The organism is Pseudarthrobacter sp. Pseusp20 (assembly GCF_059492155.1).
This window is the reverse complement of sequence record NZ_CP168521.1, coordinates 784,700-839,808: the sequence shown is the minus strand read 5'-3', so window position 1 is coordinate 839,808 and position 55,109 is coordinate 784,700. Positions and strand designations below refer to the sequence as shown.

Annotated in this window: 52 protein-coding genes, 1 tRNA gene, 1 other RNA gene and 1 pseudogene (2 of these 55 running past the window's edge); 29 read left to right on the top strand and 26 right to left on the bottom strand. The window is 67.2% G+C overall.

All coding sequences use genetic code 11. From position 1 onward, the window contains the following. The 4 genes from ACEN9K_RS04105 to ACEN9K_RS04090 form a co-directional block, all read left to right on the top strand. On the top strand, positions 1 to 485 hold the 3' portion of the coding sequence (locus ACEN9K_RS04105) for a TetR/AcrR family transcriptional regulator (RefSeq protein ID WP_488315110.1). 172 nt of this gene lie to the left of the window's left edge; only the last 485 of its 657 coding nucleotides appear in the window; its start codon lies beyond the left edge, outside the window; it ends in the stop codon at positions 483 to 485. Positions 486 to 507: 22 nt separating this feature from the next. Continuing rightward, complete coding sequence (locus tag ACEN9K_RS04100) at positions 508 to 1,419, top strand: TIGR01777 family oxidoreductase (RefSeq protein ID WP_488315111.1); 912 nt, start codon at positions 508 to 510, stop codon at positions 1,417 to 1,419. Continuing rightward, positions 1,416 to 1,826 carry a hypothetical protein gene (locus ACEN9K_RS04095; protein WP_488315112.1) on the top strand — a complete coding sequence of 137 codons (411 nt, stop codon included), beginning with the start codon at positions 1,416 to 1,418 and terminating at the stop codon, positions 1,824 to 1,826. The genes ACEN9K_RS04100 and ACEN9K_RS04095 overlap by 4 nt, the downstream gene beginning before the upstream one ends. A 71-nt stretch (positions 1,827 to 1,897) precedes the next feature. Continuing rightward, positions 1,898 to 2,755, top strand: coding sequence for a hydroxymethylpyrimidine/phosphomethylpyrimidine kinase (locus tag ACEN9K_RS04090; protein WP_495635215.1), 858 nt, complete (start codon positions 1,898 to 1,900; stop codon positions 2,753 to 2,755). Between the two features lie 112 nt (positions 2,756 to 2,867). Here the strand turns inward: ACEN9K_RS04090 and ACEN9K_RS04085 are convergent, their stop codons facing one another. Next, positions 2,868 to 4,616, bottom strand: a complete 1,749-nt coding sequence (locus ACEN9K_RS04085; protein ID WP_495635214.1) for a pyruvate dehydrogenase — start codon at positions 4,614 to 4,616, stop codon at positions 2,868 to 2,870. Positions 4,617 to 4,778: 162 nt separating this feature from the next. After that, on the bottom strand, positions 4,779 to 6,170 hold the full coding sequence (locus ACEN9K_RS04080; RefSeq protein ID WP_488315114.1) for an MFS transporter: 1,392 nt from the start codon (positions 6,168 to 6,170) through the stop codon (positions 4,779 to 4,781). A 231-nt stretch (positions 6,171 to 6,401) separates the two neighbouring features. On the opposite strand from ACEN9K_RS04080, the gene ACEN9K_RS04075 reads away from it, so the two are divergent. From ACEN9K_RS04075 to ACEN9K_RS04065, 3 genes are read left to right on the top strand one after another with little or no spacing between them, the layout of a single operon-like run. Beyond that, positions 6,402 to 7,073 carry a response regulator transcription factor gene (locus ACEN9K_RS04075; protein WP_026266003.1) on the top strand — a complete coding sequence of 224 codons (672 nt, stop codon included), beginning with the start codon at positions 6,402 to 6,404 and terminating at the stop codon, positions 7,071 to 7,073. Then, positions 7,070 to 8,521: a sensor histidine kinase gene (locus tag ACEN9K_RS04070; RefSeq protein ID WP_495635213.1), complete on the top strand. Its 1,452-nt coding sequence runs from the start codon at positions 7,070 to 7,072 to the stop codon at positions 8,519 to 8,521. Before ACEN9K_RS04075 ends, ACEN9K_RS04070 begins: the two co-directional genes overlap by 4 nt. Next, positions 8,505 to 9,527: a TAXI family TRAP transporter solute-binding subunit gene (locus ACEN9K_RS04065; RefSeq protein ID WP_018770812.1), complete on the top strand. Its 1,023-nt coding sequence runs from the start codon at positions 8,505 to 8,507 to the stop codon at positions 9,525 to 9,527. The genes ACEN9K_RS04070 and ACEN9K_RS04065 overlap by 17 nt, the downstream gene beginning before the upstream one ends. Positions 9,528 to 9,667: 140 nt before the next feature. On the opposite strand, the gene ACEN9K_RS04060 is transcribed toward ACEN9K_RS04065, so the two are convergent. Next, positions 9,668 to 11,179 (bottom strand): helix-turn-helix transcriptional regulator, encoded by a 1,512-nt coding sequence (locus ACEN9K_RS04060; protein WP_056392189.1) that lies wholly within the window; start codon positions 11,177 to 11,179, stop codon positions 9,668 to 9,670. A gap of 149 nt (positions 11,180 to 11,328) precedes the next feature. Between ACEN9K_RS04060 and aceA the strand changes: the two genes are divergently transcribed. After that, positions 11,329 to 12,645 (top strand): isocitrate lyase, encoded by a 1,317-nt coding sequence (gene aceA, locus ACEN9K_RS04055; RefSeq protein WP_018770809.1) that lies wholly within the window; start codon positions 11,329 to 11,331, stop codon positions 12,643 to 12,645. Positions 12,646 to 12,862: 217 nt separating this feature from the next. Then, complete coding sequence (gene aceB, locus ACEN9K_RS04050; protein ID WP_056392190.1) at positions 12,863 to 14,515, top strand: malate synthase A; 1,653 nt, start codon at positions 12,863 to 12,865, stop codon at positions 14,513 to 14,515. Positions 14,516 to 14,721: 206 nt separating this feature from the next. On the opposite strand, the gene ACEN9K_RS04045 is transcribed toward aceB, so the two are convergent. Next, positions 14,722 to 15,915, bottom strand: coding sequence for an MFS transporter (locus ACEN9K_RS04045; protein WP_495635212.1), 1,194 nt, complete (start codon positions 15,913 to 15,915; stop codon positions 14,722 to 14,724). Positions 15,916 to 16,045: 130 nt separating this feature from the next. Between ACEN9K_RS04045 and ACEN9K_RS04040 the strand changes: the two genes are divergently transcribed. Together ACEN9K_RS04040 and ACEN9K_RS04035 are read left to right on the top strand one after the other, a co-directional pair. Beyond that, a complete protein-coding gene (locus ACEN9K_RS04040) occupies positions 16,046 to 17,005 on the top strand; it encodes a D-2-hydroxyacid dehydrogenase family protein (RefSeq protein ID WP_495635211.1) in 960 nt (319 codons plus the stop codon). A 14-nt stretch (positions 17,006 to 17,019) separates the two neighbouring features. Then, entirely contained in the window at positions 17,020 to 17,553 is a 534-nt protein-coding gene (locus ACEN9K_RS04035) for a GNAT family N-acetyltransferase (protein WP_144601221.1), read from the top strand. 31 nt (positions 17,554 to 17,584) lie between these two features. On the opposite strand, the gene ACEN9K_RS04030 is transcribed toward ACEN9K_RS04035, so the two are convergent. Then, a complete protein-coding gene (locus tag ACEN9K_RS04030; RefSeq protein WP_495635210.1) occupies positions 17,585 to 19,753 on the bottom strand; it encodes an amylo-alpha-1,6-glucosidase in 2,169 nt (722 codons plus the stop codon). A 57-nt stretch (positions 19,754 to 19,810) separates the two neighbouring features. After that, entirely contained in the window at positions 19,811 to 20,872 is a 1,062-nt protein-coding gene (locus tag ACEN9K_RS04025; protein WP_495635209.1) for a glycosyltransferase family 4 protein, read from the bottom strand. A 213-nt stretch (positions 20,873 to 21,085) separates the two neighbouring features. On the opposite strand from ACEN9K_RS04025, the gene ACEN9K_RS04020 reads away from it, so the two are divergent. Continuing rightward, positions 21,086 to 21,784: a DsbA family oxidoreductase gene (locus ACEN9K_RS04020; RefSeq protein WP_144601219.1), complete on the top strand. Its 699-nt coding sequence runs from the start codon at positions 21,086 to 21,088 to the stop codon at positions 21,782 to 21,784. Between the two features lie 35 nt (positions 21,785 to 21,819). Further along, positions 21,820 to 22,506 (top strand): TetR/AcrR family transcriptional regulator, encoded by a 687-nt coding sequence (locus ACEN9K_RS04015; protein ID WP_134165163.1) that lies wholly within the window; start codon positions 21,820 to 21,822, stop codon positions 22,504 to 22,506. 18 nt (positions 22,507 to 22,524) lie between these two features. Here ACEN9K_RS04015 and ACEN9K_RS04010 read toward each other — a convergent pair whose 3' ends face one another. Both ACEN9K_RS04010 and ACEN9K_RS04005 read right to left on the bottom strand, forming a co-directional pair. Continuing rightward, positions 22,525 to 23,187 (bottom strand): LytR C-terminal domain-containing protein, encoded by a 663-nt coding sequence (locus ACEN9K_RS04010; RefSeq protein ID WP_056392200.1) that lies wholly within the window; start codon positions 23,185 to 23,187, stop codon positions 22,525 to 22,527. Then, complete coding sequence (locus tag ACEN9K_RS04005) at positions 23,180 to 23,479, bottom strand: type II toxin-antitoxin system VapB family antitoxin (RefSeq protein ID WP_026266165.1); 300 nt, start codon at positions 23,477 to 23,479, stop codon at positions 23,180 to 23,182. The genes ACEN9K_RS04010 and ACEN9K_RS04005 overlap by 8 nt, the downstream gene beginning before the upstream one ends. A gap of 148 nt (positions 23,480 to 23,627) precedes the next feature. On the opposite strand from ACEN9K_RS04005, the gene ACEN9K_RS04000 reads away from it, so the two are divergent. Both ACEN9K_RS04000 and ACEN9K_RS03995 read left to right on the top strand, forming a co-directional pair. Further along, positions 23,628 to 24,557 carry a hypothetical protein gene (locus ACEN9K_RS04000; RefSeq protein ID WP_018771866.1) on the top strand — a complete coding sequence of 310 codons (930 nt, stop codon included), beginning with the start codon at positions 23,628 to 23,630 and terminating at the stop codon, positions 24,555 to 24,557. A 94-nt stretch (positions 24,558 to 24,651) separates the two neighbouring features. After that, positions 24,652 to 26,277, top strand: coding sequence for a stealth family protein (locus tag ACEN9K_RS03995; RefSeq protein WP_018771865.1), 1,626 nt, complete (start codon positions 24,652 to 24,654; stop codon positions 26,275 to 26,277). 17 nt (positions 26,278 to 26,294) lie between these two features. Here ACEN9K_RS03995 and ACEN9K_RS03990 read toward each other — a convergent pair whose 3' ends face one another. Both ACEN9K_RS03990 and ACEN9K_RS03985 read right to left on the bottom strand, forming a co-directional pair. Beyond that, positions 26,295 to 27,224 carry a phosphodiesterase gene (locus ACEN9K_RS03990; protein ID WP_018771864.1) on the bottom strand — a complete coding sequence of 310 codons (930 nt, stop codon included), beginning with the start codon at positions 27,222 to 27,224 and terminating at the stop codon, positions 26,295 to 26,297. A 159-nt stretch (positions 27,225 to 27,383) separates the two neighbouring features. After that, positions 27,384 to 27,896 (bottom strand): glutathione peroxidase, encoded by a 513-nt coding sequence (locus tag ACEN9K_RS03985; protein ID WP_018771863.1) that lies wholly within the window; start codon positions 27,894 to 27,896, stop codon positions 27,384 to 27,386. A 272-nt stretch (positions 27,897 to 28,168) separates the two neighbouring features. Between ACEN9K_RS03985 and ACEN9K_RS03980 the strand changes: the two genes are divergently transcribed. Continuing rightward, the gene (locus ACEN9K_RS03980; RefSeq protein WP_488316017.1) at positions 28,169 to 28,651 is read left to right on the top strand and encodes a hypothetical protein; all 483 of its coding nucleotides are present in this window, start codon (positions 28,169 to 28,171) and stop codon (positions 28,649 to 28,651) included. A 74-nt stretch (positions 28,652 to 28,725) separates the two neighbouring features. On the opposite strand, the pseudogene ACEN9K_RS03975 reads toward ACEN9K_RS03980, so the two are convergent. Beyond that, a pseudogene (locus tag ACEN9K_RS03975) lies at positions 28,726 to 29,079 on the bottom strand (M23 family metallopeptidase); the annotation flags it as partial. 603 nt (positions 29,080 to 29,682) lie between these two features. Between ACEN9K_RS03975 and ACEN9K_RS03970 the strand changes: the two are divergent. Beyond that, positions 29,683 to 30,618: an oxygenase MpaB family protein gene (locus tag ACEN9K_RS03970; RefSeq protein ID WP_478222400.1), complete on the top strand. Its 936-nt coding sequence runs from the start codon at positions 29,683 to 29,685 to the stop codon at positions 30,616 to 30,618. Between the two features lie 82 nt (positions 30,619 to 30,700). Here ACEN9K_RS03970 and ACEN9K_RS03965 read toward each other — a convergent pair. Further along, positions 30,701 to 30,785: transfer RNA gene (locus tag ACEN9K_RS03965), tRNA-Ser, on the bottom strand. A 391-nt stretch (positions 30,786 to 31,176) separates the two neighbouring features. Between ACEN9K_RS03965 and ffs the strand changes: the two genes are divergently transcribed. The 3 genes from ffs to recR all read left to right on the top strand — a co-directional run bounded on the left by ffs (position 31,177) and on the right by recR (position 35,382). Then, positions 31,177 to 31,273, top strand: an RNA gene (gene ffs, locus ACEN9K_RS03960) — signal recognition particle sRNA small type. 21 nt (positions 31,274 to 31,294) lie between these two features. After that, positions 31,295 to 34,690: a DNA polymerase III subunit gamma and tau gene (locus ACEN9K_RS03955; protein ID WP_495635208.1), complete on the top strand. Its 3,396-nt coding sequence runs from the start codon at positions 31,295 to 31,297 to the stop codon at positions 34,688 to 34,690. A gap of 92 nt (positions 34,691 to 34,782) precedes the next feature. Continuing rightward, on the top strand, positions 34,783 to 35,382 hold the full coding sequence (gene recR, locus ACEN9K_RS03950) for a recombination mediator RecR (RefSeq protein WP_018771859.1): 600 nt from the start codon (positions 34,783 to 34,785) through the stop codon (positions 35,380 to 35,382). A gap of 33 nt (positions 35,383 to 35,415) precedes the next feature. Here the strand turns inward: recR and ACEN9K_RS03945 are convergent, their stop codons facing one another. Next, positions 35,416 to 36,549, bottom strand: coding sequence for a hypothetical protein (locus tag ACEN9K_RS03945; RefSeq protein WP_495635207.1), 1,134 nt, complete (start codon positions 36,547 to 36,549; stop codon positions 35,416 to 35,418). Between the two features lie 244 nt (positions 36,550 to 36,793). On the opposite strand from ACEN9K_RS03945, the gene ACEN9K_RS03940 reads away from it, so the two are divergent. Then, positions 36,794 to 38,152: an aspartate kinase gene (locus ACEN9K_RS03940; protein ID WP_018771857.1), complete on the top strand. Its 1,359-nt coding sequence runs from the start codon at positions 36,794 to 36,796 to the stop codon at positions 38,150 to 38,152. A gap of 84 nt (positions 38,153 to 38,236) precedes the next feature. Here the strand turns inward: ACEN9K_RS03940 and ACEN9K_RS03935 are convergent, their stop codons facing one another. Together ACEN9K_RS03935 and ACEN9K_RS03930 are read right to left on the bottom strand one after the other, a co-directional pair. Continuing rightward, on the bottom strand, positions 38,237 to 38,452 hold the full coding sequence (locus ACEN9K_RS03935; RefSeq protein ID WP_018771856.1) for a hypothetical protein: 216 nt from the start codon (positions 38,450 to 38,452) through the stop codon (positions 38,237 to 38,239). 118 nt (positions 38,453 to 38,570) lie between these two features. Then, on the bottom strand, positions 38,571 to 38,813 hold the full coding sequence (locus ACEN9K_RS03930; RefSeq protein WP_018771855.1) for a hypothetical protein: 243 nt from the start codon (positions 38,811 to 38,813) through the stop codon (positions 38,571 to 38,573). Between the two features lie 77 nt (positions 38,814 to 38,890). Here ACEN9K_RS03930 and ACEN9K_RS03925 point away from each other — a divergent pair, with 77 nt between their 5' ends. The 4 genes from ACEN9K_RS03925 to ACEN9K_RS03910 all read left to right on the top strand — a co-directional run bounded on the left by ACEN9K_RS03925 (position 38,891) and on the right by ACEN9K_RS03910 (position 41,260). Beyond that, the gene (locus ACEN9K_RS03925; RefSeq protein ID WP_495635206.1) at positions 38,891 to 39,379 is read left to right on the top strand and encodes a MarR family winged helix-turn-helix transcriptional regulator; all 489 of its coding nucleotides are present in this window, start codon (positions 38,891 to 38,893) and stop codon (positions 39,377 to 39,379) included. A 78-nt stretch (positions 39,380 to 39,457) separates the two neighbouring features. Next, positions 39,458 to 40,021, top strand: coding sequence for an SSI family serine proteinase inhibitor (locus tag ACEN9K_RS03920; RefSeq protein ID WP_018771853.1), 564 nt, complete (start codon positions 39,458 to 39,460; stop codon positions 40,019 to 40,021). After that, positions 39,999 to 40,931, top strand: a complete 933-nt coding sequence (locus tag ACEN9K_RS03915) for a 3-methyladenine DNA glycosylase (protein WP_495635205.1) — start codon at positions 39,999 to 40,001, stop codon at positions 40,929 to 40,931. The genes ACEN9K_RS03920 and ACEN9K_RS03915 overlap by 23 nt, the downstream gene beginning before the upstream one ends. Further along, positions 40,928 to 41,260: a subtilase-type protease inhibitor gene (locus tag ACEN9K_RS03910; RefSeq protein ID WP_134165167.1), complete on the top strand. Its 333-nt coding sequence runs from the start codon at positions 40,928 to 40,930 to the stop codon at positions 41,258 to 41,260. The genes ACEN9K_RS03915 and ACEN9K_RS03910 overlap by 4 nt, the downstream gene beginning before the upstream one ends. 92 nt (positions 41,261 to 41,352) lie before the next feature. Here ACEN9K_RS03910 and ACEN9K_RS03905 read toward each other — a convergent pair whose 3' ends face one another. Beyond that, on the bottom strand, positions 41,353 to 44,484 hold the full coding sequence (locus ACEN9K_RS03905) for a S8 family serine peptidase (RefSeq protein ID WP_495635204.1): 3,132 nt from the start codon (positions 44,482 to 44,484) through the stop codon (positions 41,353 to 41,355). Between the two features lie 261 nt (positions 44,485 to 44,745). Further along, positions 44,746 to 44,931, bottom strand: a complete 186-nt coding sequence (locus ACEN9K_RS03900; RefSeq protein ID WP_018771849.1) for a hypothetical protein — start codon at positions 44,929 to 44,931, stop codon at positions 44,746 to 44,748. Between the two features lie 269 nt (positions 44,932 to 45,200). On the opposite strand from ACEN9K_RS03900, the gene purS reads away from it, so the two are divergent. Genes purS through purL form a run of 3 tightly spaced genes read left to right on the top strand, consistent with a single transcriptional unit; the run spans position 45,201 to position 48,533 of the window. Continuing rightward, positions 45,201 to 45,452: a phosphoribosylformylglycinamidine synthase subunit PurS gene (gene purS / locus ACEN9K_RS03895; protein ID WP_015935902.1), complete on the top strand. Its 252-nt coding sequence runs from the start codon at positions 45,201 to 45,203 to the stop codon at positions 45,450 to 45,452. A gap of 1 nt (position 45,453) precedes the next feature. Further along, positions 45,454 to 46,227 carry a phosphoribosylformylglycinamidine synthase subunit PurQ gene (purQ, locus tag ACEN9K_RS03890; RefSeq protein WP_018771848.1) on the top strand — a complete coding sequence of 258 codons (774 nt, stop codon included), beginning with the start codon at positions 45,454 to 45,456 and terminating at the stop codon, positions 46,225 to 46,227. Next, positions 46,224 to 48,533, top strand: a complete 2,310-nt coding sequence (gene purL / locus ACEN9K_RS03885) for a phosphoribosylformylglycinamidine synthase subunit PurL (protein ID WP_495635203.1) — start codon at positions 46,224 to 46,226, stop codon at positions 48,531 to 48,533. Before purQ ends, purL begins: the two co-directional genes overlap by 4 nt. A 73-nt stretch (positions 48,534 to 48,606) precedes the next feature. On the opposite strand, the gene ACEN9K_RS03880 is transcribed toward purL, so the two are convergent. Genes ACEN9K_RS03880 through ACEN9K_RS03865 form a run of 4 tightly spaced genes read right to left on the bottom strand, consistent with a single transcriptional unit; the run spans position 48,607 to position 50,180 of the window. Further along, on the bottom strand, positions 48,607 to 48,900 hold the full coding sequence (locus tag ACEN9K_RS03880; protein ID WP_018771846.1) for a DUF503 domain-containing protein: 294 nt from the start codon (positions 48,898 to 48,900) through the stop codon (positions 48,607 to 48,609). Between the two features lie 14 nt (positions 48,901 to 48,914). Next, the gene (locus tag ACEN9K_RS03875) at positions 48,915 to 49,235 is read right to left on the bottom strand and encodes a putative quinol monooxygenase (protein ID WP_018771845.1); all 321 of its coding nucleotides are present in this window, start codon (positions 49,233 to 49,235) and stop codon (positions 48,915 to 48,917) included. Continuing rightward, on the bottom strand, positions 49,232 to 49,774 hold the full coding sequence (locus tag ACEN9K_RS03870; RefSeq protein WP_478222404.1) for a DUF1990 domain-containing protein: 543 nt from the start codon (positions 49,772 to 49,774) through the stop codon (positions 49,232 to 49,234). The genes ACEN9K_RS03875 and ACEN9K_RS03870 overlap by 4 nt, the downstream gene beginning before the upstream one ends. Beyond that, entirely contained in the window at positions 49,767 to 50,180 is a 414-nt protein-coding gene (locus ACEN9K_RS03865; protein WP_495635202.1) for an MmcQ/YjbR family DNA-binding protein, read from the bottom strand. Before ACEN9K_RS03865 ends, ACEN9K_RS03870 begins: the two co-directional genes overlap by 8 nt. A gap of 45 nt (positions 50,181 to 50,225) precedes the next feature. Here ACEN9K_RS03865 and ACEN9K_RS03860 point away from each other — a divergent pair, with 45 nt between their 5' ends. Continuing rightward, positions 50,226 to 51,254, top strand: coding sequence for an isopenicillin N synthase family dioxygenase (locus ACEN9K_RS03860; protein ID WP_495635201.1), 1,029 nt, complete (start codon positions 50,226 to 50,228; stop codon positions 51,252 to 51,254). On the opposite strand, the gene ACEN9K_RS03855 is transcribed toward ACEN9K_RS03860, so the two are convergent. The 5 genes from ACEN9K_RS03855 to ACEN9K_RS03835 all read right to left on the bottom strand — a co-directional run. Further along, on the bottom strand, positions 51,251 to 51,676 hold the full coding sequence (locus ACEN9K_RS03855) for a CoA-binding protein (protein WP_018771841.1): 426 nt from the start codon (positions 51,674 to 51,676) through the stop codon (positions 51,251 to 51,253). The two genes, ACEN9K_RS03860 and ACEN9K_RS03855, sit on opposite strands and share 4 nt — an antisense overlap. Before the next feature lie 37 nt (positions 51,677 to 51,713). Beyond that, positions 51,714 to 52,679, bottom strand: a complete 966-nt coding sequence (locus tag ACEN9K_RS03850) for a hypothetical protein (RefSeq protein WP_495635200.1) — start codon at positions 52,677 to 52,679, stop codon at positions 51,714 to 51,716. Then, entirely contained in the window at positions 52,676 to 53,227 is a 552-nt protein-coding gene (locus ACEN9K_RS03845; RefSeq protein WP_018771839.1) for an RNA polymerase sigma factor, read from the bottom strand. The genes ACEN9K_RS03850 and ACEN9K_RS03845 overlap by 4 nt, the downstream gene beginning before the upstream one ends. A 294-nt stretch (positions 53,228 to 53,521) precedes the next feature. Further along, positions 53,522 to 53,893 carry a YegP family protein gene (locus tag ACEN9K_RS03840; RefSeq protein ID WP_018771838.1) on the bottom strand — a complete coding sequence of 124 codons (372 nt, stop codon included), beginning with the start codon at positions 53,891 to 53,893 and terminating at the stop codon, positions 53,522 to 53,524. A 188-nt stretch (positions 53,894 to 54,081) separates the two neighbouring features. After that, on the bottom strand, positions 54,082 to 55,109 hold the 3' portion of the coding sequence (locus ACEN9K_RS03835) for an adenylosuccinate synthase (RefSeq protein WP_026266160.1). The gene runs 262 nt beyond the window's last position; the window shows 1,028 of its 1,290 coding nt (coding positions 263-1,290); the start codon falls outside the window, past its right edge; its stop codon occupies positions 54,082 to 54,084.

The following is a 55,109-nucleotide window of genomic DNA, read 5'->3' as shown; positions in this document are numbered from 1 at the left end:
TGTACATCCAGGTGCAGGCAGAGCACGCGGCGCGGGCCTCGGAAGCGCTGGACGGGACCGCTTCCCTGACTGAGCGCCTGAAGGCCACGCTGCATGCCGGCCTTGACGTCATGGCCCCCTACCACCGGTTCGGTGCGGACTTCGTTGCCACCGCAATCCGGCCAACATCACCGGTGAACCCCTTCTCAGCACGGTCCACGCCTGCGCGCGAGGCCTCCCTGGACATCTTCAGGCGCACTGTGCATGGGGCCCGGCCCGGCGTACCGAAGAAACTGCGGACCGATCTGCCGGAGCTGCTGTGGCTCTGCTACATGGGCATCACCCTCTTCTGGGTCTATGACGCCTCGGAGAGCCAGCGGCGGACCAGGAGGCTGGTGGACGGCGCGGCCCCACTCATTGCCCGCGGTCTCGCTCTGGCCCGCATCCCGGGAGTCAGCAAGGTGTTGGACGACGTCCTGGACCTGGGCCGCAGCATCCGCGATTAGAGAAGAAGCATTGGGGGAAAAGATGGGCTGCACAAAGACAGTTGTGGTGGCGGGGGCTTCCGGCTTCATCGGCACGTACCTTCGCCGGCGCTTCCAGGAAGACGGATGGACCGTGCGCACCATTGGACGCAAGGGAACGGGCAGCGCCGCAGCCGGATGGGATGACGACGCCGGCATGGTGCGGGTGCTCAACGGCGCCGAGCTGGTGGTGAACCTCGCCGGACGGTCCGTCTCCTGCCGCTACAACCGGCGGAACAAGGCGATCATCATGGACTCGCGCGTGGCCACCACCCAGGCGCTCGGGCGTGCCATCGCACAATGCCCGGAGCCGCCGTCGACCTGGTTGAATGCCAGCACCGGCACCATCTACCGCGATGCCAGAGACCGCCCCCAGCCTGAAACCGACGGCGAGCTTGGCTCCGGGTTCTCCGTGGACGTGGCCAAAGCGTGGGAGGCCGCCCTCGCGGCGGCCACCACGCCGGCCACCCGGAAGATCCCGCTGCGAATCGCCATCGTGCTGGGCCGCGGCGGCGGCGCGCTGGCGCCGTTCGCCAACCTGGCGCGGCTGGGCCTGGGCGGCCACATGGGCGACGGCAGGCAGAAGTTCAGCTGGATCCACGTGGAGGACCTGTACCGCAGCATCCGCTTCCTGCATATGCGGACCGACGTCACCGGACCCGCTAATGTGGCGTCGCCGGACGTGGTGAGCAACCGGGAAATGATGCGCCTGGTGCGGCGCGCCTACGGCGCCCGCTTCGGGCTCCCCACCCCTGCGTGGCTCCTCCGTGCAGGGGCCGTCCTGATCCGCACCGAAACCGAGCTTGTGCTCAAAAGCAGGTGGGTCCAGCCGCAGAAACTCCTCGACGCGGGCTTCGTCTACAGCCAGCCGGAGCTGGGCCGGGCACTGCTGCAGATCGCCAAGGGCCGGGAATGAGCCGCCCGCTCCGCGTCACCTTCGGTCCAGGCGCGTTCCTTCCCGGCGCGGGCCTTGCGGTCCTGGTCTTCGGGTTCCCCCTGGGCTTCCCCGGCTATCTCTACGGAACGCTCGCCGCACTGCTTCTGGGAATGCCCCTGGCGCTGGCTGCCGGGATTTGCATGCGGACCGTCCGCAACCAGCTGCTGCACGTCCTGGCCGTCGGCGTGGCAGGGCTGGCAACCGGGATGCTTACGCTCATGTTCATCACAGGCAGCCACTGGTCCGCGATGCGGGGCATGGTCCTGTGGACGGGGTGCTGCGCGGCGCTGGGGCGGGCAGCTGTGTCCGGCCTCGTCACAATCCATGACGCGCCCGCGCGGGAACCCGTGGCTGCGCAGAAGCCCGGCCCACCGCTGGAACCCTGACCATACGGCGTCCCGGCGCCCTGTCCGGTGACACATGGAAAGCGTCCGACGGCGGGTGGCAGGATGGGTGCATGACTTCCGCTACCCCTGACGCAACGCTGTCCGCCGCAGGCCCCGCCGTCGTCCTCACTATCGCCGGCTCCGAAGCCACCGGCGGCGCCGGCGCGCAGGCGGACCTGAAGACCTTCCAGGAACTGGGCGTCTTCGGCATCGCCAACCTGACCTGCATCGTGTCCTTCGACCCCAAGGACAGCTGGAACCACCGCTTCGTGCCGGTGGACCAACAGGTGATTGCCGACCAACTGGAGGCGACGACGGCGGCGTACGGTGCGGCGTCGGGCGCCCCTTCCGCCCTGGACACCGTGAAGATCGGCATGCTGGGCAGCCCCGCGACCATCAGCACGGTGGCGTCTGCCCTGCAGGAGAACAGCTTCGCCAACGTTGTCCTGGACCCGGTGCTGATCTGCAAGGGCCAGGAGCCCGGGCACGCGCTGGACACGGACCAGGCCCTGAAGGCGCAGATCCTGCCGCTGGCAACGTTCGTCACGCCCAACCACTTCGAGGCGGAGTCCCTGTCCGGCCTGGAAATCACCGACATCGAGTCGTTGAAGGCCGCCGCCGTCCGCATCCACGAACTCAGCGGCGCGGCAGTTCTTGCCAAGGGCGGGGTTCGGCTGGACGGCCCGGACGCCGTCGACGTCTTCTACGACGGCGAAACCCTGGAAGTCCTCACCGCCCCGAAGGTGGGCGAAGTTGCCGTCTCCGGTGCCGGCTGCTCACTCGCCGCGGCCGTGACCGCGGAGCTGGCCAAGGGCGCCAGCCCGCTGGAGGCTGCACGGACCGCAAAGGACTTCGTCACCGCCGGCATCCGCAACCGTGTTGCCTCCGGCGCCCCGTTCGACGCCCTCTGGCAGGGCGGCGCCCGGTAGAACCGATCTCCCCGCGCCGGGTTCGCCGGAAACCCTCGAGATCGCCGGGAATTTGCGGCGAACCCGGCAGTTCCCGGCGAACCCGGCAGTTCCCGGCGAGCTCGACGTGTGGCTAGCGCCGGGGGATGTTGCGCAGGTTGCTGCGGGCCATGCTCACGGCCTCGCCCGCCCCGCGGTTCAGGACCACCTTGGACATGGCGGTGGCGAATCCGATCACCTGCGAGCCGGAAATCTTGGGCGGGATGGACAGCGCCTTGGGATCGGTGATCAGCTCCACCAGTGACGGGCCCGGGTGGGCGAAGGCCTCCCGGTACGCCGACTCGATCTGCGCAGGATCGGTCACCCGCACGGCATGGAAGCCCAGGGCTTTGGCCACGGCCGCATAGTTGGCGTCCGGCACGTCCACGCCGAAGTCGGGCAGCCCGTCCACCAGCATCTCCAGCTTGACCATGCCCAGGGTGGAGTTGTTGAACAGCACCACGTTGACTGGCAGCTTGTACGCGGCCGCGGTGATCAGCTCGCCCAGCAGCATGGACAGCCCGCCGTCACCCGAAACCGAGATGACCTGGCGGCCCGGGTTGGCCAGCTGAGCCCCGATGGCATGCGGGAGGGCGTTGGCCATGGAGCCGTGGAGGAAGGACCCGATCAGCCGGCGGGTGCCCAGCGGGTTGATGTAGCGCGCGGTCCAGACGTTGCACATGCCGGTATCGGCCGTGAAAATGGCGTCCTCCGCCGCCACCTGGTCCAGCAGCGAGGCCGCGTACTCCGGGTGGATGGGCTGCTTCTTCTCCACTTTGCGGGTGTAGGCGCCCACCGCCTTGTTCATCAGCCGGTCGTGCTTCTTGAGCATGTGGTCCAGGAACCGGCGGCTCTTCTTCGCCTTCACCAGCGGCAGCAGTGCGCGCAGGGTGGGGAGCACGTCGCCGTGGACGGCGATGTCCACGTCCGTCCGGCGGCCCAGCCGGTGCGCCGCCCGGTCCACCTGCGCGGTCCTGGTGTTGGGCAGGAACTGGTCATACGGGAAATCCGTGCCGAGGAGGATCAGCAGGTCCGCGTCCTCGATCCCCTCCGCCGCGGCACCGTAGCCCAGCAGCCCGGTCATGCCGATATCGAACGGGTTGTTGTACTGGACGAAGTCCTTGCCGCGCAGGGAGTGCCCCACCGGCGCCTTGGCCAGTTCGGCGAGCGCCATCAGCTCGCCGTGCGCCCCCTCCACGCCGGCGCCGGCGAAAATGGCCACCTTGCCGGCGTCGTTGATGGCGTCCGCGAGGGCCTGGACGCTTGCCGGGTCCGGGACCAGGCTGGCCGGCCGGAAGGTGGCCGGGAGCGGCGTGGGTGCCGTGGCTTCCAGGCCTGCGATGTCGCCGGGAAGGGTCACGACGGCGACTCCGCCGAGTCCCAGCGCGTGCTGGATGGCGCTGTGCATCACGCGGGGCGCCTGCTCCGCGGTGCTGACCAGCTCCGAATACACCGAGCACTCGTTGAACAGCCGGTCCGGGTGGGTCTCCTGGAAGAAGCTGCTGCCGATCTGCTTGCTGGGAATGTGCGAGGCGATGGCCAGCACCGGCGCGCCGGACCGGTTGGCGTCGTAGAGGCCGTTGATCAGGTGCAGGTTCCCGGGGCCGCAGGATCCGGCACAGACCGCGAGCTTGCCGGTGAGTTGCGCCTCTGCAGCCGCGGCAAAGGCGGCCGCTTCCTCATGGCGGACGTGGATCCAGTCGATGCCGCCCTTCGCGGCGCCACCCGTCTGGCGGACGGCGTCCACGATCGGGTTGAGGCTGTCACCCACAATCCCGTAGATCCGCTGCACGCCGGCAGCCTGGAGTTGTTCGATGAGCTGGGTGGCAAGTTCCTTGGCCATGGGTGCAGACTCCCGCGTTTGTGGTGGTGGCTGACATGGCCCAATATAGTCCGCCCACCTGGGCTGGCACCTGACGGGCATGCAGAGGAGGCGTACGACGGCGGCCTGGCAGCCGCCGTCGTACGCCTCCTTGGGGAGCTGGCCCCCGGGTGCCGCTAAAGGCTACCGTCCGGCACCCACGCGCTCTTCGCCGTCGGCCGCGTTGGATGCCCATGCGTGGCCCTGTTCGGCGTCAAGGTGCGTGGCCTTCTTGTTCTTCAGGGCGAAGATGTAGACCACCAGCGAGATGGCGACCGCCACCGTGACGTACGTGAAGAAGAGGTCCTCCCGTCCGGACTTCTGGAAGGCGGCACCGATCAGCGGCACGGTTCCGCCGAAGAGGGAGTTGGCGATCGCGTAGCCCAGGCCCACGCCCAGGGCACGGATGGAGGCCGGGAAGAGCTCGGCCTTCACCAGGGCATTGATGGAGGTGTAGCCGCCCACGATCAGCAGGCCGCCCATCATCAGCAGGAACGCGGTGAACGGATCCTTGGTGCCGGCGAGCGTGGACAGCAGCGGCCAGGTGAACAGCACACCGGTGATGCCGAACCAGAGCAGCAGGGGCTTGCGGCCCACCTTGTCCGAGATGATGCCGTAGACGGGCTGCAGCAGCATGAAGATAAACAGGGCCCAGAAGTTGATCACGGAGGTGTCGGTCTTGGCGATGCCGGACGTATCGTTCATGAACTTCAGGATGAAGTTGGTGTAGGTGTAGAAGGCCACGGTGCCGCCAAGGGTGATGCCAATGCAGACCAGCAGCGGCTTCCAGTAGCCGGTGAACAGCAGCTTCATGGTGCCCGGCTGGGCCTGGCCGGCCACGGCGGGAGTCTTTGCGGCGTTGATCTGTTCGGCGGAGACGGTCTCCTCCATGGAGCGGCGCAGCCACAGGACAACAAGGGCCGCCACGCCGCCGATGGCAAACGGGATCCGCCAGCCCCACTCGTTGAGGTCGCCCTTGGGCATGGCGTTCTGCAGGATCACCAGGACCAGCAGGGCCAGCATCTGGCCGCCGATCAGGGTGACGTACTGGAAGCTGGAGAAGAATCCGCGCCGCTTAGTGGTGGCGGCCTCGGACATGTAGGTGGCGCTGGTGCCGTACTCGCCGCCCACGGAGAAGCCCTGGATCACGCGGACCAGCACCAGCAGGATCATGGCCCACAGGCCGATCACGTCCTGCGTGGGCAGCACCGCGATGGCGAATGAGCCGGCGGACATCATGGTGACGCTGAGCGTGAGCGCCGCCTTGCGGCCCTTGCGGTCCGCGTACCGGCCGAAGAACCAGGCGCCGATGGGGCGCATGAGGAACGACGTCGAGAACACGGCCATCGCTTCGAGGCCCGCCTGGAGCTCGTCCTTGGAGTTGAAGAAGTGGGCCTGGAAGTAAGCGGCGAAGACGGTGTAGACGTAGAGGTCATACCATTCCACAAGGTTGCCGGCGGAGCCCTTCAGGATATTGCCCACGGCCCGTCGGGTCTGGGCTGCCTCCGATGGGGGTGCGGTCTGTTGGGTGCTCATCGGCGAGTTCCTCCTTGTAGTGACGGCGGCCTCCGGCAGCGGAGGGCCTCATCCACGGTATGGGTGATCCACCGCACAACCAACGTCGTGGGGCATTTCCTAACACTTCCTTAGGATTCGGCGCCCGGCCCCGCTGTTCTGCCCGCTGCAGCCGGGCAAATCGGGCCGGCACGCGGTAATCTCACCAAGCGGGGGTGAACCGGACACCGCACTACAGCAAGGAAGATGGCCATGGACGTGCTGATCGTCGAGGACGACGACGCCATGGCCGGTGCCCTGACCGCCGCCGTCGAAAGCGCCGGCCATCACCCGCAGCGGCTGTCCCGGGGTGCGGACGCGCTGCTCTCGCACCGGAACTTCCAGGTGATCCTCCTGGACCTGGGGCTTCCGGACATGGACGGGCTGGAGGTGCTGCGCAAGCTGCGGCAGGTCACCGACGTGCCCATCCTGATCCTGACCGCCCGCGACGACGAACGCAGCGTGGTGCTCGGGCTCCGCTCCGGCGCCGACGACTACCTGGTCAAGCCCGTGAAGCTGGTGGAGCTGCTGGCCCGGATTGAAGCCGTGACGCGGCGGGCGGGACGGAGCCGCGGGACACCGCAGGAGGACGTTATTGTCCTGGACGACCTTGCCATCGACCTCAACCGGCGCACCGCATCCAAGGGCGGTGACCCGCTCCCCCTCACGGCCACGGAATTCGAACTCCTCGCACTGCTGGCACGGCATGCCGGCTCTGTGGTCACGCGTGAGCAGATCCTGGACGCCCTGTGGGGCGATGCGTTCCTGGCCTCTTCCCGGTCCCTGGACGTGCACCTCACCGGGCTGCGGGCAAAACTGCAGAAACCAGGTTTCATCATCAATGTCCGCGGGGTGGGCTACCGGGTGGAGGCGGCCGGCGCATGAGGCTCCGGGTGCTGGGCGTCCTCAGCGTGCTCTGCCTGGTGGTGGTCTTCCTGATTTCGGGGACCATCCTGGGGTCTGCCTCCCGCGAGCTGACGCAGGAACTCCAGATCAACCGGGCGGCGTCCCTGAACCGGCTGGCGCAGGTCGCTTTTGATGCCGCCGGCGACGGCGACACCGTGCGGCTGCAGCGGGAGATGGACACCTATTCCGGGCTTTACGGGGAAGGAATCGTAGTACGGGTCCAGCAGGACACGCTGGCGTCCGGCGGCCTGGATGCACGGCGGTCCGACGTGCAGGATGCCCTGTCCCTTGCCCGGCTGAACGTGAGCAACACATCCCTGGAACCGCTGGAGCCCTTCGGTTCCAGTTCCCGCGTCATCTTCAGGCCCTTCGGCAGTGCCAGCCAGGTCCTGGGCGCCGTGGTCCTTGACGTCCGCGCCGGCACGGCGCAGCAAAAACTCCGGGAGCGGTGGCTCGCGGTGGGTATCGCTGCGCTTGCCTTGGCTGCCGTGCTGCTGGTGGGCGCCGCGCGGGTCACCGGCTGGGTGCTGCGGCCCGTCCTGCGGCTGGACTCAGCGGTACACGAGCTGGAGCGGACCGGGCGGGCGGGGCGCCTCCCGGACGACGGACCGCCCGAACTGCGGGAACTGAGCCGGTCCTTCACGGCGATGGCACGGACCGTGAGCGCCAGCATGGCGGCCCAGCGGCAGCTGATCTCGGACGCGTCCCACCAGCTGCGGAACCCGGTGGGGGCACTCCGGCTGCGGCTGGACCTGCTCCAGCTCGAGCTGAAGACCGCCCGCGAGCACGACGCCGCCGAGCGGGCCCTGGCGGAGCTTGAGCGGGTGGAGGAGATCCTGGACGGGGTCCTGAAGCTCGCCGCCGCGGAGCACAGGGCATCCGAAGGGTACCTGCGGGCGTCCGGCACTCCCGCAGACCATGCGGCCGCCCAGCCCGTGGACCCGTTTCCCATCCTCCAGGGGGAGCTGGAGCGGGCAGCACCGCTGGCGGAGCAGGCCGGTTGCCGGCTGGTCCTTGCCGCGGCGCCGCAGCCGGCGGCACTGGTTGCCTGCCACCCGGCAGAACTGGCGCAGATGGCCGGCGAACTGCTCAACAACGCCATCAAGTACGCCCCGGGCGCCACCGTCACCGCTGCCGTGCGGACGGAAAAGGACGCGGTGGTGGTGGAGATTTCCGACGACGGGCCGGGGCTTTCGGAGTCCGAGCGCGCCTCGGCTGCCACCAGGTTTTGGCGGTCTCCGAGGCACTCTTCGGTTCCGGGGACCGGACTGGGCATGACCATTGTGGGCGAGCTTGCCGCCGCGAACGGGGCCCGGCTGGTGCTGGCCGAAGCGGCCCCCCACGGTCTCGCGGCCCGGATCCGGTTCCCCACCCCATCGGCGGCCCAGCTGGCAGTTGGGTCCGGCAGGGATGGTGCCCGTGCGTGAACCTGGCGCCCCGGGCGGTGCTGCCGCCCACCCGCGGCGGCGTTCCGTGCTCAAGTCAGCCCTCGCCGTCGGACTCTCCGCATGCCTGCCGCCTGCGCTCAGTGCCTGCACCGGCGGGGACCGGCCGGAGAGCCTCATTGTGGCGGGCGGCGAACCGGGCGGTTTCTACCTTGAGTTCGCAACCCTGCTGGCCGCTGCCCTGGAACGCCACGGATTGGCGCAGCACGCCAGGGCCGTGACCACCGGGGGAAGCCTGGACAACATCGCGGAACTGCGGGCGGGACGGGCAGCGTTTGCTGTGGCCCTGGCGGATGCTGCGAACCAGGAGCCGGGCGCTGACGCCGCCGGGATCGCCGCGGTCGGCAAAGTGTATGAAAACTATGTCCACTGCGTGGTGCGGAAGGACAGCGGCATCCGGGAAATTTCCGGGTTGGCAGGACGCCGGGTCGCCGTGGGCCAGCCCGGCTCCGGCACGTCGCTGACCACGCCCCGGTTGTTCGAAGCGGCGGGGCTGGGTACCTCGGCAGGTGCCGCTGCGCCGCCAGCCGGAAGCGCCGCCGTCGAAAACCTTGGCCTGAATGACGGCATCGCCGCCCTCAAGGCAGGGGCCGTCGACGCCCTGTTCTGGTCCGGTGGCGTTCCCACTGCCGCCATCGCCGCGGCACAGCAGGAGGTGGCCCTGGGCCTTCTGGACCTGTCCGGCCTGCTGCCGGAACTACGGCGGCGGTACGGCGGCATCTACGACCGCGTGCTCATCCCGGAGGGCAGCTATCCCGGCGTGCCGGCGGTGTGGACGGTGGGCGCTCCCAACCTGCTCCTGTGCCGCCGGGACCTGGACAATGCCACCGTGGAGCGGACGGTTCAGCTGCTGGTGCATTCGGCCGCCGAGCTGATCCCGCAGTCCAGCCTGGGCGTGCAGTTCCTCAGCGCCGAGAGCCTCATCAACACCGCCGGGGTCCCCCTGCACCCGGCCGCGGCGGACGCGTACCGGGCGCTGCACGGCTAACCAAACGCCCGCTCACATTTGGCAGCACTTACGGCGACGCCCGCTCACGTTTGGCAGCACTTACGCCGACGCCCGCTCACTTTGGCCAAGAAAGTGAGCGGGCGTTCAGCGACAAGCTGCCAGAAGTGAGCGGGCGTTGTTCAGCTCCCCGAGTGGGCCTGCAGGAAGCTGTACACCTCGGTTTCGTCCACGCCCGGGAAGGCTCCCGGAGGCATGGCGGCGAGCAGGTGCGAGTGCGCCCGCGCTGAGGGCCACGCGTTGCCGGCCCACTGCGTGGCCAGTTCGGCTGGTGGCCGCTTGCAGCAGGTGGGATCCGGGCAGTTGGATGTGGCCCGCGCAGTGGTCTCCCGGCCGCGGAACCACTTCACGTGCTGGTACGGGACCCCGATGCTCAGGGAGAACTCCCCGGCGGCCGAGCGCTCGGTACGGGCGGTGCACCAGTAGGTCCCGGACGGCGTATCAGTGTACTGGCTGTACGCGCTGAACTTGTCCGGCACGTCGAACACCGCACGTGACGTCCAGGCCTTGCACGACGGCTGGCCCTCAATGGCGCCGGTATGGTCCTGAGGGAAGTTCACGCCGTCGTTCTCATACGCCTTGTAGATGATGCCGCTCTGGTGTGTCTTCTGGAAATGCGTGGTGATGCCCAGGTGCTTGGTGGCCAGGTTGGTGAACCGGTGCGCGGCGGTCTCGTAGGATACAGCGAACGCGTCCCGGATGTCCTCGACGGCGATTTCCTTGGCCGCCTTGGCTTTTTGCAGAAATTCCACGGTGGCCTGCTCGGGCAGGAGCAGGGCGGCGGCGAAATAGTTGGTGGCCACCCGCTGGGCCAGGAAGTCGCCGTAGTTCCGGGGCGTTTCGTGGCCCAGGACGTAGTGGCCAAGAGCCTGGAGCAGCACGGAGCGGGGGTCGTGGTCCTGCCGCTGGCTCTGGGTCAGGTAAATTCTGCGGTTCTTCAAATCCGTCACCGAGCGGGTGGAATGCGGCAAATCACCCACGTGGTGCAGGGTGAAACCGAGGTGCGCGGCGATGTCTGCGATGACGTGCTGGCTCAGCGGACCGGTGGTGTAGCCCACCTCCTTGAGGACCTTCTGGGCCTCGGCTTCGTACTCCGGAAAGTAGTTCCCACGTTCCCGCATCATGGCCCGCAGTTCCCCGTTGGCGCGGCGGGCTTCCTCGGGGGTGGCCACCTGCTCGTTCATCTTCCGTTCGAGCTCATGCAGCAGCCCCACCTGGGCCTCCAGCACATCCAGCGGCAGCCTTGAGCTGATGCGGATTTTCGGCAGGTCCAGGGATTCGTAGAGCGGACCGCGCTGGTACCGTTCCAGCTCGATTTCCAGGGCGGCGCGGCGGCTGGGCGGCTCGGCCCCCAGCAGCTGGTCGATGGTGACATTGAGCGCCCCCGCGAGGTGCTGGAGCAGGGTCAGCTTGGGTTCACGCTTGCCGTTTTCGATCAGGCTGAGCTGGCTGGGAGCGGTGCCGACGGCGGCGCTCAGGTCATCGAGCGTGAGCCTGGCTTGTTTGCGCAGATGGCGGACGCGGCGACCCAGGGCAATGACGTCCAGTTCCGGGGCGGCGGTGGACGACGGCTGGGAAACGTCCCTGTTCCAGCTTGAAGGTGACATTTCTGAAGAATACGTGAAGAACTGCATTTCTTTCCACCCTTTTTCTCTAGAAAGGGGGTTGGAAGTGCTGAAAAGTAGTTGCTACGGAAAGAAACACCGCACCGGAAAAGCCGGTGGGAACCGCAACGGCGCGGTTCCCACCTACCCCATCCGGAGCTCAATCAAGGAGACCAACGATGACTGCAGCATTTGAGCCCACCCAGCAGACGCCCGAACAGCAGGCCGCCGCCCTGGAGCTCGAGTGGGCCGCCAACCCCCGCTGGGAAGGTGTGACCCGGGACTACTCAGCCTCCGACGTCGTCCGTCTCCGGGGACGTGTCTCCGAAGAGCACACCCTGGCCCGCCGTGGTTCGGAGAAGCTGTGGAAGCAGCTCACCGAGGAGCACAAGACCGGCGGATACACCAACGCCCTCGGTGCCCTGACGGGCAACCAGGCCGTGCAGCAGGTCAAGGCAGGCCTGCGTGCCATCTACCTCTCCGGTTGGCAGGTGGCGGCCGACGCCAACAACTCCGGCCACACCTACCCGGACCAGTCGCTCTACCCGGCCAACTCCGTTCCCACGGTGGTCCGCCGCATCAACAACGCCCTGCTCCGGGCGGACCAGATCGAGTTCTCCGAGGGCATCCAGACCGTCGAGGACTGGATGGTGCCGATCGTCGCCGACGCCGAGGCCGGCTTCGGCGGCCCGCTGAACGCCTACGAACTCATGAAATCCATGATCCAGGCCGGCGCGGCCGGCGTTCACTGGGAGGACCAGCTCGCCTCGGAGAAGAAGTGCGGCCACCTCGGCGGCAAGGTGCTGATCCCCACCCAGCAGCACGTCCGCACCCTGAACGCCGCCCGCCTGGCAGCCGACGTCGCCGGCACCCCCACGGTCGTCATTGCCCGCACTGACGCCGAGGCAGCCACCCTGATCACCTCCGACGTCGACGAACGCGACCAGGAATTCATCACCGGGGAGCGCACCGCCGAGGGCTTCTACAAGGTCCGCAACGGCATCGAACCCTGCATTGCCCGCGCCAAGGCCTACGCCCCGTACTCCGACCTCATCTGGATGGAGACGGGCACCCCGGACCTGGAGCTGGCCCGCAAGTTCGCCGAATCCGTCAAGGCCGAGTTCCCGGACCAGATGCTCTCCTACAACTGCTCGCCGTCCTTCAACTGGCGCAAGCACCTGGACGATGCCACCATCGCCAAGTTCCAGCGCGAACTCGGCGCCATGGGCTTCACCTTCCAGTTCATCACCCTGGCCGGCTTCCACGCCCTGAACTACTCGATGTTCGACCTCGCCCACGGCTACGCCCGTGAAGGCATGAGCGCCTACGTCGAGCTCCAGGAAAAGGAATTCGCCTCCGAATCCCGCGGCTACACCGCCACCAAGCACCAGCGCGAAGTCGGCACCGGCTACTTCGACACCATCTCCACGGCGCTCAACCCCAACGCCTCCACCCTCGCCCTGGTCGGATCGACCGAAGAGGGCCAGTTCCACTAACGCTTACGACGGCGGCGCTTCCGTCCGGCCTTCGGACCGGCATCGCTCTGCCTGCTATTCCCCACGTCCGGCCTTGGGCTCGTAGAACTCGCCGAGGCCGGACGCAGGGCCCCTTTTACGCAGGCTGCCGCGACACCGGCTCCTCGGCCTCGTGCCTCAGTCGCCACCCTGCTGCTACCCGCCGTCGAACTTCCCTTTCGTCTTTAAGGAGACTGAGATGAACAGCTTTACTGACAGCTTTACGATCAATGGCATTACCTTGACCGCCCAGCCCATTTGCCGGCAGGACGAGGTGCTGACTCCGGACGCCCTTTCGTTCGTTGCCAAGCTGCACCGGGCCACCGCTGAGCGGCGGCAGGAGCTGCTGCAGGCACGGCGGGCACGGCGGGCCGACATTGCCGCCGGGGCGGACCCCCGCTTCCTGCGGGAGACCGAGGAGATCCGGAATGATCCGTCCTGGCGGGTGGCTCCCCCGGCACCCGGGCTGGAGGACCGCCGTGTGGAGATCACCGGCCCGGTGGACAAGAAGATGACCATCAACGCCCTGAACTCGGGCGCGAAGGTGTGGCTCGCGGACATGGAGGACGCCTCCACCCCCACCTGGCGGAACGTCATCAAGGGCCAGCTGAACCTCACCGACGCCCTGGAACGCCGGATCGACTTCACCAGCGAAGAAGGCAAGGAATACAAGCTCCGCCCTGCCGGTGACCTGCCCACCATCGTGGTCCGCCCCCGCGGCTGGCACCTGCCGGAAAAGCACATGCTCATCGACGGCCAGCCCATCGCCGGCGGCATCGTGGACTTCGGCCTGTTCTTCTTCCACAACGCCCGCCGTCTCCTGGCCCAGGGCAAGGGCCCGTACTTCTACCTGCCCAAGATCGAGAACCACCTCGAAGCCCGGCTCTGGAACGACATCTTCATCCTGGCCCAGGACCTGCTTGGCATCCCGCAGGGCACCATCCGCGCCACGGTGCTCATCGAAACCATCACCGCGGCCTTCGAAATGGAGGAAATCCTCTACGAACTGCGCGACCACGCCTCGGGCCTGAACGCCGGCCGCTGGGACTACATCTTCTCCCTGATCAAGAACTTCCGCACCCGCGGCCCCCGCTTCGTCCTCCCGGACCGCGGCCAGGTCACCATGACGCAGCCGTTCATGCGCGCCTACACCGAACAGCTGGTCAGGGCCTGCCACAAGCGCGGCGCCATGGCCATCGGCGGCATGGCCGCGGCCGTTCCCAACCGCAAGGACCCGGAAGCCAACGCCAACGCCCTCGAAAAGGTCCGTGCGGACAAGACCCGCGAGGCCAACGACGGCTTCGACGGTTCCTGGGTAGCCCACCCGGACCTGGTGCCCGTCTGCCGCGAAGTGTTCGACGGCGTCCTCGGCAACAAGCCCAACCAGCTGGACCGGCTCCGCGAGGACGTCACCCCCGATGACCGCGCCCTGATTAATGTGGCCGCCACCACCGGCACCATCACCGAACAGGGCATCCGGAACAACATCGAAGTCGGAATCCGCTACATCGAATCCTGGCTCCGCGGCAACGGCGCGGTGGCCATCCACAACCTCATGGAAGACGCCGCCACCGCCGAAATCTCCCGGTCCCAGCTCTGGCAGTGGATCTACGCCCGCGCCATCACGGACCACGGCGAGATCATCACCCACCACTGGATCGAAGAACTCCTCGACGAAGAATTCGCCCGGCTCGAACGCTTCGACGGCGACCGCTTCGAAGACGCCCGGGACATCTTCGAAGAAGTAACGCTGGCCCGTGAGTTCCCGTCCTTCCTCACCCTCCCCGCCTACGCCCGCTACCTCACCGAGGCCCGCGAAAAGGCCACCGTCGAGGAGCTCGCCGCAGCCTAGCCAGGGACCAGCACCACACACTTCCGTCCGCCGGGCCGGCACGCCCTCCGCAACAGGCCCCCCGAAATCCGGGGCGCCGGCCCGGCGACGGAGCAACCGCCACACCCCCGCTCACTTGGTGCGGGAAAACCAAGACGCCCGCTCACTTTCCCAAAGAAAGTGGGCGGGCGTTTGAGTGGCGGAACGTTCGACGGCGGACGCCCGCCTCAGCGCCCTTTCGGCACCTTCCGCACAGACAGGGTAGTGCTGACGAAGAAGGCCAGTACCGACACCAGGATGACCAGCAGTGCGGGAGTCCATGATCCCGAGCTGTCGTGGACGAAGCCCACCAGCGGCGGGGCCACTGCGGCGAGGCAGTAGCCCAGGCCCTGGACGGTGGCGGACATCCGGCCGGCGGAAGCCTGGTCGCGTGCCAGCTTGATGATGGCGATGAAGATCAGGGTAATGCCGCCGCCCTGCGCAATGCCGCCGGACGTGGACCACAGCCACCAGAGCTCAGGCAGCAAAAGCAGCCCGAGGGGAACCGCCAGCCACAACGTACCCAGGGTGACCGCCACCGCCGTCGTACTCATGTATTTGGCCGCGAAGGGCACGCCGAGGCCGCCCACGATGGCCAGGATCTGGAAGATCGAGGACGCGGCGCCCGCCTCGGACGTGGACATGGCGAGCTCGTCGTGGAGGTAGCTGGGCAACCATGCCGTGACGCCGTAGTAGGAGAACGCCTGGCCGCCGAAGCCGGCCGTGAGGCCGAAGGTGGTCCAGCCCGAACCGGCCGCCCGGGGCAGCGGCGCGTCCCCGCCGTCGTCCCCCGATACCAGGAACGCCGTCCGCGGTCCCACGGCCAGGACCCACACCACCACCGCGGCGACTGCCAGGACGGCGACGGCGGCCAGGGCCAGCCTCCACCCCGTCACGGCCGCCAGCGGGGCCATGGCCACCGAGGTCAGGAAGGACCCGATATTCAGGGCGGCGGTGTAGATTCCCATCGCTGTCCCCTGCCGGCGCGGCGCAAAATCACGGCGGATGATCAGCGGCACCGCGATGTTCCCCACGGTGATGGCCAACCCGATGACCACCGTGCCGGCCACCACCAGCACCGGGCCCCCGGCGGAGCGCACCAGCACGCCCGCCAGTACCCCCAGGATGGTCAGCGTGACCGCGAACTCGGCCCCGAATTTCCGGGCGCCCAGGGACGCCAGCGGAGCCGCGAGCGAGAAGCAGAGCACCGGAATGCTGGTGAGCAGTCCCAGCAGGACCGGCGAAAAGTGCAGTTCCGCCTGCATGGGGTCCACCAGGGGCGCGACGGCTACGAAGGGGCCGCGGAGGTTCAGCGCCAGCAGGCCGATGCAGGCCAGCAGGACCCAGCTCTTCGGGACGCGGGAGAGGACGTGGCCGCTCACAGGGGCAAAATCGGGAATGGGCGTGGATTCATCACTCCCATTGCTATCATGCCCGGCGTGACGGGAGTTTCAGGCACCCTGCCATACGATGAACGTGACCCAAGGACGTAGGACACCGCGAAGGACAGCCATGACGCACCGCCTTGCCATCCTCGACGACTACCAGGACGTGGCCCACGGCTTCGCCGACTTCGCGGCCCTGGAGGCGAAGGGTGTCACCGTGACGTCCTACCGGGAGCCCTTCACATCCCCGGATGCGCTGGTGTCGGCGCTGGCAGACACCACCATGGTCATCGCGATGCGCGAACGGACGGCCTTCCCCCGAGAGGTGTTCGAAAAACTGCCGGCGCTTGAGCTGCTGGTCACCACCGGGATGGCGAACGCCTCCATCGACCTGGCGGCAGCTGCTGAACACGGGGTGACGGTGTGCGGTACGCCGGGTTCGCCCTCCGCTGCGCCGGAACTGACCTGGGCCCTGCTGCTGGCTATCGCCCGGCACCTGCCGGCGGAGGAAAACTCGCTCCGGGCGGGTACCTGGCAGTCGACGGTGGGGGTGGAGCTCGCCGGCAAAACCCTGGGCATCGTGGGTTTGGGGAAGATCGGCCGGCGGGTGGCCGCCTACGGGCAGGCGTTCGGCATGGACGTGGTGGCCTGGAGCCAGAACCTCACGGCTGAGGACGCCGCACAGGCCGGCGCCCGGCTGGTGTCCAAGGAGGAGCTCTTCACGGCAGCCGACATCGCCACCCTCCACCTGCGGCTCTCCCCCCGGTCCGAGAACACCGTGGGCGAGGCCGAGCTGCGGCTGCTGGGCCCGGACGGCATCCTGGTGAACACCGCCCGCGGCCCGCTGGTTGACCAGGACGCGCTGGTCACGGCGCTGAACCAGGGGTGGATCCGCGGCGCCGCCCTGGACGTCTTCGACCAGGAGCCCCTTCAGGCCGGCCATCCGCTCCTGGCCGCGCCGAACACCGTGCTCTCCCCCCACCTGGGCTACGTCACCCAGGAAAGCTACCGGCTGTTTTACGGCGGCGCCCTTGAGGACATCACCGCCTGGCTCGCCGGCGCCCCCATCCGGACCCTCACCGCCTGACCTGGAAGAAACGCATGACCCACACCATCCGCAGGGCAACAACGGACGACGCCGGCCCGCTCGCCGCCCTGGCTTCCGTCACCTTTCCGCTGGCCTGCCCGCCGTCGTCGTCACCTGCCGACATCGCCGCGCACCTGGCCAACACGCTCAGCGAGGAACACTTCAAGGGATACCTCGCGGACCCGGACACCACCATCCTGGTCATCGACGCGGACGGCCGGCTCAACGGCTACAGCCTGCTGGTGGACCGGCCAGCCGCGGATCCGGATGTGGCGTCCGTCCTGACCCTGCTGCCGTCCGTGGAAATCAGCAAATGCTACGTCCACCCGGACTACCACGGACTGGGCGCCGCCGCCGAACTCATGCATGCCAGCCTGGCGGCTGCCGCAGGGACCGGCGGCGCCGGGGCATGGCTGGGTGTCAACAGCCAGAATGCCCGCGCCATCCGCTTCTATGAAAAGTCCGGCTTCCGGAGGGTGGGTACCAAATCCTTCCGGCTGGGCAGCACAGTGGAGCATGATTTCGTGCTGGAGCGCGCACTGCCGTAGCGGTCCAGGTCCTTGATTGGCAGCGCCGCTGTCAGTGCAGCCTGCTGGCGTTCGCGCCGGCGCCCACCCTTTCCACCGGGTAGGCCAGCGGCGGACGCGGTTCGTCCAGGAGTTTCAGCCCCGGCGGGAGACCGTCGATGGTGCCGGTGGATCCGGCGGCGCTGATGGTCACCCGGCTGCTGTCCAGCAGGACGTTTTCCGCCCGGAACGAGCCCACGGACTCCGGCAGGATCGGTGCCAGGTGCACCACCCCGCGGGTGAAGACGGGGTCGAACCGGAGCAGGATCCGGGCGAGCTGCACCGGCGCGGCCGCAGCCCAGGCTTGCGGTGAGCAAGCGGTGGGATACGGAACGGGGCCGGGAAATTCGCCGCGGTCAAAGCCGCAGAACAGTTCCGGCAGCCGGCCGTCAAAGTGCTCGGCAGCGTCGAGGATGCCCAAGGCCACCCGCCTGGCTTCGTCCACGAATCCGTAGCGCATCAGCCCGGTGGCCACCAGCGCGGTATCGTGTGGCCACACCGAGCCGTTGTGGTAGCTGACGGGGTTGTAGGCGCCCATGTCCGACGCCAGCGTGCGGATGCCCCAGCCCGTGAACATCTGCGGGGACATCAGGTTCTCCATGACGGACGTGGCTTTGTCCTCGTCCACCACCCCCGTCCATAGGCAATGGCCAATGTTGGAGGTCAGCGCATCAACATGCCGCTTGTCCTTGTCCAGTGCCACCGCGAAGTACCCCTTGTCCGGCAGCCAGAACCTCTTGTTGAACTCCTCCTTGAAAGCTGCCGCCTTTCCGGCCCAATGCTGTTCCAGCCCCGAATCGCCGCTCCAGTGGGCCAGCAAGGACCTGCCCAGGTAGGCGGAGTACACATAAGCCTGGACCTCGCAGAGGGCGATCGGCGCCTCCGCGATGGTCCCGTCCGCGAAGTTGATCCCGTCCCAGGAGTCCTTCCAGCCCTGGTTCACCAGGCCATGGTCGTTGGGACGAAGGTATTCCACAAAGCCGTCGCCGTCGCGGTCGCCGTACTTTTCGATCCATTCCAGGGCCCGGTCCGCGTGCGCCAGCAAGGGCTGGATCGCATCCCGGGAGAGCCCCCACCGGCTCAACTCGCCCAGGGTGGAGACGAACAGGGGGGTTGCGTCGACGGTGCCGTAATACGCGGTGCCGCCCAACGACAGGCCGGCGGTGACACCAAGCCTGACCTCGTGCGGTATGCGGCCGGGTTCCTCCTCTGAATCCGGGTCAACCTTCTTCCCCTGGATCCCGGCCAGGGTCTGCAGCGTGCCCAGCGCAAGGTTCGGGTTGACCATCAGGCTCATGTAGGAAGTCAGCAGCGAATCCCGTCCGAACAACGCCATGAACCAGGGCGCACCTGCGGCTACGGCGGCGCGGTCGGGGTGATGGGCGTCGAAGATCCGCAGGGCACCAAGATCGCTCTGGCTCCGGTTGAGCACGTTCTGGAAGCTTGCGTCCTCGACGCTGATCCGCGGGACGTTCTCTTCCCAGGCCAGATGCCGCCGCACACCTTCCCGGTGGTGCGGAAGCTGCCCTTCCTTGAAGGGCTTTTCCGGCGCCTCCCCGTTCACCAGCGGCACCACAATCACGCTGGTGGCCCATTTGCCCCGGGCAGGGACGGTGATGTGAAAACGCAACCCGTCTGTGTCCACCTCTGCACCCCGTGCCCCGATGGCGGAGCCCCGCTGCTGGCCATGCCGTGATGCCTCGATGATGAGCTTTCCATCCACCACGGTGCGCGTTGTATCGTCCGGGCCGGTGGTCCGCCCGCCCTTAACGTCGAAGAGATCGGCCTGATCCGCATCCACGAGGAGTTCGATGTCGCACTCAACAGGCTCCGCCGCGTAATTCTCCAGGCTGATGTCATCCTGCAGGCCGGGCCCGATGTGGCGGACCTGACGGACCACCAACGGGCTGTCGAACCTGCCCCCGGGCCACGCGGCACGGCCAACGAACGTGGCCTCGAACGGATGCGGCCGCTGGGCAGACAGCGGCTCCCGCATCGAGCCGTTGATGCGCAGCACCCAGCGGGAGATGATCCGGGTGTCCTGGAAGAACGCGCCGTTCGTGCCGGCGTCTGGGCTGATGTCACCGGTTCCGGCCGATATGCAAAACGAAGAACCCTCCAGGACGGTGACGGCGCCGACGTCCGACCCGGAGGCCTCGTTGTCTTCGTTCCAGGCGGTCATGAAGGACTCCCTTCTCAGGCGATTTGCTGCCGGGGAGCCGGAAGGCCGCCCGCCCCCTTAACGATTTTGGTGCACGGGCGCGGCATCCGGAACCCCTCCGGGAAATCTGCCCGCCAGCAGTTCATCAAAGAGCCTCAGGTGCTGCGCCACCATCCGTTGGGCATTGAACCTCTCCTCCACTGATGCCCGGCACCGTTCCCTGCTCAAGCCGGCTGCTGCCTCAACGAATCCGGGCAAATCCTCTGTCTGCCCCAGGAAGCCCGTCCGGCCATGCTCCACGATCTCGGGCGCTGAACCGACGCGCGTCCCGACGACGGGAGTGCCCGTGGCCAGCGCCTCGATCATCACCAGGCCGAACGGTTCGGACCACTGGATGGGGTTGAGGAAGGCCGTGGCCTCGCCCATCAGGCGGTACTTGGCGGCATCGTCCACTTCCCCCACGAAATCCTCGTTTGGGCCCAGCATGGGCTCGATGACCTCCCGGAAGTAGCGGACCTCGTCCTTCTCCCGCATCTTGACCGCTATCTTCAGGTGCATGCCCACCCTGCGGGCGATCGTGATGGCCTCAAGCAGCCCCTTGTCATGGCATGCGCGCCCCACGAAGCACAGGTAACCGCCGCGGCCGCTTCCCACCGGGACAGTGGAAACGTCCATGCCGTGATGGATCACCTGGGTGACGGGAACCTCGGGAGCGTGTGAAGCCTGGTCGCGGGAGATCGCCACGATTGCCACATCCGGCGCCATGGCCCGGTACAGGTCCTCTGCCTGCTTGTGGAGCGGGCCGTGGATGGTGGTGACCACCGGAACCTTGGCCGGACGGTGGGCGTAGAGCGGGCCGGCCAGCGTATGGTCGTGGATGATATCCACGTCCTGCAGCCCCTTGTAGGCCCGGATCACGTGGCTGAGTTCGGACATGGTTGAGCCAAGCTCGTCCCGGGACGCCGGCCGCATGCCCGGCACCAGCGGCACGGGGCATGTGCTTTCGGAAGGGGCGGCGAGCAGGACCTCGTGTCCGGCGGCCGCGAAGCCACGCGCCAGGGTGTCCACCACCCTTTCGATGCCGCCGTAAGTCAACGGAGGGATGGGAATCCAGGGTCCCGCAATCAGTCCAATTCGCATGTCTGGCCTCCAAGGAAGGGGCCCGAGCTCCCCAGCCGCCAGGCGCATCAACCCGCGGGACCGTTGGGGTCCCGTGGTGTTCTCATTTTGTTTGGCGTCTGCTTCACCTAACTCCGACTATTGCCCAGGATTGCCCCGGCCACAAGAGCGGATGTGTGCCATCTCATAAGGTGCCGGCGGAATGGCCGCAGGCGCGGCCCGGTTGTGCAAGGCATGAAGATTGAGATCTGGTCTGACGTTGCCTGCCCATGGTGTTTCATCGGGAAGCGCCGGTTCGAGGCGGCCCTGGCAGCATTCCCGCACCGTGACGCCGTTGAGGTGGTGTGGCGGAGCTACCAGCTGGATCCCACCCTGCCGGAACACTACGACGGGACAGAGCTGGAGTACCTGAGCAGCCGCAAGGGCATGCCGTCACGGCAGGTCGCGCAGATGTTTGAGCACGTGGCGGAGCAGGCAAAAGGCGAAGGCCTGGACTACCGCTTCGACAAAGTGGTGGTGGCCAACAGCTTCACCGCGCACCGCCTGATCCACCTTGCAGCGGCGCACGGCCGGCAGGATGCGGCCAAGGAGCGCCTCCTGAGCGACCACTTCGAGCACGGCAAGGACATCGGCAGCCGGGACTACCTGTCCTCCCTCGGCAACGATCTTGGCCTGCCGTCCGATGAGGTGGAGGAGCTCTTCACCACGGACAAGTACACGGACGAGGTCCGGTTCGACGTCCAGGAGGCACAGGGCCTGGGCATCAGCGGCGTGCCGTTCTTCGTGATCGACCGCAAGTTCGGGCTGTCCGGAGCCCAGCCGGCGGAGACGTTCACCGCCGCCCTCACCCAGGCCTGGCAGGCTGCCAACCCGCTGGTCCTGGTCAACTCCTCCGACGGCGGCGCCTGCGGCCCCGACGGCTGCGCGGTGTAGCGCCTTTTACTGACACATCGCGGTAAAGTGTCTACATGCCCAGGATTTCAGCGGCCAGCAATGCCGAACAACGCGCGGACACCCAGCGGCGCATCCTCACCGCTTTTGGCGAACTCCTCTTCACCCATGGCCTCCCGGGGTTGACCATGACAGACGTGGCCAGGCATGCCGGGGTGGGCCGCACGGCCGTCTACAACTACTACGCAGACATCGAAGAACTCCTGATCTCCTACGCCCTGGATGAGACCGAGAAGTTCCTTTCCGACCTGCGTGAATCGCTGGCCCGGCTGGAGAACCCCGTGGAACGGCTGGCCCTGTACGTCCGCGCCCAGGTGGTTGACCTCAGCCGCCGCCACCTCCCGCCCGGACCTGCCATGGGGGCGGTGCTGTCGCCGTCGTCCTTTGCCAAGCTCTCGGACCATGTAGGCGAGCTAAGCGTCCTGTTGCAGGACATCCTGCGCGACGGCATGGAGCAGGGGTACCTGCCGGTGGCGGACGTGGGCCAGCAGTCCCAGCTGATCCTGGGGACCCTGTCCTCCAGTGCGGCCAGGGGCAGCGACGAGCCGGCCGAGCTGGAAGCCCGCGTGGCCAGGACGGTGCGCTTCATCCAGTTGGGTGCGGGTGCGCGGTTCGACGACGACGGGCGGCCCATCCGGGTGGCGCAGCTTCCGCCAGCGGCGCAGCTTCCGGCAGTGGCGCAGCTTCCCGCAGTGGCCGGCTAAGGACCGGCTGGCTGGAGGTCAGGCCGCGGGGGTGACAGGCAGTCTGTTGGTGTCCGCTATGCGCCGGCTTTCCCGGGGGCAGCTGAGCTTTCCCGGCGTCTGGTCCACCAGATCCGGCGGGACCAGTGCCTTGTAGTCCTGCGCCAGGATCACGTCCACGCTGGCGTCGGTCCTGCCGTCCTGGAAGTAGTCCGACCCCGGCACGTTGCGCTGCACGGTGAATGCCGCCGACTGTCCGCCCGCACCTGACACCACGGCCGCCACACCCCGGTAGCCGGCGTTGGTATTCGAGACGTTCCCCACCACGAACTTCCGCGCCAGGAACTCGTCCGCCACCGAGCGCGCCAGCCCGGCCCTGGTGGTGGAGTTGTAGACGTTGAGGTTGATCTTGTCGTTGGGTACGTAGTCGAACATGGAGGCCGGGCAGGAGGAAACCGGTGCCGGGGCGGGCTCGGCGGCGGGGATCTTCAACCGGCCGTTGATGATGGCCATGGCAATGATGATGCCTGCGGCGATCAGGCCTGCCAGGAGGACCAGCACCACCCCGTGCAGCACGCGGCGGCGGACCCGGGCGGTCTCATCGGCATCCGCGGCCGCTTCCATGGCGGCGCGCAGCTCAGGGCCGGAAACAACATGGTGGCCATGAAGGACACTCGGGTCCTTCGGCCGCCCCCTAGCCATCGAGCACCAGGACCCGGGCGTGGATCGCGGTGCGCTGGTGCAGGGCGGTCCGGACCGCGCGGTGCAGGCCGTCCTCGAGGTAGAGGGTCCCCTTGTACTGCACTACGTGCGGGAACAGGTCGCCGAAAAATGTGGAATCCTCCGCCAGCAGCGCTTCCAGGTCAAGGGTGCGCTTGGTGGTGACCAGTTCGTCCAGCCGGACCGGTCGCGGCGGCAGCGACGCCCACTGCTTGGGGGTGCTGTAACCATGGTCGGGGTAAGGGCGGCCCTCGCCCACAGCTTTGAATATCACCATGCCACAGTAGGCACCGCGCTGCCCCAGCGAAAGTGGCAGGGCGGACCGGCGCCAGGTTGTAGCCAAACAGTGACCATATGCCATGCGCCCCGGCCGTAGGGCGGACACACAGCGGCAGCGCCTGCCGTGCTGACAGAATGGAACCATGACAGTATCCGAGTCCCCTGCCGCGCCCGTGCCCGGAATCCGCCAGCCGTCCGCGCCGCCGCTGGCGCTCCTGCTTGACGTGGACGGCCCCGTGGCCAGCCCGCTGACGCGGGACGTCAAACCGGACATCATCCTGGACCTGGTGGCGCTGGCCGCAGCCGGCATCCCCGTCATTTTCAACACCGGCCGTTCCGACGCCTTCATCCGCGAGCAGGTCATGGAACCGATGATCGCCGCCGGCATTCCAGCCGGAACTGTCATCCATGCCGTCTGCGAAAAGGGTGCGGTCTGGTTCAGCTACACCTCTGCCGGCCCCGGCCCCATCCACGTGGACCGGGAGCTTGCCGTTCCGGCGGCGTACGGCGACGACATCCGCCGGCTGGTGGCGGAGGACTATGCAGCCCACATGTTCTTCGACGAAACCAAGCGCGCCATGGTGTCCGTGGAGCAGCACATCGATGTGCCCAGCGCGGACTACCTGGCCGAGCAGAAGCTCTTCGACGCCGAGGCCATGGCGCTCATGGGGCGCCACGGGCTGGGCGTTGTCCGCCTGGACCACCACGCACCGAACTCCGACGACGAGGTGGACTACCGCGTGGACCCCACCATCATTTCCACGGACATCGAGTCGGTGCGGCTGGGGAAGGATCTTGGCGCCAGCCGGGCGGTGGAGCTGCTGGCGGCCCAGGGCATCACGCCGCAGGCGTGGCGGACGGTGGGCGATTCCCGCACCGACTACGCCATGGCGGACTGGCTGCACCATAACGACCACCCGGTGAAGCACGTGGATGTGCGGCCGGCGGACGGTGTGCCGGCCAAGCCCTATCCGGTGCTGACCGCAGCGGACCTCGGGCTGGAGGAAACAGTGATCCACGACGACGCCGGCGGGGCCTTCCTGCGCAGCTGGCGTGAGGCGCTGGACGCCTGAGCCCCTGCCGGGCCGCCGTCGAAACGTCGCCAAGGGGCTTCAACCGGGCCCCGAAACCTTCCGTTACTCCAGCAGGACTATCATGCAGTTAAGAATGCCCACTTCCACCAGCTCGGAGACAACCATTACAGAAGCACCGGTCCAGGACGAGGTCTACTACGGCGGCCAGGCGTCCGTGGAGGAACAATTTCACGCCGAGATCACGTCTCCGGCGGCAGAGCAGCGGCTCAGGCACCGCCCCGATGTCATCCGGCACAAGGGCCGTTTTGCCCTGATCAATGACACCAGGACTCCGTACCAGGCCATGGTGGAGGACCTGCTGTTCCTCCGCAATGTCCTGGCGAACGCGGGCCTCAACTATCTGCTGGTCCGTGGCAACAACGACCGCCCTGTCCTGGCCCTGGACTGGAAGGACCGGAAGAAGCTCCGGGCCGCCCTGGTGGAGGCGTGCCGGGACGAGCCCTTCTATTCCATGACCGTGGACGCCAAGAAGAAGACGTCTGTCCTGGTGGCCGACGGGGAGCTCTCGCCCAACCGGCAGGGCCGCATCTTCCGCCTGTACCGGCCCCGGGTGGAGCCGGTGGGCGGCTTCGAGTTCGGCGCCTCTGCCGGGGTGCAGATCGAACTCTGGTCCTTCGAGGGCGAGGAACTCATCCTTCCCATCGAAAACTCGCTGACCCGCAGGACCCTGCTGCGCCAGGACGCCGTCCGCGGCACCGTGGAACGCTACGGCCACACCTGGCCCACCATCGAGAACATGTTCGCCGACCACGCAAGCGACATCAGCTTCGACATCGACCTCGTCTTCTCCTGGGTGGACGGAAGCTCCCCGGAATACATTGCTGCCCGCCGCGCGCAGCAGCAGGGCGTCGTCCTGGGCGAAGGTGACGACCACGAGGCCCGGTTCCGGCAGATCAATGAACTCAAGTACGCGCTGCGGTCCGTGTACATGTTCGCGCCGTGGATCCGCCGCATCTTCATCGCCACCGACTCCCCCGCGCCTGCCTGGCTGGCAGAGCACCCGTCGGTCACCATTGTCCGCAGCGAGGAGTTCTTCGCGGACCCCTCCGTGCTGCCCACCCACAACTCCCAGGCCGTGGAGTGCCAGCTGCACCACATCGAAGGGTTGTCCGAGCACTTCCTCTACTCCAATGACGACATGTTCTTTGGCCGCCCCGTGGGCCCTGACATGTTCTTCACGCCCGGCGGCATCACCAAGTTCATCGAGGCGGAAACCAGGATCGGCCTGGGTGAGAACGCCGCTGAGCGCAGCGGGTTTGAGAATGCCGCCAGGGTGAACCGCAAGCTCCTGTGGAACCGGTTCGGCCGGATTACCACCCGCCACCTGGAGCACACCGCCGCGCCGCTGCGGCGCAGCGTGGTGGCCCAGATGGAGGAGGAGTTCCCCGCGGAGTTCAGCAAGACGGCAGCCAGCCGCTTCCGCGCTGCGGACAACATCTCCGTGACCAACTCGTTCTACCACTACTACGCACTGCTCACCGGCCGGGCCGTTACACAGACAGCCGCCAAGGTCCGCTACGTTGACACCACCATGCGCTCAGGGCTGAAATACCTGCCCAAGCTGCTGGCCAAGCGGAACATGGACTTCTTCTGCCTGAACGACGGGAGCTTCCCGGAGATCAGCGCGGACGAGCGCGCCGAAGTGGTCACGGACTTCCTGGAAAGGTACTTCCCCATCAAGGCGCCCTGGGAGAAGTAGCCCGGTCCAGGCTGTAGTCACCGCCTGGTGGACGCTCCGAGCTTGGCGTTGCCGCGCTGCTTGGTGGTCTCCGGGATCCGGATCCCCGCAGCCTCCAGCCGCCGGGCCGTTTCCTCGGGTGACACGTACTCGCCCACCGTTGGTGAAGCGCCCAGCGGGACCACGGAGTGCACGATGGTGTGCTCGTAGACGTGCACCAGGTTGAAGGCCTGGCCGCCGTCCTGCCCGCGCGTGCCTCCTACCGGGACGTTCAGGTCCTGGGTGTAGCAGGAGGCGGAAGCGACCGAGACGGGGACGCCGGCGAAGCTGGCCGTAGTGGAGTAGTGCAGGTGGCCGGCCAGGATGGTGCGGACGTCCGAGTTGCGGACCACTGCCTCCAGCGAGGCCTGGTCGCGCAGTTCCACAAGCACGGAAAGGTCAAGCACGGACGGGACCGGAGGGTGGTGGAGGGCCAGGATGGTGCCGTCCGGGGCAGGGGTTTCCAGCTGCCGGGCCAGCCAGTCCAGCTGGGCGCCGCTCAGTTCGCCGTGGTGGAAGCCCGGCACAGTGGTGTCCAGCGTGATGACGCGCAGCCCATTGATGAAGTAGCTGTGGTCCACCGGCTCGTCGCTGCCGGGCTGGTCGAGCAGGCCCTTGCGGAAGTTGGCCCGGTCATCGTGGTTTCCCATGGCCCAGATGACCTGGGCGCCGAGCTCCTTGCAGGCAGGGTCCACAATGGCCCGCAGTTTCACGTAGGCCCGGGGATCGCCTTTGTCAGCGAGGTCGCCGGTGAAGATGACGGCTTCCGGCCTTGCGCCGGATGCTTTGACTTCGTCGAAGAGCTGGATGAGCCTGGCTTCGCTGTCGACAGTTCCGTAGAGGGGGTCTGGACCTCCCAACAGGTGGGGATCGCTCAGGTGGAGTAGGAAGTGGCGTGGCCGGGGGTGTTCGGCCTCGATGTGCTCCATTGCTACCTCTATGGTCGGTGGGAAGCCGTTCTTCCCTTGTACCCTTCAGTAATATTTATCCAATCAGACATTTGGCAAACTTGGGGTAAATCGCCGGAGCTGATGTGGAAAAAGTTGGAAGAACTGCGCTTTTGCAGACCCGGTTCGGCCAGACCGCGTTTATCCGAGCTCCTGCTCGACCGCGTCGATGACCTCGGCCGAGTCCGGTTCAACGGTGGGGGCAAAGCGGGCCACCACCTCGCCGTCGCGGTTAACCAGGAACTTCTCGAAATTCCACTTCACCAGCCCCGGCAGCAGCCCCGTTTTGAACTTGGTGAGCTCGGTGTAGAGCGGGTGCTGATTCCTGCCCCGGACATCGGCCTTGGCGGTGAGCGGGAACGTGACCCCGAAATTGCGTTCGCAGAACTCCGCGATGTCGCGGTCGGTTCCGGGCTCCTGCCCTGCGAACTGGTTGCACGGAACGCCCAGGACCTCGAATCCGCGGTCCCGGAACTTCTCGTAAAGGGCCTCCAGTCCGGCGTACTGGGGGGTGAAGCCGCAGTTGGAGGCCACGTTGACCACCAACACCACTTTTCCCTTGAACTGGCTGAAGTCCGTCCGGGTGCCGTCGTTGAGGACCAGCGGGATGGGATACAGCGGCGCATGCCGTCGGGTCTGCGGAAGGTTGCTCATATGGACAGTTCGTTGCCGAGGTCCCACCGTACGGGTCCAAAGTGAAGATTTCCTAGGCCGGCGGGGTGGTGGCCGTCGCGCTTGGCGTCATGGTTGACGAGGTGGCTGCCGTGGGCTCGGGTTCTGCCGGCGGAAGCGCCAGGGTTGGGGTTGGCGTGGGGCTCGGGGTCGGGGTCGGGGTTGGAGTCGGAGTCGGGGTTGGAGTCGGGGTCGGGGTCGGGGTCGGTTCGAGGGTTGTCTGCGCCGGGGTTGGCGTAGCGGCCGCTGGAGCGGTGGGCGATGGTTCAGTCGGCGTCGGAGTTGGACCAGGGTCAGTCGGCGACGGCGACGGCGTCGGGCTGGGTGAGGCCGTTGAAGTTGCCGGGTCAGTCGGCGACGGCGTCGGGCCGGGCGAGGCAGTTGGATCACTCGGCGAGGCCGTCGGAGTTGCCGGGTCCGACGGGCTGGGCGAGGCCGTCGGAGTTGCCGGGTCGGTCGGTGACGGCGACGGGCCGGGCACGGGGTCCGTGGGCGACGGCGACGCGGCACTCCCCGAAGGTTCAGCGGGTGGCGGGGCCGTCGTCGTCAATTGCGCGTCAGGGGGCGCAAGCACTACACCCGTCGCCTCCGAGGGCGCAGGTGCCGGTGCAAGCGGCAGGAGTGGCGGGAAGGGTGAAACCTGCAGCCCGGCAGCGGGGATTTCTCCGCCCGGATCCACCCGGAGGGGGATGGTCCAGCTGATCCTGCCGGCAGACAGCCCCTGGCCGGGCGCGTAGGAGACCATGTCGGCAGGAAGGGCCCAGTTCAAAGTGCGGAGCTGCAGGAAGCTCCATCTGAGGGGGTTTGTATACCGCCCGTTCAGGATGGCCTCGAAATGCAGGTGGCAGCCCGTGGACCATCCGGTGGTACCAACGCGCGCGATGACTTGGCCTGCCTGCACTGTATCGCCCGTATGGACGCCGATGGACTCAAGGTGGTTGTAGGTGGTGATGAGGCCGTCGCCATGATCGATCTCCACACGGTTGCCGCCGCCCCAGGGATGCCATCCGGCCGCGCGTACAACACCGGCGTCGGCTGCGTGGACGGGCATGCCGCAGGCCGCTGCATAATCCTGGCCCAGGTGGAAATCACCAGCAGTCCCGCTGATCGGGCTGACCCGGAAGCCGAACGGCGAACTCGGCTCGAGGAGCTGAAGCGGGGCCATCAAAAAGCCGGCTCCGGGCCTGCCCGTGCCCGCCGGCCCTACTGTCAGGGCCGCCGGGGCATCTGCGCCCGTACTTCCTATCGCCGTATGTGGGAAAGCCAGGGTGACCATAGGACTGGACAGGATGGCCGGCGGAAGGGCGCCGGCGCCGACTTGGTCCGACGCCGGCGGACCGGGTTCCCTTTGCGCTTCCTCGATGCTGTTCCCGCCGGATGTTCCGCCGGGGACTGCAGCACCCTCGGTCCCGGTGCCCGCAACTGATCCCGTCCACTGCACGGGCCCTGCCGGGCCGGCAGAAAGGTTGACGGCATAAACGGACGCCGCCAGCACCCCCGCCGCGGCGACGGCGCGTGCAACGGGGGGAAAGCTACGCTGGGCCGGCTTTCTGGTGCCGGGCGCTGGATTCTTGCCCAAGTGACTGACTCCACGTCGTGGCCTGCCGCCCGTTGTCTCGACGGTATGTCCCATGGGACCACAGCACCGCAGGGGTGGAAACCCCATGGGTGCACATTGCGGGTTTTTTGCGGGCGTTAGGGGGTTGGGAGTTTCCGCTGCTCAGGAGGCTGGTCGCGGTGCCCCTGCAGAAATGGGCAACAATGTCTCATGCGCAATGTCCTTCGTACATGGCAGGACGAAATCAAGAAGACCTTTTCAGGGAAGGCTGATGCACCACCGGACTGGTCGCTGCGGCTGGCGGAAGGCGACGACGCCGGCTACCACCTGCCCGGCTCGGCCGTCTGGGCAGTTCATGGCTCCATGACGCCGATCGTTGGCGGGATCCGGACGCTGCTCATGCAGTCGCTGCACCCCGGTGCCCTGGCGGGAGTGCACGAACACTCCAACTTCCGGGAAGACCCCTTGCGCCGGCTGGCCAACACCATCCGGTGGATCTTCACGGTGACATACGGCTCAACGGCGGCCGCCGAGGAGGCAACACGGCGTGTCCGCCGGCTCCATGAGCCGGTCCAGGGCACCTACAAGGACAACGACGGCGGCACACGCACCTACAGTGCCAACGACTCCGGGCTGGCCGGCTGGATCCATATCGCCTTCACGGATGGCTTCCTGGCAGCCCATAAGATCTGGGGCGGACCCATTCCTGGCGGCCCGGACGCCTACGTCCGGGAGTGGGCCCAGGCCGGGCGGCTGATGGGAGTGGACAACCCGCCGCTGACCGAGGCGGAGATGCGCGGCCAGCTGGACCAGTGGTACACGCAGGGCGTCCTGCGCGCGGACGACAGGGTGAAGGAAACGGTTCAGTTCATCCGCAACGCTCCGCTGCATCCCCTGCTAAAGCCCGGTTACCGGATCCTGTTTGCGGCCGCCGTCTACAGCTTGGAACCCCGGTACCGCCAGATGCTCGGGCTTTCCGTTCCACGGCTGGGCCCCTTCCCCCTGCCCGTGAGGCTGGGCACAAAGGTGGTGCTCGGCGTCGTCCATCTTGCCCTGGGCGGGCTTCGCCGGCGGATGGGTCCCAGCGAACTGGCTGCGAGGCAGCGCCTGAGGCGGCTGGGCGAGCCTTTGGCGGACATGGCCTAGGGGGGGTCCACGACCAGGAGCCCATGACGGAGGAAACGCAAGAACCCGGCCCCGGAATCACCGGGGCCGGGTTCTTAACCGGCGGAGAATGGGGGATTTGAACCCCCGAGGGCGTTAACCCAACACGCGTTCCAGGCGTGCGCCATAGGCCGCTAGGCGAATTCTCCAACTGCTTCTGAATCAAAAGCAGGTATTAGATTACCTGAACTTTTCCGCATCGCCCAATTGGGCTGTTCGGAGCAGGATTTCCGCGCTCCCCTGCCCGTGCCCGGAGACGCCTGCGCATCGCCCTTAAGCTGGAAATGGACGCCCCCAACGCGCCCATTCCCCGATGCACCGTTGAGCTGCCGGGTCCGTCCCGTTCAGCCAGGCCACGCAGCTCACAACCTTGAGATTGCCCCAATCGGTGTACATACCAATGATCGCGGCTGCCGGTGGGATAAGCAATGAAGACCGCCGTCTGAATAGCTTCCGGCACTGTGTTGTTCCCCAGAAGCGGGCTCCGGGAAGCAGGCGACGGCCGATTCGAGTCGAGCCGGATGTTCGGGTAAAGTAGCTCGCGGCCCCTCATGTGGCGTCATCCTGTTGAACTCCCCCAGGACCGGAAGGTAGCAAGGGTAGACGGGCTCTGGCGGGTGCATGGGGGGTCTTTACTATTCCCCCACAGGGCGGCATGATGTCGGCCCGGATTGGTAGGGTTTTCTCTGTGACAGTTACTACCGCCCTGTACCGCAGATACCGTCCCGACTCGTTCGCTGACGTTATCGGGCAGGAGCATGTCACCGAGCCGTTGATGACGGCTTTGCGGAAAAACCGGGTCAACCACGCCTACCTCTTTTCCGGCCCCAGGGGCTGCGGCAAGACCACGTCCGCCCGCATCCTGGCACGCTGCCTCAACTGCGCCCAGGGCCCTACGGACACCCCCTGCGGAACCTGCCCCAGCTGCGTTGAGCTGGCCCGCGGCGGTTCCGGTTCCCTTGACGTCATCGAGATTGACGCGGCGAGCCACGGCGGTGTTGACGACGCGCGGGACCTCCGCGAGCGCGCCACCTACGCCCCGGTGCGGGACCGCTACAAGATCTTCATCATCGACGAAGCCCACATGGTCACCTCCGCCGGGTTCAACGCCCTGCTGAAGATCGTCGAAGAGCCGCCGGAACACATCAAGTTCATCTTTGCCACCACAGAGCCGGACAAGGTCATCGGAACCATCCGCTCCCGGACCCACCACTACCCCTTCCGGTTGGTGCCGCCCGAGCCGCTGATGGCTTACCTTGAGCTCCTGTGCCGCCAGGAAAACGTTCCCGTCGCCCCCGGCGTCCTGTCACTGGTCATCCGCGCCGGCGGCGGCTCCGTCCGTGATTCGCTCTCCGTCCTGGACCAGCTCATGGCAGGCGCCGGACCCAATGGACTGGACTATGAGCTCGCCGTTGCACTGCTGGGCTACACCCATGCCTCGCTGCTGGACGACGTCGTGGAGGCCGTGGCCGCCTCCGACGCCGCCACAGTCTTCCGCGCCGTGGACCGGGTCATCCAGACCGGGCACGATCCCCGCCGGTTCGTGGAGGACCTGCTGGAGCGCTTCCGGGACCTGATCATTGTCCAGGCCATGCCCGAAAGTGCGCACGCCATCCTTAGGGGAATGCCCGCGGACCAGATCGCCCGCCTGCAGAACCAGGCCCACAACCTTGGCGCCGCCGAACTCTCGCGGGCCGCGGATGTCACCAACACGGCCCTGACCGAAATGACCGGAGCCACGTCCCCGCGGCTGCACCTTGAACTGCTGTGTGCCCGGATCCTGCTGCCCAGCTCGGAACAGAATGAGCGCGGCATGGCGGCCCGCATTGACCGGGTGGAGCGGCGGCTCAACTACACAGGGAACGACGTCACCGCTCCGGCGGCCCAGGCTGCTCCCGCAACGGCAGTGCCGGCAGCCGCAACTTCCGCCGCCACCCCGGGCACCTCCTCGCCCGAGCCCCTGCACCCAGCGGTGGCGGCCGGCCCTTCCGTTCAGGCGGCACCACAGTCACAGGCCCAAGCCGTCCCCACGCCATCCGAACCCACCCGGCCCGGCGCTGCCGAGTCCATTCCGGCCCAGGCCGCGCCCGCCCGGCCTGGCACTGACGCGCCCCGGAGCCCGCTGACACCGCCGCGGGTAAGCACCAATGACTGGCCTGTCGAGGACCCGGCGCGCCTCGGGACACCGGAGCGCCCCGCCGCCGCACGCACCGGCCAGGCAGCGCCCCAAAGTAACGCAGCGCCCCAAAGCAATGCCGTGCCGTCCAGCAGCGCAGCACCGCAAGCCAATGCCGCGCCGCCAAGCAACGCAGCAACGCCCTCCCCGGAGGACCGGCAGGCTTCCGCCCAGGCAGCGGTGCCGCCGCCGCACCAGGAGGCGCCCGCCAGGCCCGCCCCTGCGGCTCCCGCGGCCATGGGTGACGTGGAGGTCCTCCGCAGAGCGTGGCCGGATGTCCTGCAGGTACTGTCCAAAATCAAGCGCAGCACCTGGGCCCTCGTTGAGCCCAACGCGCAGGTCAGCGCCTTCGACGGCAGTGTTGTGACCTTGTCCTTCACCACGCCGGGACTCGCGGGCGCCTTTGGGAGGGCGGACCACTCGGACAACCTGCGCCAGGCCATCCACAAGACCGTCGGCATCGACTGCCAGATCAACGCGGTTTCCGGCGGCACCAGCCAAACGAGCTCTGAGCCAAACCCAAAAGTGCCGTCCAGCCCGGTGGTTCCGGCCACTTCAGCTGACGTTGCCTGGGGGCTTGCTCCTGCCCCCGCGCAGCCTGTCCCGCCGGCGCAGGCTCCCACAGCCGCCCCACCCGCGGCTCCGGCGGGCGGAAGCCCTGAGAGCCCCGCCGCTGCCCGGAACCCGGTGCCTGCCCAGGGTCCCGCTGTTGGCAGAAGCTCCGGGAGCACAGCTGTTGCCGCAAGCCCGGAAGCCGTACCGGAGGGGACTCCCGCTGTGGCCGGCTCTCCAGGCGCAGGTCCGGTGACCGACGCCGGCGTGCGCGGCCACGGGGACGCACAGCCCTCCCGTCCCGGCGCCCAGGGCCCGGGCACAGCAGCCGGCGCCTCAGGCCCGGACGCCGGCCAATCCCCATACCCGTCGGCAGGTGGCGACTACTCCTACTCCGACGACGACTGGGGCCCGCCGCGGGATGAGGACGCTCCCCCGCTGGATGAGGAACCCCCGATGGACTGGGTGCCCGCCACGCCGTCCGGCAACCGGGCAACGCCACCACCCCCCGAGGTGGGCGGCAGCCAGGAACCGTCAGGCTCCCGCGGTGACGCCGCTGCGCGCCCCCGGGAGGCAGCAACCAGTGGTTCCACCCCGGGCACCGTTGCCCAGCCCGGCAGCACAGATGCGGGTCCGGCCCACGATCCCTGGACGCGGGCTGTGGAACAGGCCCCCGGCGTCTGGGTTGTCGGAGACAAGAGCAACGTGGGTGCCAACCCCGCACCCGGCTCTGTACCCGATAACATCGGAACACAGGCCGACGTTCCGCATTACGCCCCTGCAACAGCCCAGGTACCGCCCTCCATCCCCGTTTCACCCGCGGCCGCGGCCCCTGCCCCTGTCGCAGCAGCGGGATGGGGTTCGGGCACGAGTACGGGTTCCATCGCAGGTTCCGCCCCGGGGGCAGTCTCCGGCCCCGGTCGCGGCGCGCCCGCCGCGGGATCCTACCCGGCGCAGTCCCCCGCCTCCGCTCCCGCGCCGGAATTCGCCATGGCCTCGGCGGCAGCCGCCCCGGTGGCCAAGGCAGCGGTTGCGCCCTCCCGTCCCCAGCCGGCGGCGGCTGCACCCGTGGCCGGACGGACTGAAACGCGGCAAAGCCTCTACCAGCGGCTGTCCAACAGCCCAGAGGCTGAGGCAGGACGGGCGAAGGCACCGGCCAGGGCCGCGTCCGCACCCAGCGCCTATGTCCAGGACGTGCCCAGCGCCGACGATGAAACCATCGAGGAGTCCGGCGTCTTCGGCCGGGCTGCCGTGGAACGCATCCTGGGCGGAAAATTGATCGAGGAGCGGTCGCTGGACGGAAGCCCGGTCACGCCACGCTATTGACGGCCGGCAAGGTCGACCGCCGGCGGGCAGCCCCGCAGCCATGACCAACTGAGTGTTCCACCCGCCATCCACACCAAACTAAAGAGGGAAACGTGTACGAAGGTGCTGTCCAGGAGCTGATCGACGAGCTCGGACGCCTTCCGGGGGTGGGCCCCAAGTCCGCACAGCGGCTGGCGTTCCACATCCTTGAAGCCGACCCCCAGGATATGAAGCGGCTGGTGGAAGCAATCACCACCGTCAAGGAGCGGGTCAAGTTTTGTACGGTCTGTGGCAATGTCACGGAGCAGGAACTGTGCAACATCTGCCGCGACCCGCGCCGTGATCCCGCGATCATCTGCGTGGTGGAGGAATCCAAGGATGTCCTGGCCGTGGAGCGCACCCGTTCGTTCCGCGGCAGGTACCACGTGCTGGGCGGTGCCATCAATCCCATCGCCGGCGTGGGACCGGAACAGCTGCGGATCCGCGAGCTGCTCACACGGTTGAACGACGGCGAAATCCAGGAAGTGATTATCGCCACCGATCCCAACCTTGAGGGCGAGGCAACGGCTACTTACCTGGCCCGCATGCTTAAGACGATCGGCATAGCCGTCACCCGTCTTGCCTCCGGCCTGCCCGTGGGCGGTGACTTGGAGTATGCGGACGAAGTCACCCTGGGCCGCGCCTTCGAGGGCCGGCGCAACGCCCTGGGCTGAGCGCAGGCGCCCGGTTTTTCCGAAGCACGCCCTTCAGGCCGGATCACCCGGTGCCCCGTCGCGGCGCCGCGCTGCGCGGTAACCTCCCGCCACGACGGCGGCGGCTATCGCCGCCTGGCCAAGGAGCCCCATCCCGGGCATGGGCGCCCGGGGCTCGTCCCGGCTGCGCGGTTGCCCCTGCACGCATGGCACCTGCATCCCGTCCGCAGCTTCCTGAATCGCTGCGGGCACCCATCCCAGGACCTGGCCGGCGCGGTCTACCTCCGCCCCAGCCATCAGGAACAGGACGGGCGGGCTCAGCGCCGGGAGCCACATCAGACGCTCGGTGTGGTAAACCTCGCTGATGCCGGCCTCGATCTCGGAGCATCGGAAGGCCACGTGGGTTCCGTCGCGCGCCCGTTCGACATTCAGCGCCACCGTGACACGTTCCTCCGCCCGGACCAGGGGCAACAATCCGATGGCTGCGGCCGGGGCCCCTGCCACAAAGGCCAAGGCCAGCAACCCGCCGGCGGCATTCGCCAGGCGCGGACGTCCAGCCCATGCGGAGAGCCCAGCGCCCATGGCACCAAACACCCCGCACTCCACCAGGACGACGCCCGCAGAAACGGCCGCCACTGCCCCCGAAGCGCCCGCGATCCAGGCCTGCACCAGCAGTACACCAAGAACAACAGCTGCCAACACCAGTCCCCGCAAAGCCGTGGCCAGCAGTACCGCCAACAGGGCAAAACCTCCGGTACGCCCCCTCACGCCGCGGAACCTGCCCTCCGCTCGCACGCCCCAGGCAACAGCGGGCAAAGTGGCGGTCGCCGGCATCAGGGCTGACGCCAGCGAGTAGACCAGCAGGGGAAAGACCTCCCGACCGGCCCCGCCGCCCAGGGGCGCAAGCAGGACCACGGAGCCGGCAGCAGCCCACGTGCACAGGACCGCGGCCGCCACCGTAAACCAGAACCGGATGGTTGTCAGGCTGACCAGCCAGTCGGCCAGTCCCTTGACCAGGCTTGTCCTTGCGAAGCCCGGGCGTAGAGACCCGGAACGGCCGGTATCCAGGCCCTCGTTGGCGCTTTCCCCGCCGCGCTTATCCGCGTCCGGGCCGATCGGCTCAAAAAACGGCTCCTGGGGCATTCCTGCAGTTGGCTGCGGGTCGTCGGCCACTACGGAATCCTCCATATCTCCAAAGGACCCCCGGCCCTGTGCCTGCCAAGGTCCGGGCTGCGGCCCGTGAAGCCGGGTAACTGGTCCCATCGTGGTCCACCACCCCGGGCCTGTCCATAGGAACCGTCGTGGCCGGTATGTGGTCACAATTCAACGCCGCTCCGGGCGCGGCGATAAACTGTCGGAGGAAAGTCGCGCCGTCCCGGCGTCAGGCTGCCTGGTTTCCCAGAACTCCAATTGATCCAATGAAGGTACGCGCATGAGTACGCCCACTGCCGAAGTGCACAACGCAACCCAGCCCCAGGTGGCCCCCGCCGCCGGCGCGGTGACGAAACAGCTCATCGTGCAGAAATTCGGCGGGTCCTCCGTTGCGGACGCCGACGGGATCAAGCGCGTGGCAAAGCGCGTCGTGGATGCCCAGGAAGCCGGCAACGAGGTAGTTGTAGTCGTCTCAGCCATGGGTGACACCACGGATGAACTCCTGGACCTCGCTGCCCAGGTGACCGACTCCGCCCCCGCCCGCGAAATGGACATGCTCCTCTCGGCCGGTGAACGCATCTCCATGGCCCTGCTGGCCATGGCCATCAACAAGCTCGGCGCCTCCGCCCAGTCCTTTACCGGATCGCAGGCAGGCATGATCACCGACGGAATCCACGGCAAGGCCCGGATTATCGACGTCGACCCGCACCGCATCCGCACCGCCCTGGACAAGGGCCACATCGCCATCGTGGCAGGCTTCCAGGGCATGAGCCGGGCCACGAACGAAATCACCACGTTGGGCCGCGGCGGCTCCGACACGACGGCGGTGGCTCTGGCGGCTGCCCTCGAAGCGGACGTCTGCGAGATCTACACCGACGTGGACGGAATCTTCACCGCCGATCCGCGCGTGGTCCCGTCGGCACAGAAGATCGACACCATTTCCAGCGAGGAGATGCTGGAGCTCGCCGCCTCGGGTGCCAAGATCCTCCACCTGCGCTGCGTGGAATACGCCCGCCGGTTCGGCGTCCCCCTGCACGTCCGTTCCTCATTCAGCCAGCATGAAGGCACCTGGGTCATCCCCAGCGCCGACGACAAGATCACCACTCAAGAGGGAGTTGCCTTGGAGCAGCCAATCATCTCCGGCGTTGCGCATGACCGTTCCGAAGCGAAGGTCACCGTGGTCGGCGTCCCCGACATCCCCGGCAAGGCCGCCGCAATCTTCCAGGTCATCGCCGACGCACACTCCAACATCGACATGATCGTCCAGAACGTGTCCACCCATGGCACGGGCAAGACCGACATCTCCTTCACCCTGCCCATCGTTGAAGGCGCGGACGCCCTGGCCGCACTTCACGCTGCCCAGGACCAGATCGGTTTTGAGGCCATTGAATACAACGAGCAGATCGGCAAGCTCTCCCTGATCGGTGCCGGCATGCGCTCCCACCCGGGCGTCTCCGCCACCTTCTTCAAGGCGCTGTCCGACGCCGGCATCAACATCAACATGATCTCCACCTCGGAAATCCGCATTTCCGTGGTGACCCACGCCGACCTGCTGGATGAGGCTGTCCGCGTGATCCACAAGGCGTTTGGGCTGGACACTGAAAGCGAAGCGACGGTTTACGGCGGCACCGGCCGCTAAGGACTCAACGAAAAAGCCGGGCTGCCTCTCCTCCCACGGGAAAGGCAGCCCGGCTTTTTGGTCTTACCGTGCGCCTGGACAGGTTTAGCTTTCGCGTTCCAGGTCTTCGCGGCGCACCGCGTAGTGGTGGCCGGTTGAATCGGTCTCGACCACGAAGTGCGAGAGTTCCTCTTCGGAGGCCTGTTCGAACTCATCATGCTTGTGCACTACAGGCGCATCGGCATCCAGCCGGGTGGCGGGACCAAAGACAAAGCGCAGCCTGTCAGTCAGGCTCATGAAACCGCTGAGGACATGTGCCACTGTTTTCCACCCCCTTCCCGGACCTCGGGCGAAAGTGCAGCAGGCTCCGGCAGGAGCCAGTGCCCTTATTTTAGACCCGGGGCAGGAAAAAGGCGCCTGTTCGCGGCGGAACGGGCTGCTAGCGCAGGGACCGGTCTTCGGGGTTCCGTGGCACCACGTAAGTGCTGCCGTCCGGCCTGGTGATGGTTTCCCACTGCTGGGTTTCCGCCTGGCGCTGGACCAGCAGCCGACGGTTTTCTTCGGTCATGTCGTGCGCCAGCGCGGTGCGGCTGGCGGGACCGAAAACCGCCCGCAGCTTGCCTGTGGCGCGCATGAAGCGCTGGGAAGCATTGCCCTTGCCTGCGGACTTATCCCTGCCCATGAAGAGGCTTCCTTCCACTCACTGTTCACCTCCAACAAATGTACACTAATGATTAGTGCACTAACAATGGAGGACGTATGACCGCCGCAGCAGAAGCGCAAACGGAAGAACACTCTGCAGAAGGGCCATCCGGGGCGCAGGAGGACGACCTGCTGCTGGAGCACCAGCTCTGCTTCGCCCTCACGGTGGCTGCCCGCAGTGTGGTGGGGGCCTATAAACCCGTGCTCGAGAAGCTCAACCTCACCCATCCGCAATACCTGGTGATGCTCTGCCTGTGGGAAGACAGCCCGCGGACAGTAAGGAACATCAGCGAGGCCCTTGCCCAGGAGCCGGCCACCATTTCGCCGCTCCTCCGGCGGCTGGAGGCAGCGGACCTGCTCACGCGGCACCGGGCGGACGGAAACGAGCGCGCCCTCGCCGTCGAACTCACGGCCAAGGGTGCCGCCCTGCGGCAGCAGGCGCTCAAGGTACCGGGGACCATGATGGAGCGGCTCGGGCTGACCCGGGAGCAGGTGACGGAACTGCACGCGTCCATGATGGGCCTGATCGCTGCAACGTCCCGTTAAGTGCCGGCAGGACCCGTCCCGGGCACGTCGGCAGGGCGTCAAGCGACTAGAATAACCAGACCAAGGAGAGGAAGCCTGATGCGTAGTTTCCGCATACTCGCAACGGTCCTGGCAGTTGGCGCCGGGCTAATCACCGGTTGCAGCGGCACTCCTGACAATGGCACGTCCGCCTCACCTGCGCCCTCCACCTCCGCAGCCGGAAGCTCATCCGCCGGCTCCCCTACTCCTTCCCCGGACACCGAAACGTCGGTACCGGCTCCCGCCCCCACCACGTCGCGGCCAAGTGCCGGCCCGGGGCAGGGAAACGCTGAACTCGCCATCACGGTGGTGCCGTCCCAGGGCGCGGATGAACTCGACTACACCCTGGTTTGTTCCGCCGGCACCCCTGCCGCGGAAAGCAGCCACCCCAACGCTGCCGCGGCCTGCGCAGCGCTGAAAGCCAACCCGGCCATCCTGTCCCCGGCGGCCCCGGGAACTTCCCAACCCTGTACCCAGCAGTACGGCGGCCCCCAGAAGGCAACCGTGACGGGCATGGTTGACGGTGTTGCCGTGGACTCCTCCTTTGCCCGGACCAACGGATGCGAAATCAGTGCGTGGGACGCTGCCAAGGACGTGCTGGGTGCCGCCGGTGGAGCCTCTTAAGCTCCTGGCGCCAGACAACGCCCAGGCGAGGGAAGAAGCCCACCTGCAGCGCGTGAGCCGCTACGCCGATCCCTACCTGGCCCGACGGTCCGCTGGCCAAAAACACCCGGTGGAGGATTTTCTCTTCACCTATTACACGCAGAAGCCGGGCCAGCTGAAGCGCTGGCACCCCGGCGCCGGAGCGGTCCTTACCGGCGCCCAGGCAGCCACGCGGCTGGGGTGGAAGCATTACAGGATGCTCGACGACGGCGAGCTCGCCTCCCTGGGGCTGGCCGCGGGAAGCACCGCGGCCACCTTAGATCGGCGCGCCTTCCTGGCCGACCGCAAGGATGCCGTGGCCTTTGCCGGCATCATCCTCCGGGGGACGGCGGCCAGGCCGGCACAGTTCGGCTGTTTCGGCCTCCACGAGTGGGCCATGGTGTACCGCCAGGACAAATTCGACCTCCGGCATGAGTATCTGCAGCTGCGGCTGGGAGCGGCCGGCACCGACCGGGTGGTGGAGGAGAACAGGATCCGCTGCACCCATTTCGATGCGTTCCGCTTCTATACCCCCGACGCCATCCCGCTCAACGAACACTCCCCCAGCCGGGACACGCAGCGCCACATGGAACAGCCGGGCTGCCTGCACGCCAACATGGACCTTTACAAGTGGGCGTACAAGCTGCTGCCTGCGCTGTCCAGTGAACTGGTCATGGACTGCTTTGAACTGTCCTGGCGGATCCGGGCCATGGATATGCAGGCTTCCCCGTACGATCTGGCTGGCTGGGGCTATCCGGCCATCCCCATCGAAACGCCGCAGGGCAAGGCCGCCTATGTCGAGCACCAGCGTGCCTTCGCCACGGAAGCGGGGGCCCTGCGGGAACGGCTCGCCGCGGAAATCGGGGCCGTGTCGGACGGAGCGCCGCATTGATCGACCTGACCATCCGAATCCGCGAGGCCCCCGATGCGCCGGAGCATGTGTTCCGGCTGGTAGCCACGGATGGCGCCCCCGCAGCCGGGACCACGCTGCCCCGACCTGGAGCAGCCCTCGCCGCCGTGGAGCGGTTCGGTGAAGGCATCTTCTTCCCCAAACCTGGTCCTCCCAAGCTGTGCACCCAGCAGTACGGCGGCCCGCAGGTTGCCACGGTCACCGGAACTTTCCATGGGCGCCACGTCAACTCGACCTTTACCCGCACCGACGGCTGCGAGATCGCCCGCTGGAAGGCCATGGCACCTTTACTGGGCGGCACAGCCACTTAGCCTTCCGCTGCCTGGCCTTCCCGCCGGCAGGAACGTAAAAAGGTCCCGGGCGGCCTGATAGCCGCCCGGGACCTCCCCCCGTGCCTTCCGGATCAGGTTGCGGGTACCGCCTGGGCCAGGTCAAGCCGGGGAGCGCCGGCCGGGGCGGGGGCAGCGCCCTGCCCCACCTGCACGTTCACCCAGGTTTTGATACCGTTGCTGCCAAGGCTCAGCCGGGAGAGGTAGGAGCCCTCCTGGAGTCCGGTCCAGCTCAGGGTCGCCGAGGTGGCGGTTCCGTTCGGCGCCACGATGGGGTTCGGGTTCACCGTGAGGTTGCCCGCGTCACCGGCGAAGGTCACAGCCTGGACGGACGCGGTGGCCGGCCCATTGTCCGGCGTGGCGTAAAGGTTGGCCACCACATAGTAGGTGCCCGCCCGCGGCGACTCCAGGTCCAGGAATTCACTGGCCGAGGCAGTGGCCACCTGGGTGGCCGTCAACCCGCCCGACGCGCTCGGTGCGTAGACCACCATGTCCCAGTCGACGTCGTTCGACTGTGCCTGGATGCCCAGCCGCGCAAACGAGGCACCGGCCGGCACCTTCACCTGGAGCAGGGCGTTGTGCGCGTCATTCGTGGCCGCGTACTCGCCCGGGGTCTTGGTGATGGCGGTCTGGCTCAGTGGTGCCAGGCCCTCCACGCCGACGGCGATGGGGTTGTCGGAGCCGGATACGAGCTCCATCGTGCCGCTGCCGGTGCCCGTGGCCGAGCTGAAGGAGAACGACGGGGCAATCTGGGCATCAACAGGACGGATGGCAATAGGGGACGTAACCGTCCGCGGGCCCTTCCAGGTGAGGCTTCCAGTGCTGAACTTGCCAACCGGTCCGCTGACGTTCCGGATGGTGACGGTGACTTCACGGGTCTGGCCGGCCCTGGCGAAGTTCAGCGCCTTGGGTTCGACGTTGACGTTGAAGCCCGGCATGTTCACCTCGGGGTGGTACATGCCCGGGACCAGGGCGGTCAGCTTGCGCTTCACCTGGACTTCGCCCACCAGGCTGCCCAGCGCGATGGAGGGCAGGTTGAGGTCGCGGGCGGCAATGCTGCCGGCCTGCGGCGCTCCGGTGTCAACGCCCTGCCCGTTCAGGAAGCCGAGCCAGTCCTGGATCCCGGAGTCGTAGACCAGCCCGGGATCAAGGACGCGGGTGGAATCGATGTGGCCGGCGCCGCCCTGGAAGGGGTCGGTGTTGGGCGAACCGTCGGCATTGACCAGAGGGTAGGCGGTGGTCATCATGGCGGACTTAACCATTGCCGGGGTCCACTTCGGCTGCTTGCCCAGGACCAGGGCACCGAAACCGGCGATGTGCGGTGCGGCCATGGAGGTGCCGGACATGAACCCGAACTGGTCGCCGTCGTTACCGATCGTGGAGACACCGGCCAGGACGTTGACGCCCGGGGCGGAGATGTCCGGCTTGAGCAGGTCGCCGCCGGATGCCAGGGTGGGCCCGCGGGACGAGAAGCCCGCGATTTGGGGTGCCGCGGCTGGTGGCAGACCGGTCAGGTCGCCCTTGACCAGGCTGACGGTCAGCGCCGGATTGGCTTCCAGCTTGGACTTCAGCTCCAGGCTCTTGGGGGCATTGACGTGGACAGTTGGAACAACGTGGTTGTCTGCGTCCTCCGAGCTGCTGGTGAGGTTCACCAGGATCATGCCCACGCCGCCCTTGTCCAGGACCTCCTGGCTCTTGGCGGTGCGGTCCACCACGCCGCGGTCGCAGACCACAACCTTGCCGGCCACCTTGGAGCCGTCAAGGGTCCCCGGGCCGCAGAGGTTCGGGTTTGCCGCACCCGCGGCCGCGGCGGCCGCGGCAAGGACAACGGGCTTGTCCGCCACTTCCGACTTCATAATGGACGCTCCGCGGTACAGGGAGCCGTCGGACACCTTGACCGTTCCCAGCAGGTCGCTGGGGAAGGTGGAAGCAGCCACGGTGGTCAGCCACGGTGAGGCATGGTTCACGGTGGAGGCCGCAGGGCCGGAGTTGCCGGCCGAAGCCGAAACGAAGACACCTGCGGAAGCCGCATTCAGGAACGCCAGCGCCACGGGATCGGTGGTGCTGTTGTTATTGCCCGATATGGAGTAGTTCAGGACATCGACGCCGTCCTTGATGGCTGCGTCCACGGCCTCGATCGACGCCGAGGAGTAGCAGCCGCCCGTGTCCGGGTTGGTGTCCTCCCAGCAGACTTTGTACACCGAGACTTTGGCTGCGGGGGCCACTCCCGAGCTCTTGCCGAAGCTGGTTCCATCGATCACCTGCTCGACATTGGCATTGCCCGCCGCCGTGGTGGCGGTGTGGGTGCCGTGGCTGCCAACGTCCACCGGGGAAATCTGCTCTTCCGGGGCACGGTTTCCCGGCGCCACGTACTGCAGGAAGGAATCGGCGAAGTATCGGGCGCCGATGACCTTGGTATTGCAGAGCGAGCCGTCAAACCCGGCCCCGGTGCCCTCGCCTTTTTGGCATTCCCCTTCGAAGGTGGTGCCGTCCGCTTTGAGCATGGCAATCCTGCCATCGCCGGTGCGGTACGGGACGCCCACCTGCGGGTCACCCTGCAGTGGCTTCACGGGTTCGCCCTGCAGGAAGGGGTTGTCCGGTGCGTACCCCGAGTCGATGACACCCACCACAACGCCCTTGCCGGCGTTTGCCTGGCCGCCGAACTGTTGGGCCCATGCGCCGTCCGGGCCGGTGAGCTTGAGGAAGTCGGTGGTGGTGTAGTCAGGCTTGTTTTCGACATCGGGTGAAACCACCAGGACGCGGTTGTCCTTGGACAAGGCTGCCGCCTGCGTTGCGGTCAGCTCGGCAGTGAACCCGTTCAGTGCTGCGGTGTACTGCTTTGCGGGGCTGACACCCTGCGCCGCTGCGACTTCACGCTGCTGGTTGCGAAGGTGGGCGTCGTAGGCCTTGTAGTTGGGGCTGCCGGCGTCGAGCTTCCTGCCCTGCTGGGGCTTGGTGGCTCCCAGTCCGGCAACTCCCCCTTCGTACGCCGCGGCAGCCGGGCCGGCCAGCACCACGATGTACCGGCCGTCCTTGAATTGGCTGTCCTTCGCAGTGGAGGAGGCATTTTCCGTACCTTGGCCGCCGGGTGCCGCCGACGCGGGACCCACGGCCATGGAGCTAAGGAGAAGGGGCAACCCGACGGCCAGTGCGGCCGCTTTCCGGAGGCCCCCAGCCCGCGAGGGGCTCTTTCCAGTTGATTTCACGTGCAACCCTTTCACGATGTACCGCCCAGCCTTGGTGGGCAGCCCGAACGACTGGAACTGCAGAGGAAATTACAGGTTTTGTAATTTGCTGAGACCAGACTGTTCACAGAGTACAGACTGAGAGCACGATATGACATAGGGCACATTCGAGAATTTTCCGCTTGTCATACGGGGTGGGGCGTTGGCCCGCAGGACCCGGAAACAGGCATGGAAAAGGGCGCCCCGAAGGACGCCCTGGCAAACGAGAGACCGCAGGCGAAACTACTGGCGGGGAGTGCGCACCACGTCACTGATCCATTGCCTGGTTTTTTCATCCACAGGACCGGCTACCCGCGTCTCCCGGGCCAGGCGGTCCGCCTTCACTTTTTGAAACACCATCCTGCCCAGGCCGGCGAACACGGCCGCGGCGACCATCGGCAACAGCACGGACTTCGAATTTTCTCCCATTCAGCAACTCTAGTGAACGCCCTCCGGCAACTCCATAACCCCGCCCAGGGGCGCCCCCGTCCCCGGTTCATTCCCCGCCGCCCGGCTGCCCAGGAGGCCGGATGCAAAGGGGTGCGCCCGGCCCGGTAGAATGGTAAGGCAAGCTCGCGGAGCGCCCGACCTCATGGTGAACCAACGCAGGTGACCAACAGTCCCCCCAACCCCGGTACGGCGTGAGACGGCACCACTCCGCTGCGCCCTTACCCAAGCTCACGCACAGGAGTTGCCGGATGCCCCGGATCGTTGTTGACGTCATGCCCAAGCCCGAGATTCTGGACCCGCAGGGGAAGGCGATCGTCGGCGCTCTCCCCCGGCTGGGCTTCACCAGCTTCAGCTCTGTCCGCCAGGGCAAGCGTTTCGAACTGACGGTCGACGGCGAGGTGACCGAGGAAATCCTGGCCCAGGCCCGCGACGCCGCCGAGACCCTCCTGTCCAACCCCGTGATCGAAGATGTCGTCAACGTCGAGGTCGTCGAGGCCTGACATGACTGAACTCCCCCTGATCGGCGAAGCCGTCGCAGTCGCGGCGGAGCCGCGCCTCGCCGGCGCCCGCATCGGCGTCGTTACCTTCCCCGGCACCCTTGATGACCGCGACGCCGCCCGCGCCGTGCGCCTTGCGGGCGGCACCGCCGTCGAACTTTGGCATGGCGACAGCCAGCTCGGCGACGTGGATGCCGTGGTCATCCCCGGCGGCTTCTCTTACGGCGACTACCTCCGCGCCGGCGCCATTGCCCGCTTCGCGCCGTTGATGTCCAAAATCATCGACGCCGCCAACTCCGATGCCAAGCTGCCGGTCCTCGGCATCTGCAACGGCTTCCAGATCCTCACCGAGTCGCACCTGCTGCCCGGATCGATGATCAAGAACGACCACCTGAAGTTCCTCTGCCGCGACCAGGTGCTGCGTGTCGAGAACAGCAACACTGCGTGGACCCTGGACTACCAGGCGGGCCAGGAGATCACCATCCCGCTCAAGAACCAGGATGGCCAGTACATCGCGGACGAGAAGACCCTGGACGCCCTTGAGGCTGAGGGCCGCGTTGTCTTCCGCTATGTGGGCTTCAACCCGAACGGCTCCCGCCGCGACATCGCGGGCATCTCCAATGCCGCCGGCAACGTGGTGGGCCTCATGCCGCACCCCGAACACGCCGTGGAGCCGGGCTTCGGGCCCGAATCGCTGGACGGCATCGGCGGTTCCGACACCGACGGCCTGGGCTTCTTCACCTCCGTCCTGAACAAGATTGTGGGAGGCGACAAGTGACCACGGAAACCACCAAGAAGTTCAACATCGACACCGTCGAGCACGCCGCGAAAACTCCGGACACGGAACTTCCCTGGGCCGAACTTGGCCTGAAGCGGAACGAGTTCGACGAGATCGTCAAGGTCCTGGGCCGCCGCCCCACGGGCGCGGAACTGGCCATGTACTCCGTCATGTGGAGCGAGCACTGCTCCTACAAGTCCTCCAAGAACCACCTGCGCCAGTTCGGCCAGAAGGTCACCGAGGAAATGAAGAAGGACATGCTGGTGGGCATCGGCGAAAACGCCGGCGTGACCAACCTGGGGGACGGCTGGGCCGTGACCTTCAAGATTGAATCGCACAACTCGCCGTCGTTTGTTGAGCCCTACCAGGGTGCCGCGACCGGCATCGGCGGCATTGTCCGCGACATCATCTCCATGGGCGCCCGCCCGGTTGCCGTCATGGACCCGCTGCGTTTCGGCGCCATCGACCACCCGGACACCGCCCGCGTCATGCACGGTGCCGTTGCGGGCATCGGCGGTTACGGCAACTCCCTGGGCCTGCCGAACATCGGCGGCGAGATGGTGTTCGACTCCGTGTACCAGGGCAACCCGCTGGTCAACGCCCTGGCAGTGGGCGTCATGCGGCACGAGGACATCCGCCTGGCCAACGCCTCCGGCAAGGGCAACAAGGTGGTCCTGTTCGGTGCGCGCACCGGCGGCGACGGCATCGGCGGCGCCTCGGTGCTGGCCTCCGAGTCGTTCGACGACACCAAGCCCTCCAAGCGCCCCGCCGTCCAGGTGGGCGACCCGTTCGCCGAGAAGGTCCTCATCGAGTGCTGCCTGGAGCTCTTCAAGGGCTCGCTGGTGGAAGGCATCCAGGACCTTGGCGCCGCAGGCATCTCCTGCGCCACGTCCGAGCTGGCTTCCAATGGCGACGGCGGCATGCAGGTCGAGCTGACCTCCGTCCTGCTGCGCGACCCCACGCTGACCCCGGGCGAGATCCTGATGTCCGAGTCCCAGGAACGCATGATGGCCGTTGTCACCCCGGAGAACGTGGAAGCGTTCGAGGCCGTGATGGACAAGTGGGCCGTGGAGTACTCCTGGCTGGGCGAGGTGACCGATACCGGCCGCCTGATCATCACCTGGGAAGGCGAGGTGATTGTCGACGTCGATCCCCGCACCGTGGCGCACGACGGCCCGGTTTATGACCGCCCGTATGCCCGTCCCGAGTGGCAGGATGCCGTGCAGGCGGACACCTTCACCGGTTCCGTGCAGGACGCCGGCCGCCCGGCCGCCCCCGCGGAGCTGGCAAAGGCCGTCACCGAACTGGTGGCGTCACCGAACATGTGCTCCAAGTCCTGGATCACCAACCAGTACGACCGCTACGTGGGCGGCAACACCTCCATGGCATTCCCCGACGACGCCGGCGTGGTGCGCGTGGACGAGGAAACCGGCCTGGGCGTTGCCCTGGCCACCGACGCCAACGGCCGCTACACCTACCTGGACCCGTACCACGGCGCGCAGCTGGCACTGGCCGAGGCCTACCGCAACGTGGCCACCGCAGGCGCCGTCCCCATGGCCGTCAGCGACTGCCTGAACTTCGGCTCCCCCGAGGACCCGGATGTGATGTGGCAGCTCGCCGAGGCCATCCGCGGCCTCTCCGACGCCTGCATGGTGCTGGGCATCCCTGTCACCGGCGGCAACGTCTCGCTCTACAACCAGACCGGCACCACGCCCATCCACCCCTCCCCGGTGGTGGCGGTCCTGGGCAAGCTCGACGACGTTGCGCGCCGCACGCCGTCGGGCTGGCGTGAGGATGGCCAGGCGATCTACCTGCTGGGCACCACGGGCGCCGAGCTGGACGGTTCCGAATGGGCCAACATGCGCGGACACCTGGGCGGCCAGCCACCGAAGGTGGACCTCGAGGCCGAGCGCGCGCTGGGCGAGATCCTGATCAACGCGTCCCGCGACGGCATGATCGACTCCGCCCACGACCTCTCCGAAGGCGGCCTCGCGGCTGCGCTGGTGGAGTCCTCGCTGCGCTACGGCGTGGGTGCCCGGATCGCGCTGCAGGACGTCATGGACCGGGACGGCGTGGACCTGTTCACGGCCCTGTTCTCCGAGTCCCAGGGCCGTGCCGTTGTGGGCGTCCCCCGCTCCGAGGAAGTCCGCTTTACGGACATGTGCACCGCCCGCGGCTTCACCCACACCCGCATCGGCGTGGTGGACGCGGCCAGCGGCAAGCTGGAGATCAACGGCGTGGAGGGCCTGTCCCTGGACGCGCTCCGCGAAGCCCACGAAGGGACCCTGCCGAAGTACTTCGGCTAGGCCCCACAGAACGCGGACGGACACTCAAGCCCATAGAGAGGCTTTGGGTGTCCGTCCGCATTTAAGGACCGGCTCAGTCCTCGCTGTGCAGCTCCCGCTGCCGTGCACTGAGCAGCTCGAACTCCGGCCGGGCTGCCACAAAACGTTCGACGGCGGCCAGCACCTCCACGAGATGGGCCCGGTCAGCTGCCACCAGGCCAACGCCGACCTGCGAGCGCCGGTACTGGGCATGGTCCCCGACTTCGGCGACTGACACCTCGAAGCGGCGTTTGAGCTCGGCAAGGAGCGGCCTGACGACGGAGCGCTTTTCCTTCAGGCTCTGCACGTCCCCAAGGAGGATGTCGAACTCGATCCAGCCGATCCACATGGCCGCCCCTGTCTTTACTCGATGGTGAGCTCACCCATCAGGTCCCAGCCTTCGCCGTCCAGCTGGCGGCTGATGATCCTGGGTGTTTCGGCGAGTGCCTGGGGCATGTCGGCCATGGCCTTCTTGAAGTGCCCGCTGTTGACATGGTCTCCCGCGGCGTCGTCCTTGAACGCTTCCACCAGGACGAACTCGTTGGGATCGTCCACACTTCGGGACCAGTCGAACCACAGGTTGCCCGGCTCCTCCCGGGTAGCCCGGGTGAAGTCTGCCACCAGATCGAGCCAGCGCCCGGACCAATCGGGCTTGACCTTGAACTTGACGACGATAAAGATCACAGGGATGTTCCTTCCGCGGCGAGGGTGCGTGCCCCTTCAATGTACCGGGAAGTAACGTAGCGCTGTGCCGCGCGGGTGACCAGGCCGCCGGCGGCGTAGAACCAGTTGGCAGGCCTGCTGAAAGCACGGATCCGCAGCCACACCTCTCCGTGGCTGTTGATCTCCACCTCGAAGGATTCCTCGCCACGGGCGGGGTGGCCGGGCAGCGTCCCGTAACCAAACCCGGCGGATTGGGGAACACCGTCCGGTGCCGGCTCCCGCGCCCACACCACCTGGCAGGGCGCGGGCAGGCGGAAGGGCCCGACGCCGAAACCGCTCACCACGTGTGCCCCGGGCACCGCCCTTGGCGAGTCTGCCCGCACCGTGAGGCCAGCCCTCCGCTGCAGTTCCCAGCCCAGGATGCCGTCCGCCACGCGCCGGTAGACGCCAAGGCCGGTACCCAGGCGGGCTTCCTCAAGGACGCGGTCGTACCCCACTGGCGCGACGCCGTGCTCCGTGCCGCCAATTCCCGGATAGCCGAGTCTTCCCGCGTCAATCATCGCCGCCTGCCCTTTCGAGGCGTGCCCACCCCAGTTGATCCTGCTGCTTCCGGCTCAAGCCTGACACCACAAGGTCGTAGGAGTCCTCCACCATGTCCCGGATCATCCCGTCCGGCAGCGACCCGTCGATGCGCACACCATTCCAGTGGGTCTTGTTCATGTGCCACGCCCCGGTGATTGCCGGGTGTACCGCGCGCAGCTGCACGGCCAGGGCCGGCTCGCACTTCAAGTTCACGTAGAAATCGCGTTCGTCCATGGACGACAGGGCAAACAGTTTAGCCTCGTGCCGCGCTCCCCCGGCAGTCCCGGCACGGACCTTGAAGACCGAAGTCTCCGGTCCGAACGGAAAATCCTCATAGGCTCCGGGAAACGAAAGGCAGATCTTCCGCAGCGCACTTGAGTCCATAACGGAAGCCTATAAAGCAGACCTGCGCGGTGCTAGTCTGCGAACATGTCACGCGACCAGGGAGCCATACCTGTTCTGGACCTGCGTGCCGCCCGGCGGGCCGACGGCACATTCAGCCCGGAGTTCATCGACCAGCTGCGGCACGCCACCCACGACATCGGGTTCTTCCAGGTCACCGGTTATGTTGGCCGCCCGGGACAGGCCGAAGAGCTCCTGGACACTATTCAGCGCTTCTTCGACCTGCCCCTTGAGGAGCGGATGAAGCTGGACAACCGCCTCTCCCCCCACTTCCGTGGCTACACGCGCATGGGCACCGAGGTGACCCAGGGCCGGGCCGACGCTCGGGAGCAGATCGACTATTCACCGGAGCGCGAGCCGGTGCGGGACTACCCGGACAGCCAGCCTTACTGGCTGCTGCAGGGTCCCAATCTCTGGCCCGATGAAACATTCCCCGAGCTGAAGCCTGCTGCCATGGAGTGGGCGGAGCTGATGTCCGGCGTGGGCATGGAACTGTTGAGGGCGATCGCCGTTTCGCTCCAGCTGCCGGAGGACTACTTCGACGGGCCCTTCCGGGATTCACCGGCATGGATGGGCAAGCTGGTCCACTACGTGGGCGGCGTGGTGGAAGCGGCCGGGGACCAGGGCGTTGGCTCGCACGCGGACTACGGCTTCGTAACCCTCCTGCTGCAGGACAACGTGGGCGGCCTGGAAGTGCTGCCGCCCGGAACCACCCAGTGGCTGCCTGTGGAGCCCCTGCCGGGGGCACTGGTGGTGAACCTTGGCGAGATGCTCGAAGTAGCCACGGAGGGATACCTGGCGGCGACCATCCACCGCGTCCAGGCACCGCCACCGGGCGTCGACCGGTACTCGGTGCCGTTCTTCTGGTCGCCGCGGCTCGACGCGGTCATCGAGCCCGTCCCCCTGGCACCCGAGCTAAAGGCGGCTGCCCGGGGTATCACGGACGATCCGGACAACCCGCTCCTGGCATCGTTCGGCCTCAACATGCTCAAGGGCCGGATGCGGGCACACCCGGACGTGACCGAACGGCACTATCCGGAGTTGATAAAGCGCTAAAGGTTGTACTTCCAGGCAAGCTGCGCCGGACACAGATTCATCACCACGTCCAGCCCCGCCGCCTTGGCACGTTCCGCCGCTGCCTCGTCGATGACCCCCAGCTGCAGCCACACGGCTTTCGCCCCGGCGGCAATGGCCTGGTCCACCACGCTGCCCACCTTCTGCGAGTTCACAAAGCAGTCCACGACGTCGATGGGCTGCTTATCCGCCGGGATGTCGCCGAGGGTGCGATAGCCGGGTTCGCCGTGGACAGTGTCGCCGTTCAGGTTGACGGGGATGATCTCCATGCCGAGCCGGTCGCGGATCATCAGCGAGACGTCGTAGGCGGAGCGCCACTCATTGGTGGTGAGTCCGACGATGGCCCACCGGCCCTTGGTTCGCAGAAGGCGTTCGATGACTGCGGGATCGTTCGTGTGGCCCATGGGATCAGCCTACGCTGCCCGTCCTGTCATGCTTCAGCTACTTCAGCGGGGTGGCGGCCTTGGGGCCTGTGCCCTGCGACTCTGAACCCTCTGCGCCCTGTGTCCCTGGTTCCTGCGTCCCTGGGTTTTGTGGCTGGCCTTGGCCCGGCACCCGGCCGGTGGTGGCAGCGGAACCGGCCGCCTTCTGCGCCGTCCCGGCCGGGTCCACGCCGCCTGCCACAGTAGCCGGTGCCGGCGCCCCGGCCTTGCCCGGTCCGGCCGCAGCCGGATCCGCCGGGGTTCCCGCCGGCACAGCCCGTCCGCTGCCATCCATGCCGCCGACGGCTCCACCCACTGCAGCAGCCCCGGGTTCGGCCCCGCAGTTCCCTGGACCTGTGCCGGCGTCGTGCTTGACGGGGCCGGCACACGCCGGCGTGCGGGTGCCGCCGAACAGGCCGGCAGGATCGCGCAGGAAACGGGACGCACGGTGTGACGCGTCCGCAGCCCCAGCCGGTGCGGCAGTTGCGCCGGACTGGGTGACTTCCCCTTCCGCGCCCACGTCTGGCCCGCCGTCGGTGGAGGAGACGGCCGACGCGGCGTCGGTCGTATGGTTCCACGGCATCCATTCCGTCAGCACGTGCTCAATGGGGCTGCCTCCGGGAGCGGTGGAGCTGGCGGCTACTCCGCCAACGCCCAGCCCCATTCCCGCCACGAGGACCAGGCCCAGCGCGGTGGGGCGGTGCCGACGGCGGCGGCGCGCCAGTTCATCGCCCGGCCGCGCACCCCGGTGGGTACCCGGCTGCTCAACCCGCTGCTCACCCTCGAGATTCCCGGAAGCGGCGTCTTCTGCCGGACCTCCTGCTGCCAGCATCGCGGCAAGCTCGCCGGTGGGCGCGGGTACGGGCAGTGAGGCCAGGGCGCCCAGCGCGACCAGGGTGTCACGGAGTTCCGCATCCTGGGCTGCACCGGCGTCCTGGAGCATGTCGTCGACAAGGGCGATGAGATTAGTCGAAGCGGACGTCATGGCGTGAGATACTCCTTCACTGCCGCAAGTTCCCGAAGTTTCAGCAGCGCGCGCCGCTGGAGCTGTTTCACGGCACCGGCGCTCTTATCGATGGTTTCCGCGGTCTGTTCCACTGTCAGGCCACCCACCAGGCGAAGCGACAACACGTCCCGCTGGTCCTGCGGCAGCCCGTCCAGCAGCCCGAGGACTTCCCGGGGTGAGATGCGCTCCAGCGCCAGCTTTTCCGCTGAGCTGTCCTGGCGCTGGTCAAGCTCTGGCTCGAACGGCAGTTTGAGCGGGCTTCGGCTTTGGCGGCGGTGGTCGTCCACCATCCGCGCATGGGCAACGGAGAAAATGAAGGTACGCAGCCCTGCATCCCCTCCGCGGACACTGTCGAGCCTGGGCAGGACGGAAAGAAACACTTCCTGCATGGCGGCCTCCGGATCCTCGACTCCCCGGGCGGTGAGATAGCCCAGCACCTGCGACGCGTACGTCTTGTAGACGAGGCTGAAGGCAGCGGTCCCGGGAGTTGGCTGGTCCGGAGCCTCGTCTGTCTGTGCATCGGTCACTGACGTAGTGCTTTCCGTCAAAGAGGGAGTTGGCAAGGTGAACGCTCAGTACATCCGGAACGCTGCCCCTACTTTACCCTTCAGTAACAACCGCTGCCGGAAGCGCCACGGCGCCGGGTAAGCGGGCCATTGCGGGCTCCCGGCACCTGAAGCCGGCTGGGCGGAAAACAAAAGAGCCGGTCTGGAACGTGATGGGGGACAGGTTCCAGACCGGCACTTCATAGGGGTAATCGCTGCGTACCCCCAAAGGGTTACGCGATTTCAAAAACTTTTTTGGCAGCCGTTCCGCGGCTGTCAGCGGGCAGCTGCCCTGGTCCACCGGGGCGGCGTCGCCTGCCTGCGGGATGCCTTGGCCAGCGCGAAAAAGTGCAGCCTGGCGGGCAGGCGCTCGTCGCTACAGACAGGTACGACGGCGGAGGGCAGCTCCGCGGGAACGGCGGCGGCTGCCGCTACGGGCACGGTTGCGGGACGGGATACGGCCCCGGCGGGACAGAGGTCGGTGACCAGGCCGGTGCCGGCGCACTCACGCACGGCAGCGATCCCTGCCGCCAGGGCCTGCTTGTCCTGGTACGGCCCGGAGACAGCCACCACTGCGCCATCCGGGGCCAGGAGCCGGAACCGGAACAACGAATCAGCGTCAATGAATGCTTCAAATTTTCCGGCCATGACGATCCTTCCTTGGGCACCAGGGGGTACTACCGAGTCTTGCCGGTACGCGTGCAGCCTCACAAGACCGTGCGCGTTAAGCCTGTGTAAATTGCTTTTCCACCCGGGGCCGAACGTCCCGGGACGCACAAGCGGCAGGCCACCCGCAAAGGTGGCCTGCCGCCGTCGTCATGCTGCCCTGGGGAGTGTCAGTCGTTGATGAGGTCGTTCACCACGATGGTCTGGTCCCGGTCCGGGCCCACGCCGATGGCGGAGAACCGGGTTCCGGAGAGCTTCTCAAGGGCCAGCACGTAATTCCGGGCGTTCTCCGGCAGGTCCGCCAGGGTGCGTGCCCCGGTGATGTCCTCGGTCCAGCCGTCGAAGTACTCGAAGATGGGCTTGGCGTGGTGGAACTCGGTCTGCGTCATGGGCATTTCATCGTGCCGGACGCCGTCCACGTCGTAGGCCACGCACACGGGAATCTGTTCGATGCCGGTGAGCACGTCCAGCTTGGTGACGAAGTAGTCCGTGAAGCCGTTGACGCGGGAGGCATGCCGGGCCAGGACGGCGTCGTACCAGCCGCAGCGGCGCGGGCGTCCGGTGTTGACGCCGAATTCGCCGCCGGTCTTCTGCAGGTACATGCCCATCTCGTCGAAGAGTTCCGTGGGGAACGGGCCGGCGCCAACGCGGGTGGTGTAGGCCTTGATGATGCCGATGGAGCGCGAGATGCGGGTGGGCCCGATGCCGGAGCCAACCGACGCGCCGCCGGCGGTGGGGTTGGAGGAGGTCACGAACGGGTAGGTGCCGTGGTCCACGTCCAGGAACGTAGCCTGGCCGCCTTCCATCAGGACCACCTTGCCCTCGTCCAGCGCGGTGTTCAGGACCAGGGTGCTGTCGATGACCAGCGGACGGAGCCGCTCGGCGAAGGACAGGAAGTAGTCCACGATCTCGTCCACGACAACGCTGCGGCGGTTGTAGACCTTGACCAGGAGTTCGTTCTTCTGGCGCAGCGAGCCTTCCACCTTCTGGCGGAGGATGGATTCGTCAAAGACGTCCTGGACGCGGATGCCCAGCCGGGCCACCTTGTCCATGTAGGCGGGGCCGATGCCGCGGCCGGTGGTGCCGATGGCGCGGCTGCCCAGGAAGCGTTCGGTCACTTTGTCCAGGACCTGGTGGTACGGGGCCACCAGGTGGGCGTTGGCGGAAACCCGCAGCTTCGAGGTGTCCGCACCGCGGG

What these genes read in the sequence shown, in the direction of transcription:
- ACEN9K_RS04015 (WP_134165163.1), top strand. Translation starts at nt 21,820, where the DNA reads ATGCCCAGGATTTCAGCGGCCAGCAATGCCGAACAACGCGCGGACACC.
- ACEN9K_RS03860 (WP_495635201.1), top strand. Translation starts at nt 50,226, where the DNA reads ATGTCACGCGACCAGGGAGCCATACCTGTTCTGGACCTGCGTGCCGCC.
- ACEN9K_RS04010 (WP_056392200.1), bottom strand. Translation starts at nt 23,187, where the DNA reads ATGGCTAGGGGGCGGCCGAAGGACCCGAGTGTCCTTCATGGCCACCAT.
- ACEN9K_RS03900 (WP_018771849.1), bottom strand. Translation starts at nt 44,931, where the DNA reads ATGGGAGAAAATTCGAAGTCCGTGCTGTTGCCGATGGTCGCCGCGGCC.
- purQ (WP_018771848.1), top strand. Translation starts at nt 45,454, where the DNA reads ATGACTGAACTCCCCCTGATCGGCGAAGCCGTCGCAGTCGCGGCGGAG.
- ACEN9K_RS03925 (WP_495635206.1), top strand. Translation starts at nt 38,891, where the DNA reads ATGACCGCCGCAGCAGAAGCGCAAACGGAAGAACACTCTGCAGAAGGG.
- ACEN9K_RS04085 (WP_495635214.1), bottom strand. Translation starts at nt 4,616, where the DNA reads ATGGCCAAGGAACTTGCCACCCAGCTCATCGAACAACTCCAGGCTGCC.
- ACEN9K_RS04040 (WP_495635211.1), top strand. Translation starts at nt 16,046, where the DNA reads ATGACGCACCGCCTTGCCATCCTCGACGACTACCAGGACGTGGCCCAC.
- ACEN9K_RS03955 (WP_495635208.1), top strand. Translation starts at nt 31,295, where the DNA reads ATGTCGGCCCGGATTGGTAGGGTTTTCTCTGTGACAGTTACTACCGCC.
- ACEN9K_RS04075 (WP_026266003.1), top strand. Translation starts at nt 6,402, where the DNA reads ATGGACGTGCTGATCGTCGAGGACGACGACGCCATGGCCGGTGCCCTG.
- ACEN9K_RS03970 (WP_478222400.1), top strand. Translation starts at nt 29,683, where the DNA reads ATGCGCAATGTCCTTCGTACATGGCAGGACGAAATCAAGAAGACCTTT.
- ACEN9K_RS04020 (WP_144601219.1), top strand. Translation starts at nt 21,086, where the DNA reads ATGAAGATTGAGATCTGGTCTGACGTTGCCTGCCCATGGTGTTTCATC.
- ACEN9K_RS03865 (WP_495635202.1), bottom strand. Translation starts at nt 50,180, where the DNA reads ATGGACTCAAGTGCGCTGCGGAAGATCTGCCTTTCGTTTCCCGGAGCC.
- ACEN9K_RS03930 (WP_018771855.1), bottom strand. Translation starts at nt 38,813, where the DNA reads ATGGGCAGGGATAAGTCCGCAGGCAAGGGCAATGCTTCCCAGCGCTTC.
- ACEN9K_RS04065 (WP_018770812.1), top strand. Translation starts at nt 8,505, where the DNA reads ATGGTGCCCGTGCGTGAACCTGGCGCCCCGGGCGGTGCTGCCGCCCAC.
- ACEN9K_RS03985 (WP_018771863.1), bottom strand. Translation starts at nt 27,896, where the DNA reads ATGAGCAACCTTCCGCAGACCCGACGGCATGCGCCGCTGTATCCCATC.
- ACEN9K_RS04025 (WP_495635209.1), bottom strand. Translation starts at nt 20,872, where the DNA reads ATGCGAATTGGACTGATTGCGGGACCCTGGATTCCCATCCCTCCGTTG.
- ACEN9K_RS04080 (WP_488315114.1), bottom strand. Translation starts at nt 6,170, where the DNA reads ATGAGCACCCAACAGACCGCACCCCCATCGGAGGCAGCCCAGACCCGA.
- ACEN9K_RS03840 (WP_018771838.1), bottom strand. Translation starts at nt 53,893, where the DNA reads ATGGCCGGAAAATTTGAAGCATTCATTGACGCTGATTCGTTGTTCCGG.
- ACEN9K_RS04090 (WP_495635215.1), top strand. Translation starts at nt 1,898, where the DNA reads ATGACTTCCGCTACCCCTGACGCAACGCTGTCCGCCGCAGGCCCCGCC.
- ACEN9K_RS04035 (WP_144601221.1), top strand. Translation starts at nt 17,020, where the DNA reads ATGACCCACACCATCCGCAGGGCAACAACGGACGACGCCGGCCCGCTC.
- ACEN9K_RS04030 (WP_495635210.1), bottom strand. Translation starts at nt 19,753, where the DNA reads ATGACCGCCTGGAACGAAGACAACGAGGCCTCCGGGTCGGACGTCGGC.
- ACEN9K_RS03870 (WP_478222404.1), bottom strand. Translation starts at nt 49,774, where the DNA reads ATGATTGACGCGGGAAGACTCGGCTATCCGGGAATTGGCGGCACGGAG.
- aceB (WP_056392190.1), top strand. Translation starts at nt 12,863, where the DNA reads ATGAACAGCTTTACTGACAGCTTTACGATCAATGGCATTACCTTGACC.
- aceA (WP_018770809.1), top strand. Translation starts at nt 11,329, where the DNA reads ATGACTGCAGCATTTGAGCCCACCCAGCAGACGCCCGAACAGCAGGCC.
- ACEN9K_RS03850 (WP_495635200.1), bottom strand. Translation starts at nt 52,679, where the DNA reads ATGACGTCCGCTTCGACTAATCTCATCGCCCTTGTCGACGACATGCTC.
- ACEN9K_RS03990 (WP_018771864.1), bottom strand. Translation starts at nt 27,224, where the DNA reads ATGGAGCACATCGAGGCCGAACACCCCCGGCCACGCCACTTCCTACTC.
- ACEN9K_RS04100 (WP_488315111.1), top strand. Translation starts at nt 508, where the DNA reads ATGGGCTGCACAAAGACAGTTGTGGTGGCGGGGGCTTCCGGCTTCATC.
- ACEN9K_RS04060 (WP_056392189.1), bottom strand. Translation starts at nt 11,179, where the DNA reads ATGCAGTTCTTCACGTATTCTTCAGAAATGTCACCTTCAAGCTGGAAC.
- ACEN9K_RS04070 (WP_495635213.1), top strand. Translation starts at nt 7,070, where the DNA reads ATGAGGCTCCGGGTGCTGGGCGTCCTCAGCGTGCTCTGCCTGGTGGTG.
- ACEN9K_RS04095 (WP_488315112.1), top strand. Translation starts at nt 1,416, where the DNA reads ATGAGCCGCCCGCTCCGCGTCACCTTCGGTCCAGGCGCGTTCCTTCCC.
- ACEN9K_RS03920 (WP_018771853.1), top strand. Translation starts at nt 39,458, where the DNA reads ATGCGTAGTTTCCGCATACTCGCAACGGTCCTGGCAGTTGGCGCCGGG.
- ACEN9K_RS03855 (WP_018771841.1), bottom strand. Translation starts at nt 51,676, where the DNA reads ATGGGCCACACGAACGATCCCGCAGTCATCGAACGCCTTCTGCGAACC.
- ACEN9K_RS04000 (WP_018771866.1), top strand. Translation starts at nt 23,628, where the DNA reads ATGACAGTATCCGAGTCCCCTGCCGCGCCCGTGCCCGGAATCCGCCAG.
- purS (WP_015935902.1), top strand. Translation starts at nt 45,201, where the DNA reads ATGCCCCGGATCGTTGTTGACGTCATGCCCAAGCCCGAGATTCTGGAC.
- ACEN9K_RS03940 (WP_018771857.1), top strand. Translation starts at nt 36,794, where the DNA reads ATGAGTACGCCCACTGCCGAAGTGCACAACGCAACCCAGCCCCAGGTG.
- ACEN9K_RS03945 (WP_495635207.1), bottom strand. Translation starts at nt 36,549, where the DNA reads ATGGAGGATTCCGTAGTGGCCGACGACCCGCAGCCAACTGCAGGAATG.
- ACEN9K_RS03880 (WP_018771846.1), bottom strand. Translation starts at nt 48,900, where the DNA reads ATGTGGATCGGCTGGATCGAGTTCGACATCCTCCTTGGGGACGTGCAG.
- ACEN9K_RS03995 (WP_018771865.1), top strand. Translation starts at nt 24,652, where the DNA reads ATGCCCACTTCCACCAGCTCGGAGACAACCATTACAGAAGCACCGGTC.